General features: G+C 49.0%; 53 protein-coding genes and 1 other annotated feature (2 of these 54 cut by a window edge). Of the genes, 44 read left to right on the top strand and 9 right to left on the bottom strand.

Annotation, left to right across the window (positions count from 1 at the left end):
* On the bottom strand, positions 1-1,234 hold the 5' portion of the coding sequence (cimA, locus tag RCO25_RS20085; RefSeq protein WP_308997905.1) for a citramalate synthase. 383 nt of this gene lie to the left of the window's left edge; the window shows 1,234 of its 1,617 coding nt (coding positions 1-1,234); the start codon lies at positions 1,232-1,234; its stop codon lies beyond the left edge, outside the window.
* A gap of 202 nt (positions 1,235-1,436) precedes the next feature.
* Between cimA and RCO25_RS20080 the strand changes: the two genes are divergently transcribed.
* The 5 genes from RCO25_RS20080 to RCO25_RS20060 all read left to right on the top strand — a co-directional run bounded on the left by RCO25_RS20080 (position 1,437) and on the right by RCO25_RS20060 (position 4,579).
* Positions 1,437-2,723 (top strand): DNA polymerase IV, encoded by a 1,287-nt coding sequence (locus RCO25_RS20080; RefSeq protein WP_308997904.1) that lies wholly within the window; start codon positions 1,437-1,439, stop codon positions 2,721-2,723.
* A gap of 58 nt (positions 2,724-2,781) precedes the next feature.
* Positions 2,782-3,018: a ferredoxin gene (locus RCO25_RS20075; RefSeq protein WP_056627358.1), complete on the top strand. Its 237-nt coding sequence runs from the start codon at positions 2,782-2,784 to the stop codon at positions 3,016-3,018.
* A 154-nt stretch (positions 3,019-3,172) separates the two neighbouring features.
* The gene (locus tag RCO25_RS20070) at positions 3,173-3,493 is read left to right on the top strand and encodes a hypothetical protein (RefSeq protein WP_308997903.1); all 321 of its coding nucleotides are present in this window, start codon (positions 3,173-3,175) and stop codon (positions 3,491-3,493) included.
* A 60-nt stretch (positions 3,494-3,553) separates the two neighbouring features.
* Positions 3,554-3,829, top strand: a complete 276-nt coding sequence (locus RCO25_RS20065; RefSeq protein WP_308997902.1) for a hypothetical protein — start codon at positions 3,554-3,556, stop codon at positions 3,827-3,829.
* Between the two features lie 126 nt (positions 3,830-3,955).
* Entirely contained in the window at positions 3,956-4,579 is a 624-nt protein-coding gene (locus RCO25_RS20060; RefSeq protein WP_308997901.1) for a L,D-transpeptidase, read from the top strand.
* Positions 4,580-4,584: 5 nt separating this feature from the next.
* Here RCO25_RS20060 and RCO25_RS20055 read toward each other — a convergent pair whose 3' ends face one another.
* Positions 4,585-4,725: a hypothetical protein gene (locus RCO25_RS20055; protein WP_308997900.1), complete on the bottom strand. Its 141-nt coding sequence runs from the start codon at positions 4,723-4,725 to the stop codon at positions 4,585-4,587.
* Positions 4,726-4,899: 174 nt separating this feature from the next.
* Here RCO25_RS20055 and RCO25_RS20050 point away from each other — a divergent pair, with 174 nt between their 5' ends.
* Positions 4,900-5,997, top strand: coding sequence for a quinone-dependent dihydroorotate dehydrogenase (locus RCO25_RS20050; protein ID WP_308997899.1), 1,098 nt, complete (start codon positions 4,900-4,902; stop codon positions 5,995-5,997).
* Positions 5,998-6,014: 17 nt separating this feature from the next.
* Positions 6,015-6,818 carry a GTP diphosphokinase gene (gene yjbM / locus RCO25_RS20045; protein WP_308997898.1) on the top strand — a complete coding sequence of 268 codons (804 nt, stop codon included), beginning with the start codon at positions 6,015-6,017 and terminating at the stop codon, positions 6,816-6,818.
* 186 nt (positions 6,819-7,004) lie between these two features.
* On the opposite strand, the gene RCO25_RS20040 is transcribed toward yjbM, so the two are convergent.
* Together RCO25_RS20040 and RCO25_RS20035 are read right to left on the bottom strand one after the other, a co-directional pair.
* A complete protein-coding gene (locus RCO25_RS20040; RefSeq protein ID WP_308997897.1) occupies positions 7,005-7,541 on the bottom strand; it encodes a PCYCGC motif-containing (lipo)protein in 537 nt (178 codons plus the stop codon).
* Entirely contained in the window at positions 7,538-8,053 is a 516-nt protein-coding gene (locus RCO25_RS20035; RefSeq protein ID WP_308997896.1) for a thioredoxin family protein, read from the bottom strand. Before RCO25_RS20035 ends, RCO25_RS20040 begins: the two co-directional genes overlap by 4 nt.
* Before the next feature lie 142 nt (positions 8,054-8,195).
* Here RCO25_RS20035 and RCO25_RS20030 point away from each other — a divergent pair, with 142 nt between their 5' ends.
* The 3 genes from RCO25_RS20030 (at position 8,196) to RCO25_RS20020 (ending at position 11,479) form a co-directional block, all read left to right on the top strand.
* Positions 8,196-9,851 carry an RsmB/NOP family class I SAM-dependent RNA methyltransferase gene (locus RCO25_RS20030; protein ID WP_308997895.1) on the top strand — a complete coding sequence of 552 codons (1,656 nt, stop codon included), beginning with the start codon at positions 8,196-8,198 and terminating at the stop codon, positions 9,849-9,851.
* 1 nt (position 9,852) lies between these two features.
* Positions 9,853-10,605: a pseudouridine synthase gene (locus RCO25_RS20025; protein ID WP_308997894.1), complete on the top strand. Its 753-nt coding sequence runs from the start codon at positions 9,853-9,855 to the stop codon at positions 10,603-10,605.
* A 76-nt stretch (positions 10,606-10,681) separates the two neighbouring features.
* Positions 10,682-11,479: a Cof-type HAD-IIB family hydrolase gene (locus RCO25_RS20020; RefSeq protein WP_308997893.1), complete on the top strand. Its 798-nt coding sequence runs from the start codon at positions 10,682-10,684 to the stop codon at positions 11,477-11,479.
* A gap of 164 nt (positions 11,480-11,643) precedes the next feature.
* Here RCO25_RS20020 and RCO25_RS20015 read toward each other — a convergent pair whose 3' ends face one another.
* Together RCO25_RS20015 and RCO25_RS20010 are read right to left on the bottom strand one after the other, a co-directional pair.
* On the bottom strand, positions 11,644-11,751 hold the full coding sequence (locus RCO25_RS20015; protein WP_308997910.1) for a YjcZ family sporulation protein: 108 nt from the start codon (positions 11,749-11,751) through the stop codon (positions 11,644-11,646).
* 255 nt (positions 11,752-12,006) lie between these two features.
* The gene (locus RCO25_RS20010; protein ID WP_308997892.1) at positions 12,007-13,842 is read right to left on the bottom strand and encodes a DEAD/DEAH box helicase; all 1,836 of its coding nucleotides are present in this window, start codon (positions 13,840-13,842) and stop codon (positions 12,007-12,009) included.
* A gap of 128 nt (positions 13,843-13,970) precedes the next feature.
* Between RCO25_RS20010 and RCO25_RS20005 the strand changes: the two genes are divergently transcribed.
* The 6 genes from RCO25_RS20005 to leuS all read left to right on the top strand — a co-directional run bounded on the left by RCO25_RS20005 (position 13,971) and on the right by leuS (position 20,562).
* A complete protein-coding gene (locus tag RCO25_RS20005) occupies positions 13,971-14,165 on the top strand; it encodes a YwbE family protein (protein WP_308997891.1) in 195 nt (64 codons plus the stop codon).
* A gap of 63 nt (positions 14,166-14,228) precedes the next feature.
* Positions 14,229-14,531, top strand: a complete 303-nt coding sequence (locus tag RCO25_RS20000; RefSeq protein WP_308997890.1) for a thioredoxin domain-containing protein — start codon at positions 14,229-14,231, stop codon at positions 14,529-14,531.
* Between the two features lie 155 nt (positions 14,532-14,686).
* A complete protein-coding gene (locus tag RCO25_RS19995) occupies positions 14,687-15,883 on the top strand; it encodes a GNAT family N-acetyltransferase (protein ID WP_308997889.1) in 1,197 nt (398 codons plus the stop codon).
* A 31-nt stretch (positions 15,884-15,914) separates the two neighbouring features.
* Positions 15,915-17,180 carry a CynX/NimT family MFS transporter gene (locus tag RCO25_RS19990; protein ID WP_308997888.1) on the top strand — a complete coding sequence of 422 codons (1,266 nt, stop codon included), beginning with the start codon at positions 15,915-15,917 and terminating at the stop codon, positions 17,178-17,180.
* A 140-nt stretch (positions 17,181-17,320) separates the two neighbouring features.
* A complete protein-coding gene (locus tag RCO25_RS19985) occupies positions 17,321-17,728 on the top strand; it encodes a hypothetical protein (protein WP_308997887.1) in 408 nt (135 codons plus the stop codon).
* A gap of 66 nt (positions 17,729-17,794) precedes the next feature.
* Positions 17,795-18,041 (top strand) — a binding site (T-box leader).
* 82 nt (positions 18,042-18,123) lie between these two features.
* On the top strand, positions 18,124-20,562 hold the full coding sequence (leuS, locus tag RCO25_RS19980) for a leucine--tRNA ligase (RefSeq protein ID WP_308997886.1): 2,439 nt from the start codon (positions 18,124-18,126) through the stop codon (positions 20,560-20,562).
* Between the two features lie 40 nt (positions 20,563-20,602).
* Here leuS and comER read toward each other — a convergent pair whose 3' ends face one another.
* Entirely contained in the window at positions 20,603-21,442 is an 840-nt protein-coding gene (comER, locus tag RCO25_RS19975) for a late competence protein ComER (protein ID WP_308997885.1), read from the bottom strand.
* A gap of 186 nt (positions 21,443-21,628) precedes the next feature.
* Here comER and RCO25_RS19970 point away from each other — a divergent pair, with 186 nt between their 5' ends.
* The 7 genes from RCO25_RS19970 to holA all read left to right on the top strand — a co-directional run bounded on the left by RCO25_RS19970 (position 21,629) and on the right by holA (position 30,175).
* Positions 21,629-22,210 (top strand): ComEA family DNA-binding protein, encoded by a 582-nt coding sequence (locus tag RCO25_RS19970; protein WP_308997884.1) that lies wholly within the window; start codon positions 21,629-21,631, stop codon positions 22,208-22,210.
* An 84-nt stretch (positions 22,211-22,294) separates the two neighbouring features.
* Positions 22,295-23,590 (top strand): homocysteine synthase, encoded by a 1,296-nt coding sequence (locus tag RCO25_RS19965; protein ID WP_308997883.1) that lies wholly within the window; start codon positions 22,295-22,297, stop codon positions 23,588-23,590.
* A gap of 57 nt (positions 23,591-23,647) precedes the next feature.
* Entirely contained in the window at positions 23,648-24,178 is a 531-nt protein-coding gene (locus tag RCO25_RS19960; protein ID WP_308997882.1) for a deoxycytidylate deaminase, read from the top strand.
* A gap of 211 nt (positions 24,179-24,389) precedes the next feature.
* A complete protein-coding gene (locus RCO25_RS19955; protein ID WP_308997881.1) occupies positions 24,390-26,978 on the top strand; it encodes a DNA internalization-related competence protein ComEC/Rec2 in 2,589 nt (862 codons plus the stop codon).
* Between the two features lie 384 nt (positions 26,979-27,362).
* Positions 27,363-27,911, top strand: coding sequence for an RNA polymerase sigma factor (locus RCO25_RS19950; RefSeq protein WP_053376850.1), 549 nt, complete (start codon positions 27,363-27,365; stop codon positions 27,909-27,911).
* The gene (locus RCO25_RS19945) at positions 27,908-28,897 is read left to right on the top strand and encodes an anti-sigma factor (protein WP_308997880.1); all 990 of its coding nucleotides are present in this window, start codon (positions 27,908-27,910) and stop codon (positions 28,895-28,897) included. The genes RCO25_RS19950 and RCO25_RS19945 overlap by 4 nt, the downstream gene beginning before the upstream one ends.
* Before the next feature lie 243 nt (positions 28,898-29,140).
* Positions 29,141-30,175 carry a DNA polymerase III subunit delta gene (holA, locus tag RCO25_RS19940; protein ID WP_308997879.1) on the top strand — a complete coding sequence of 345 codons (1,035 nt, stop codon included), beginning with the start codon at positions 29,141-29,143 and terminating at the stop codon, positions 30,173-30,175.
* A 139-nt stretch (positions 30,176-30,314) separates the two neighbouring features.
* Here the strand turns inward: holA and rpsT are convergent, their stop codons facing one another.
* Entirely contained in the window at positions 30,315-30,587 is a 273-nt protein-coding gene (gene rpsT, locus RCO25_RS19935) for a 30S ribosomal protein S20 (RefSeq protein ID WP_053376847.1), read from the bottom strand.
* 282 nt (positions 30,588-30,869) lie between these two features.
* Between rpsT and gpr the strand changes: the two genes are divergently transcribed.
* The 18 genes from gpr to RCO25_RS19845 all read left to right on the top strand — a co-directional run bounded on the left by gpr (position 30,870) and on the right by RCO25_RS19845 (position 48,200).
* Positions 30,870-31,811, top strand: coding sequence for a GPR endopeptidase (gene gpr / locus RCO25_RS19930; RefSeq protein WP_374992137.1), 942 nt, complete (start codon positions 30,870-30,872; stop codon positions 31,809-31,811).
* Between the two features lie 212 nt (positions 31,812-32,023).
* The gene (spoIIP, locus tag RCO25_RS19925) at positions 32,024-33,301 is read left to right on the top strand and encodes a stage II sporulation protein P (protein WP_308997877.1); all 1,278 of its coding nucleotides are present in this window, start codon (positions 32,024-32,026) and stop codon (positions 33,299-33,301) included.
* Positions 33,302-33,337: 36 nt separating this feature from the next.
* Positions 33,338-33,778, top strand: coding sequence for a hypothetical protein (locus RCO25_RS19920; protein WP_308997876.1), 441 nt, complete (start codon positions 33,338-33,340; stop codon positions 33,776-33,778).
* An 80-nt stretch (positions 33,779-33,858) separates the two neighbouring features.
* Entirely contained in the window at positions 33,859-35,676 is a 1,818-nt protein-coding gene (gene lepA / locus RCO25_RS19915) for a translation elongation factor 4 (RefSeq protein WP_308997875.1), read from the top strand.
* A 147-nt stretch (positions 35,677-35,823) separates the two neighbouring features.
* Positions 35,824-36,984 carry a radical SAM family heme chaperone HemW gene (hemW, locus tag RCO25_RS19910; protein ID WP_308997874.1) on the top strand — a complete coding sequence of 387 codons (1,161 nt, stop codon included), beginning with the start codon at positions 35,824-35,826 and terminating at the stop codon, positions 36,982-36,984.
* Positions 36,985-37,076: 92 nt separating this feature from the next.
* A complete protein-coding gene (locus RCO25_RS19905) occupies positions 37,077-37,547 on the top strand; it encodes an N-acetyltransferase (RefSeq protein ID WP_308997873.1) in 471 nt (156 codons plus the stop codon).
* A 224-nt stretch (positions 37,548-37,771) separates the two neighbouring features.
* Positions 37,772-38,050 carry a hypothetical protein gene (locus tag RCO25_RS19900; RefSeq protein WP_308997872.1) on the top strand — a complete coding sequence of 93 codons (279 nt, stop codon included), beginning with the start codon at positions 37,772-37,774 and terminating at the stop codon, positions 38,048-38,050.
* Between the two features lie 148 nt (positions 38,051-38,198).
* Positions 38,199-39,224 (top strand): heat-inducible transcriptional repressor HrcA, encoded by a 1,026-nt coding sequence (gene hrcA / locus RCO25_RS19895; RefSeq protein ID WP_308997871.1) that lies wholly within the window; start codon positions 38,199-38,201, stop codon positions 39,222-39,224.
* A gap of 59 nt (positions 39,225-39,283) precedes the next feature.
* Positions 39,284-39,844 (top strand): nucleotide exchange factor GrpE, encoded by a 561-nt coding sequence (gene grpE, locus RCO25_RS19890; protein ID WP_308997870.1) that lies wholly within the window; start codon positions 39,284-39,286, stop codon positions 39,842-39,844.
* Positions 39,845-39,927: 83 nt separating this feature from the next.
* Complete coding sequence (gene dnaK, locus RCO25_RS19885; protein WP_308997869.1) at positions 39,928-41,757, top strand: molecular chaperone DnaK; 1,830 nt, start codon at positions 39,928-39,930, stop codon at positions 41,755-41,757.
* Positions 41,758-41,861: 104 nt separating this feature from the next.
* Positions 41,862-42,992, top strand: a complete 1,131-nt coding sequence (gene dnaJ / locus RCO25_RS19880) for a molecular chaperone DnaJ (RefSeq protein ID WP_308997868.1) — start codon at positions 41,862-41,864, stop codon at positions 42,990-42,992.
* 111 nt (positions 42,993-43,103) lie between these two features.
* Positions 43,104-43,262 (top strand): YfhD family protein, encoded by a 159-nt coding sequence (locus tag RCO25_RS19875; RefSeq protein WP_308997867.1) that lies wholly within the window; start codon positions 43,104-43,106, stop codon positions 43,260-43,262.
* Complete coding sequence (locus RCO25_RS19870; protein WP_308997866.1) at positions 43,262-43,480, top strand: hypothetical protein; 219 nt, start codon at positions 43,262-43,264, stop codon at positions 43,478-43,480. Before RCO25_RS19875 ends, RCO25_RS19870 begins: the two co-directional genes overlap by 1 nt.
* 202 nt (positions 43,481-43,682) lie before the next feature.
* Positions 43,683-44,681, top strand: a complete 999-nt coding sequence (prmA, locus tag RCO25_RS19865) for a 50S ribosomal protein L11 methyltransferase (protein WP_308997865.1) — start codon at positions 43,683-43,685, stop codon at positions 44,679-44,681.
* Complete coding sequence (locus RCO25_RS19860; RefSeq protein WP_308997864.1) at positions 44,642-45,355, top strand: site-2 protease family protein; 714 nt, start codon at positions 44,642-44,644, stop codon at positions 45,353-45,355. Before prmA ends, RCO25_RS19860 begins: the two co-directional genes overlap by 40 nt.
* 123 nt (positions 45,356-45,478) lie before the next feature.
* Positions 45,479-46,255 (top strand): RsmE family RNA methyltransferase, encoded by a 777-nt coding sequence (locus tag RCO25_RS19855; RefSeq protein WP_308997863.1) that lies wholly within the window; start codon positions 45,479-45,481, stop codon positions 46,253-46,255.
* Positions 46,256-46,260: 5 nt separating this feature from the next.
* Positions 46,261-47,652, top strand: coding sequence for a tRNA (N(6)-L-threonylcarbamoyladenosine(37)-C(2))-methylthiotransferase MtaB (gene mtaB / locus RCO25_RS19850; protein WP_308997862.1), 1,392 nt, complete (start codon positions 46,261-46,263; stop codon positions 47,650-47,652).
* Between the two features lie 116 nt (positions 47,653-47,768).
* Positions 47,769-48,200, top strand: a complete 432-nt coding sequence (locus RCO25_RS19845) for an NUDIX hydrolase (protein WP_308997861.1) — start codon at positions 47,769-47,771, stop codon at positions 48,198-48,200.
* A 2-nt stretch (positions 48,201-48,202) separates the two neighbouring features.
* Here RCO25_RS19845 and RCO25_RS19840 read toward each other — a convergent pair whose 3' ends face one another.
* Positions 48,203-49,174 (bottom strand): Na/Pi cotransporter family protein, encoded by a 972-nt coding sequence (locus tag RCO25_RS19840; protein ID WP_308997860.1) that lies wholly within the window; start codon positions 49,172-49,174, stop codon positions 48,203-48,205.
* 107 nt (positions 49,175-49,281) lie between these two features.
* Between RCO25_RS19840 and RCO25_RS19835 the strand changes: the two genes are divergently transcribed.
* The 3 genes in view from RCO25_RS19835 to addA are tightly spaced (at most 33 nt apart) and all read left to right on the top strand, a layout consistent with a single transcriptional unit that may run on beyond the window.
* Positions 49,282-50,691 (top strand): class I SAM-dependent rRNA methyltransferase, encoded by a 1,410-nt coding sequence (locus RCO25_RS19835; RefSeq protein WP_308997859.1) that lies wholly within the window; start codon positions 49,282-49,284, stop codon positions 50,689-50,691.
* 33 nt (positions 50,692-50,724) lie between these two features.
* Positions 50,725-54,240: a helicase-exonuclease AddAB subunit AddB gene (gene addB, locus RCO25_RS19830; RefSeq protein ID WP_308997858.1), complete on the top strand. Its 3,516-nt coding sequence runs from the start codon at positions 50,725-50,727 to the stop codon at positions 54,238-54,240.
* Positions 54,241-54,246: 6 nt separating this feature from the next.
* On the top strand, positions 54,247-57,671 hold the 5' portion of the coding sequence (gene addA / locus RCO25_RS19825) for a helicase-exonuclease AddAB subunit AddA (RefSeq protein WP_308997857.1). Its footprint extends 454 nt past the window's final position; the window shows 3,425 of its 3,879 coding nt (coding positions 1-3,425); it begins with the start codon at positions 54,247-54,249; the stop codon falls past the right edge of the window.

The raw sequence follows: 57,671 nt of genomic DNA, 5'->3' as shown, positions 1-57,671 counted from the left end.
TTTGACCGTTTGTTTTTTCTACGAGCATTTTGAACGATTCAACCTTGAACACTTCCTTAACCTCGCCGCCGAATGCTTCACGCAGCAGGAGCTCGAGAGAAGCGTCAGCGCCCTCGAACTGATAGCCTTGATGCTCCAGATCTTTGATTTGATCCATTATGAGCTTCGTTTTTTCATTGTTTGCGTTAACGTCAAGTCCAAGCTCTTTGGCTTTGGAAATAATATTGCTTTGTCCCGCTAGCTCAGAGACGAGAATACGCTGCTTATTACCTACAAGTTCCGGCTGAATGTGCTCATAGGTTTTGGAGTCCTTCATAATAGCGGAGACGTGAATGCCGCCTTTATGCGCGAATGCTGCATTGCCGACATAAGCTTGGCCAACCGGCATATGTACATTCGCGATTTCACTAATATAGCGTGCCGTACTAGTGAGCACGCGAAGCTTCTCTTCCGGCAACACGTCATAGTTCATTTTAATTTGCAGGTTAGGAATGATCGAGCATAGATTCGCGTTGCCGCATCGTTCGCCATAGCCATTGATCGTGCCTTGTACTTGACGCGCGCCGGCTTCAACAGCTGCGAGGGAGTTAGCGACTGCAAGCTCGCAATCATTATGCGTATGGATGCCGATCGGTGTAACCAATTCCTGCTTAACCCGCGAAACGATCTCATGAATTTCGCTCGGAAGCGTACCGCCGTTCGTATCGCAAAGGACCAGCCAGTTCGCACCAGCCTCTTGCGCTTTCTTCAATACGGATATCGCGTACTCCGGATTATTCTTGTAGCCGTCGAAGAAATGCTCGGAATCAAACAAGGCTTCCATTTCGTTTTGCTTTAAAAAAGCAATCGAATCATAAATCATCGAAAGGTTTTCTTCTAGTGTCGTTTGCAGGGCCGTATGTACATGAAAGTCCCATGACTTGCCTACAAGCGTTGCGGCCGGAACCCCCGATTCAGCGATGCGGACGAGACTTGCATCCTGCTCAGCCAAACTGTTCTTACGGCGTGTGCTGCCGAATGCGGTGATTTTGGCGTTAAGGTTGAATGCTTTGATCCGTTGGAAAAATTCGATATCCTTGCTGTTGCTTCCTGGATTGCCGCCTTCAATATAATGAACGCCCAACGCGTCGAGCTTCTGGGCGATTTTTAATTTGTCATCCGCTGACAGGCTGATGCCTTCACCTTGAGTACCGTCACGCAGCGTCGTATCAAATATGGAAATGTTGTTTGTCATTAACGGGACGCCTCCTTCGTTGATTGCCTATTCAAATCATAATTTACTATTATAACACTTGTCTTCACGAAAGTAGAGGGGAAAAAAGTAATTTTTGTGGCTAGACCCGCTGTCGTTGACTTGACCCTACTGGAATTGTATGCTTGGGTTGATCAAACTTATGTTCGCTTATTGCTCCAATTAGGCGGTGTTTAACTCGATTATGAAAAATACAAATGATCATTATCCGGCAAAAGGCCGTGTTATCATTCATTTAGATATGAATGCTTTTTATTGCTCCGTCCATGAAGCCGAAGAGCCTGAGAAATACAAGAACAAGCCTACAGCGGTGTCCGGCAGCGTGGAGCAGCGAAAGGGTATTCTGGTTACCTGCTCCTATTTGGCAAGAAGCAGAGGAATTAAGACGGGAATGACGGTAAGACAGGCACTTCTGCTATGCCCCGAGCTTATATTAATAAAGCCTGATTTTACGCTTTACCGAAAATATTCTCAGGGATTTATGGCTATCGCCAGACAATATACGCCGCTTGTGGAGGCCGTATCGATCGATGAGTGCTATATGGATATCACGGGGTCGAAAATGTTTGGCACGCCGCTAGAAATCGCAGAATCCTTGCAGAAGCGAATCCAGTCGGAGTGGACGCTTCCATGCTCGATTGGCTTAGCCCCGAACAAACTGCTTGCGAAGATGGCTTCGGATATGAAGAAGCCGAACGGATTGACCGTGCTGCGCATTCGTGATGTGAAAAATGTATTATGGGATAAATCATGCGATACGTTGTTCGGAATAGGCAAAAAAACGGCTGATAAGCTTGCAAAGCTAAACATTCGTACGATTGGGCAGCTGGCGGCTGCCGAGGAACACATGCTAAATAAGCATTTTGGTGTCGTAGGTTCATGGATGAAATCCGCTGCGCACGGAATTGACCACGCTGAGGTTAATTCGAACAGGGAACGGAATAAGTCGATCGGACATACAACGACGCTACCGAGCGACTTAACGACCCGCGAGGATGTATTTAGGGTGCTGCTCAATTTAGCGGATCAGACTGGACGAAGACTGCGCAGGCAAAAGTTGGTTGCGACAACGGTTCAGATTACGATCCGCAAGCCGGATATGACAACGATTACCCGCTCTCATACATTGGCTGCCCCAACACAGGAGGCTGATGTATTTTACAGGGAAGCCTGCAGGCTGTATGAGAAGCATTGGAAGATTGGCGAGCCAATCCGTCTGCTCGGAATCTCCCTTCAAAATCTCACGCCGCTGGACGATACGGCCCTTCAGCTTGATTTGTTCAGCTATGAGCAGCAGCCGCGGAAAGAAGCATTAACCAAAGCGATGGACCGACTCCGCGACAAATACGGAGAGGACGCGGTTCTGACTGCGGGAATGCTTGGTGATGACCCTTCAACCTTAATTAGGAATAAACGAATTCGCGGTACATCCTTGCAAAAGGATGATAGTTTGTTATATATTGATGAATGAAGCTTGACTGATCAGAGACGAGATTAATCCGTATATTTTTATTTGGGAGGGAATTTCCATGGGTAAGTTTACTTGGGTTGAAAAAGATACGTGCATCGCTTGTGGAGCTTGCGGAGCAACCGCTCCTGACATTTATGATTATGATGATGAAGGTCTTGCAGAAGTTATTTATAAAGCAGACGGAAACAAAGGAAACACAGAGATTCCAGAAGATTTGTTTGATGATTTGCAGGATGCGGCTGACGGCTGTCCTACTGATTCAATCAAAATTGCAGACGTTCCTTTTAATTACTAAATCATAATCGGAAGCAAAGCTCCTCATCGCATGCTTAAGCTGCGAAGAGGAGCTTTTTTCTGTTTTCTGTACGCACAGTAAAATGCTGAAGGGATACAAACAAGCACCCATCCTGCCGATAAAGAAAACATACCACATGTTGGGAGGATGGGGGATGGACTCTCCAGAAGACATATTATATTTGAAGCAATTTGTAAAGCAGCACCCTGATAACCAAATGGGGTGGTATTTGCTTGGCAAGCAATATTTGCTCGCTGGCAAAGAGGGCAAAGCAAACTATTGTTTTTTGCAAGCCGGCGAGGTTTATGACGCTTTTGAGCATGAAAGCCATCCTTTATCGGAAAAGCAGCTGCAGCTGCTTAAAGAATGGGGCTTGCGGCATAAGAGAAAAATGCTTGTCCGCAGAACCGCAGCATTAGCGGTCTTACTGCTCTTCATTGCTGTATTAGTGCCCGCTAACGGCGCTATCTATTAACAGACGAACGAACAACCCGAACCGGTGGCTCAAGGCTATATCCCCCCAATAGGAGTTGTATTGGTTGCACAAAAAGATCGAAATCCGATTGGAAGTGCTTGGAATAGTCTGATTGCTGCGGGGAAAGAAGCTTCGCTGCTCACGATCGCAGCTCGGCTAGAGGAGGATAACGGCTGGCGCAAATGGACAGGAAATACAAGACTGATTATGTCCGTGGAGAAGGGTGATTTAAACGGAAAGCTAAATGTGACGATGTTTGATCGGCTTGCCTGCTCGTGTGAGCCGTCTGATGCAGCTGCAGTCACAGAACAGTATAAAGGCTGGAGAGAGCAGTAGGAGACACACTGGACGCTCGCTAGCGCAGTCTATCATTATGAGAAGAAATACAAAAAATGGCCGGAGAAGCTGGATGATCTTATCAAGCCTTACCCGAATAATGTCATCGCTGGAGAACGCGAAGGCATGAGGACGATGTTTCCGGTTGTGCTGAAGAAGCTCAAAGGCACACACCAAAGTAGCATCAGCGAAGCCGAAGTGCCATCCGTAGAAGCGGGCAATCAGCCGATACCGGGCAAGGATAAGTTAACGAAGCCGAGTAGTAATCCGATGGTTGGCAGCAATGGTATTTTAGATAAAGAATGGAGTCAACCTCTTTCGATCGTTGTCGATAAATCGAACCATAGGCTTGCTGTTGTTCAAGGTAACATCATAGTGCGCAGTTATCAGGTAGGTCTTGGCGGAGACGAAACGCCTGAGGGGAGCTTTTATATAAGCGAAAAGGTAAAGAATCCAAATGGACGCGAGGACGGAGATTTCGGAAGCCGCGGCATGACGCTGTCTAACACCTTATTCGCAATCCATGGAACCGATGAGCCGAGCAGCTTAGGCAAGGATGAGTCGCTGGGCTGCGTTAGAATGGGCAAGGCGGATGTCGAGGAGCTCTTCGATAGGGTGCCTCTCGGAACGGCGGTGCAAATAAAAAACGGGACGCTTCCATCCAAGCTGCAGCAGCCTCCCGAACGCTTTAGGCTGGAGCCGCGCCAGAATGAAACCAATCCCGCTAAAATTTATAAATGGTTGACGTAAGAGGCTTACGAAGTGAAAACTAAAAGCAAGGCAACCGCAACGACAATAACGCCGACGATAGAACCAATCCAAATGAGTGCTTTCTTGTTTACCTCTTCCTTCGGCTTTGCTTTAATTGTTGCAGGCTTTCTTTTTGGTGAACTCATCGACAATCAACCTCTCTATTTCAAAATGATAATGAATATGTTCTCATTGTAATCGTTTTCTAGACAAGCCGCAATATAACGGACGCTTGCACCTTATGTGCAGGCTCTTTTCTTTTTGTCGTAAAAAAGATAAACTGACATGTAGAACATACATCTGAGATCGGAGTGAGTAAGTTGCTTTATTCTTCAATTTTAAAGCCGATTTTTTTTCGAATGGACCCAGAAAAGGCTCATCATCTTGTTATTGACGGCTTAGCAGCAGGCGGCGTAGTTCCTGGATTAAACGGGCTAATGCATGCGATGTACGGCGTAGCAAAGTCGCCGGAGCTTGCGACCGATCTATTCGGACTGCATTTTCCGCATCCGGTGGGCTTAGCCGCCGGTCTGGACAAAAACGGCAAAGCAGCAGACGGCTTCTCAAGCGTAGGCTTTGGCTTCGCCGAGGTAGGTACTGTAACACCGAAAGGACAAGCTGGAAACGAACAGCCGAGATTGTTCCGGCTCCCGCCTGATGAAGCGCTTATCAATCGGATGGGCTTTAACAATGATGGAACGGCTGCTATGGCAGAGAAGCTGTCACGTCGCAAAATAAACCGAATACCGATAGCCGTAAACATCGGCAAAAACAAAACAACTCCGAATGAGTTGGCCCATGAGGATTATCAAACCTGCATTCGGGATTTGTATACATATGGTGATTTCTTTGTCGTTAATATCAGCTCGCCGAACACTCCTGATCTACGCGACCTGCAGCATGGTGAAGAGCTTAGAAATCTGCTTAGCGCTGTAAAAAAGGAAATAAACACGCAGGCCGCGAAAGTAGGAACAAAAGCAAAACCTGTTCTAGTCAAAATCGCGCCCGACATGACGAATGAGCAGTTGGAGCTCACCGTGGCCACCATAATGGAGAGCGGCGTATCGGGGATAATCGCCACAAATACGACCTTATCCCGTACGGGGCTGCAGCATTCGAATGCAGGCGAAGCGGGCGGACTCAGCGGTAAGCCGCTGCGTGAACGTTCAACCGAGGTCATTCGGGCAGTATATCGCCAGACTGGCGGGCAGCTGCCGATTATTGGATCCGGCGGCATCTTTACGGCGCAAGACGCATACGATAAAATCCGCGCAGGAGCCTCCTTGGTTGAAATCTACACGGCGCTTATCTACAAAGGCCCTGGAGTGCTCCGTGAGTTGACGAACGGTTTGAAGGAATGTTTACGTAAGGATGGCTACCGAAATATTGCCGAGGCAGTTGGCGCAGATCACGTTTAAGAACAGGAGGCGGCCGGATGGACGGTAGAGACTGGAATCTTTTTTTACAGCCTTATGAACAAGCGGTTGAAGAACTTAAAGTGAAGTTTAAGACGATGCGGGTTGAACTAAAAATAAGAGAAGCATATGCGCCTATAGAATTTGTCACCGGCCGGGTTAAACGAATATCAAGCATCTTGGAGAAAGCGAAACGCCTGAATGTCCCTTCGGATCAACTGGATACGGGAATTGAGGACATTGCAGGAATACGTATTATGTGCCAATTTGTAGATGACATTCATCGAGTGGCTGGTTTGATACGTACACGTAAGGATTTATCGCTCGTTTACGAGAAGGACTATATTACAAATTTCAAAGACAGCGGCTACCGCAGCTATCATATGATTGTCGAATACCCGGTTCAAACCGCGCTTGGATACAAGATCGTGCTGGCAGAAATTCAAATTCGAACGCTGGCGATGAATTTTTGGGCGACAATCGAGCATTCCTTAAATTATAAGTTTAAAGAAAGCTTACCGGAGGATGTACGTAATCGCCTCAAAAAAGCAGCGGAAGCCGCATCGCAGCTCGATACGGAAATGACCAGCATTCGAAAAGAGATTTTGGATGCGCAGACGGAATTCGAGGAGCAGTCCAATGTGGTCTCGAAGGTGCTGAAAGGCATTCAAGATTTATATTTCTATCATCGGGTTCGTGAAGCGGCGCAGTTTCAAATGAAATTCAACGAAAAGTTTGAGAAAGAAGACTACCATGAGCTGAATCAGCTGTCGCTCGAGATTCAAGCGGCAATCGCGAAAGCCAAAAAAGGCAGTCAAAGCTAATTGAAAACAAGGAAGGGGCTGTCCGCCTGGTCTAGTTAGACCTGCTGGACAGCCCCTTCGTTTATTTATATATAAGAATTTATAAGTTTTAACTTATAAATGTGCTTATATATCTCCGCGAAACGATAGCTTTTGCCACTGAGGACGGCGACAGCCGTTTACGCTTGGTTCCGTCAATTAGCAAGACTAGTCAATGGACTTTTTGGGTTTGTACAAGTCGTCTATCACGGCTCGTATCTCATCGGTCGTCTTGCCTTGCTTGCTTAAAGCGATGACTTCTTCCATCTCTTTCTTGCAAATGCCACAGCTGGTGCTGTGATTCGTCCAGGTTACGCTGCCTTCGTCTGCAGGATGCTCGGCAACGTAGCAGCGCAGGAGGGAATCATGCGGGTTTTCAACCTCAACGCCTTCTGCACAACCGCAATAACAAGTAATTCCGCTCATGATGTCGGCATGGTCATGTACCGCTTTATAGAGCTCGCTCGTATGTGGAGTATAGTCCGAGAGGAAAGCAGGCAGCTCGTTATACGATGCTGTCGTTTGCCATGTTTCGGATCCGTGTTGATGCTCAGCGCCCGCTTTATCATCATCCGCCAAGCCGCATGCGGTGAGCAATGTAATGACTGCGAAGGCGAGCAGCATGGCATACATAAAACCGCGAATGCGCGAGCTTCTTTGCTCCTCTGCGATCTGTTCGTCCGTTAGGCGCTGACGTTTCATCATTTTGTCTCAGCTCCTGAATGTTTGTTAAAGAATGCTCTGAAATCTTCTAAGCTGTAGCCAGTAGTGCCTTCTTCGGCAAGACCGCCCTCAAGCTTATCGATTTGTACGCCGTCTTTGAAATAAGCAAGGGTAGGTGTATATTCCACATTATACTTATTGAAGTATGACGGAAACTCTCTTAAGTTGAATTGAGGCAAATCAATGCCCAGTTCGTCAACCAATGGCATTAGCTGAGGCGTTGTTTTCTGACAATGCGGGCAGTCGGAAGCGAATAGGTAGACGAAGAAATCTTCCTTATCGGCAACCTTCTTGTCCAATACATCCGGTAATATGATATTCTGGTAGTTAGGATCGTCAAGCTGCTTACGCGTTTCCGGGTTCAACTGTGATACGGGCTTGCCATACAGGTCATTAACCTTTCCGCTGTTGTTAAGAATGAAAATAAAGCCGAATAATAGAACAACGATACCGATATACACATAGATCATTTTGACTTTGCTTTTCTTTTTCATGTGTGAGACTACCTCCGAAACTGGATTATGGCGGACAAGCCCGGGAAGAAAGGCTTGTTCTTACTTAAATATATTATATAACAAAGCCATAAGTGTATGTAAGAGCAAGGACATCGATGATAATTGGCAGGAGGAACTGAGCATGAACGGCAATTTGCCGCGTAATTTCACGGAAAAAATGGAAAAGCTGCTAGGAGACGAATATGACAAATTTATGACTTCCTATGAAGCTCCGAGAGTATATGGCCTGAGAATCAACCGATTGAAGCTCGATATCGAACAGTGGAAAAAGCTTACATCGTTAAAAGGAGAGCTGCGGCCGATTCCATGGACACCGGATGGTTTGTACTACGAGGAGGGCGAGCGTCCCGGCAAACATCCGCATTATCATGCAGGCCTCTACTATATTCAAGAGCCGAGCGCAATGGCGCCGGTTGAACTGCTAGACGTTAAGCCCGGCCACCGCGTGCTGGACTTATGTGCAGCGCCTGGAGGGAAGTCGACGCAGATCGCTGGAAAGCTGCAAGGAACCGGAGTGCTCGTTACCAATGACAACGCGAGGGAAAGAACAAAGGCATTGGCGAAAAATATTGAGCTTGCCGGTGTCCGCAACGCCGTCGTGCTTAACGAGGAGCCTGCGGCGATCGCGATAGTTTTCCCTGAGTGGTTCGACCGCATTCTCGTCGATGCGCCGTGCTCCGGCGAAGGCATGTTCCGCAAGGATGAGTCGATGATTGCGGAATGGGAAAAACATTCGATCGAGCGATGCTCGGTCATGCAGCATGATATTCTGGAGCAAGCGGCAGCGATGCTAGCGCCCGGCGGACGTATCGTTTATTCGACCTGTACCTTCTCGCCTGAAGAGAACGAGCAGCAAATTTCCAGGTTTTTGGCTGATCATCCCGACTTTTTCGTAGAAGCCGTGCCGCATCGCTTTGGATGGGCGGCTGGCCGAGTCGATCTAGCCGGCGAGACTGCGCAGCTGGATCCTGAGCGGCTTCAAAGCATTCATGGCACGGTAAGGCTATGGCCGCATCTCATTGAGGGAGAAGGGCATTATGCGGCTGTGCTTGGACGCAGCGGAAAAAGGTCAACTGAGCCCGGGGAGAGGACACTTGCAGCGGCCTCTGACGCGCGATCAGATACACGTTATGCCGGCGGAAGCTTGAAACGGGAAGCTCTTAAGAGCAGTGGGAAACGTCATGAGAAAAAAACGGATCATAGAGAAGAGCGGCGCGCGGGTAAACGTCAAACGAGAATGGATTGGGCAACCGCAGGATCAGAGCGGCCAGCCGCCAAGCGAACTGCTCCTAACGCTCGAGATGGCCTCGCTGCACTAGAATTGGCAGCAGCCGATCCTGTGGAGCTTTGGTATCAGTTTGCTGAACAATTTGCTGCTGACGCATTAAGCTGGCCCGGACGTGTGGTCGCATACGGCTCACGGGTTTATATTCAGCCGGAAGAGCTCCCTTCTTTAGATGGGCTGCGCGTGGTCAGAGCAGGCTGGTATGTGGGAGAAGCGGGACGCGGACGATTTGAGCCGTCGCATCCGCTCGCAATGGGATTAACCCGCGATACTGCCGTTCGCGTTGTGGATTGGAGCTCGGATCATGAGCAGACGCTGCGCTTTCTCAAAGGAGAAACTTTATTTGTCGAGGAGTCGGAAATAAACATAAAAGACGGCGCCGCTGTCAAAGGATATATATTGGTATGTACGGACGGCTATCCGATTGGATGGGGGAAATATGCCGGAGGTATGATTAAAAATGAGCTTCCGGCAGGATGGAGATGGATGTAGCATGGGCAAAAAAATAAGAGTAGACAAGCTGCTGGCTCATATGGGACATGGCACGCGCAGCGAAATAAAAAGAGCGGTTAAGCTCGGCATGGTTGAGGTAGACGGCCGGGTAATTAAGGACAGCGGACTTATTGTCGACCCGGCTGCGACAGAGGTTGTTTTTGACGGCGTACCTGTTGTTTATCGCGAAGTCGTGTATTTTATGCTGAATAAGCCTCAAGGTGTCATTTCCGCTACAGAGGACGGACGCGAGCGTACGGTTATCGATTTACTTGAGCCGCAGGACCGGCTGCGTGATCCGTTTCCAGTTGGAAGGCTCGACAAAGACACTGTCGGCCTGCTGCTGCTCACGAATGATGGACAGCTGGCACATGAATTGTTATCTCCGCGAAAGCATGTTGCAAAAACATATGAGGCGCTTGTGTTAGGGGATGTAACAGAAGAAGACAAGGGGGTTTTCAATGCCGGCGTGACATTAGATGACGGTTACGTTACGATGCCTGCCGAACTGAAGATAAGCAGCCGCGAGGAGCGGGAGGACGGGACATACTCGAATATATCGCTTACGATTATGGAAGGTAAGTTCCACCAAGTAAAAAGGATGTTTGCAGCTGTCGGCAAGCAGGTCGTCTATCTGAAAAGAGTAACAATGGGCCCGCTTAAGCTGGATGAGACGCTTCTTGAAGGCTCCTACCGGGAGTTATCCGCAGAGGAAGTTGAACTGCTTCGTTCGCATAGGAAATTGTCTGAGTAATTCTATTTGATAAACGGAGCCTGTATAATAGCCAAATAAAGAGAGATAAAGAGACAGGAATAGGAGTGGAGCAGTTATGAGCTTGCAATATGATTTAATTGCGTTAGATGTAGACGGAACACTGTTGACGGATGATCATGTGCTCACGGAGGCGATTCGGGATTCGGTAAACGAGGCTGCGAGTCGAGGCGCTCAAATTGTATTATGCACAGGTCGGGGACCATCGGGGGCGCTTCCGGTGCTTCAGGAGCTGGGACTAAGCGGTACGGTAATTACGCATAATGGTGCAGCTACCATTAATGCAGACGACCGATCAATCGTCCATGAGTTTGCAATGATTCCGGAGCATTTGCTTGGCTTTGTCGCCTATTGCCGTGAAAATGGCATTCATTTTGATTTGAATACGGCCTTTGAGATGATGGTAGAGAGCATGACTCCTGAAGCAGAGGTAATGTATGGACATTATCAAGCCAAGCCGTTAGTCCAAGATTTTAGACTAGGATTGCCGAATGGGCTTGTGAAATTTACAGTGTTCGGAAGCAAAGAAGTGATGGATACGGTGCAGGCAGAATGGGCGGGGTGGCCAAAGCAGCTTCATACCATCCGCAGCGGTGATTATTTTATTGATGTTCACCATTTGGAAGCTAATAAGGGAAGAGCGCTGCAGCAGCTTGCAGAAATCAGAGGCATAGACCGCAGCCGTATTTTGGCTATAGGCAATTATTATAACGATATTACCATGTTGCAATTTGCAGGCATGGGCATAGCGATGGGCAATTCTCCTGAAGAGGTTAAGCTGGCTGCGAATGCGGTAGCTTATTCGAACAGTGAGGATGGTGTCGCGAAGGCGCTGCGCGAACACGCGTGGCGTTAACCACAAAAAACCGTCTGAGCAAAGGCTCAGGCGGTTTTTTAAATATATAAGAATTTATAAGTTTTCACTTATAAATGTGCTTATATATCTCCGCAAAACGATAGCTTTTGCCACTGAGGACGGCGACAGCCGTTTACGCTTGTATGGTTTGTTGAGAGGAATTATTAAAGGACGGATCTAGATATAATTACCAGAAGAATGAACAATACCAAAATTACGCCTAATGACGTAAACCTCCATGTACACCGGACATGCCAATTCCCCCTATTAATAAATTTCCGACTCTAGGAAATTAGTTTCGAGTGAGCATACCCGTAGTTCGGTATACAGTTTCATATGTAAAATGTCCTATAACGATTGGACATTTGTCTAGATTCCTCGTCATTTAGGCATTTGCCCCGTACTTGCCGGCAGTAAGTCGTGATGTAAGCCGTTCCGTCAATTAACAGGGAAGGGTAGATGCCTTGTATGAAAAAAAGTGGTTCCCGCAGAATGAAAGATTCTGTCGGAACCACTTTTATTATCATTTAGCGATTGCGCCCGCCGCGCGGTTTGTTGGAAGAACTTCCGCCCCTCGTGCTGCTGCGTCCGCCAGAAGGAGCGCTGCTTCGCCCTCCGGCTGAAGAATTGCCGCGCTGGCCGCCGCGACCGCCAGCCTGAGCGTTGCCGCGGACTGCGCCGCGGTTATTGCTTGCTTTCTCATCTTTGCGAGCTGCTTCCCACGGGCTGTCGACTGATGAAGGAGCGCGACCTGCTGCATGCTCAGCGCCGCGCGGGCTTCCAAAGCTGCTGCTGCGGGTTGCACCGCCGCGAGCCGAACCGCCGCGACTTTCGGAGCGTTCGCCGCCACGTGCTGCGGTGCCGCGATTAGAGGAACGTTCCCCGCCACGAGGCGCGCTGCTTCGTGTGCCTGAACGATCGCCGCCGCGAGCCGGCCCGTCATTATCGAAGCGTTCTCCGCGACGAGCGGACCAACCGGAAGTTTCACCAGCCGGCTCGCTAACCTCACCGCGCACCTCAGCCGTTCTTACAGTGCGTTTACCTGAGGCAGCAGGACGGAAGGTATCGCGTTGTCCTCTGCGTCCGCCTGGTTTGGCATTGCGATCGGATTGACCGGAACGGTCACGTCCGCGCCGCCCGCCTTCGGCTGGCTTGCCGCTTGCGCTGCGCGTGCCGTTCTTGCCGGCAGCTCCCCGGTTCTTCTCTGGACGATCGCCGGATTGTGCCCGAACGGAAGTTTCGACGCCTTCGCTGTCAATGGCGCGACGCGTAAGCTTTGCGTTTATGCTCTGCTCGATGAGCAGAAGGTGATTTTTGTCATAAGGCGTAGCGAGTGTAATCGCGGCACCTTCTTGTCCAGCGCGCCCGGTTCTGCCGATGCGATGGATATAGAGCTCGCCGTCCTGCGGTACGTCATAGTTATATACATGCGTGACGCCTTCCACATCAAGTCCGCGTGCCGCCACGTCAGTCGCGACAAGCACCTGCAAGCGGGCGTCTCTAAAGCGTTTCATGACCTGTTCACGCTTGGCTTGCGTTAGATCGCCGTGAAGCTCATCCGATTCAATTCCAAGTTCTTGGAGCTCTTTATTCAATTTCTTAGCGCGAACCTTCGTCCGGCAAAAAATAACAGCTAAATATGGCTGATGGCGCTCCAGCAGATGTACAAGCGTTTGCTGCTTACTTCTGTCCGTAGTCTCATAGACGATTTGCGTAATGCTGTCCAGCGTTACATTTGTGCTCCGTACGCGGATATCGACAGGCGTTTTCATATAATCCGCCGCGAGCTTTCGGATGGCATCAGGCATTGTTGCGGAGAACAGCATCGTTTGACGCGCTTTAGGCGTTTGTGAAATAATGCTTTCCACATCGGGCAGGAAGCCCATGTGGAGCATTTGATCGGCTTCATCGAGAACAAGCATTTGCAGCTTGCCCAGGCTGACCGTTTCACGCTTCATATGATCGATAAGACGGCCAGGTGTAGCAACGACGATATGCGGCGAGCGCTGCAGCTTGCGGATTTGGGCATCGACATCTTGACCGCCATAAGCAGCAAGGACGCTTACGCCGACAGCAGGCACTAGCTTTTTAAGCTCGCTTGTTATTTGAATGGCAAGCTCCCTTGTCGGAGTTAGGATGAGAGCCTGCACTTGTTCTTTCTCTATATTAATTCGTTGCAAAATAGGCAACGCAAAAGCGATCGTTTTGCCTGTGCCCGTTTGTGCTTGCGCAATGACATCCTGCCCGTTCAGCAGGAGAGGGATTGCTTGTTTTTGAACCGGAGTAGGCTCCGTAATACCATCATGGTGAAGCAGTTCGCTAAGCTTGGGAATGATACCCAAAGCGTTAAATGCGTTAGACATTAATACATTTCCTCTTTTCGTAAACATCGTTTGATGTTAAGTATAACAGTTGTCCTTATAATGTGCATCTTTACTTTGCATATGCTATGCTAAAAGGCAACATTATGAGCAGCAGAGGAATGATTAGGATGAATGGAACAGAACGCTCGGCAATTAGGCCGGGCCTGCAGGTAGACATCGTGTTAAAACAGGATCAACGCACCGGCAAGCTTACGCGAGGCGTCGTGAAAGATATTCTTACGAATGCACCCAAGCATCCGCACGGTATCAAGGTGAGGCTCGCTGATGGCCAGGTAGGCAGAGTCAAGCACATTCTAGCGTAATCGTCCATAAAGCGGTCCCCATATGACAAGCATGTAAATGTCGATCTTTAAGGAGCGTGTACGATGGCATTCGGCATTAAAAGAAAAGAAATGAATGATTGGAAGGCGGCAGTCGCGCGCGGAGAGATTGCTTTTCTAACGCATTACTGGCTTGACCCAAGGTTTCCAGACATGCGGACCGTGACAAAGGTAGGCAGCTCCGATATGGGGAAGCTCTCGCGCTGGTGTCTGGAAAACGGCCTTGACCCCCGTTATATTCATGCCCGCTCAGAGTATCCGCATTTTGATTTACTTGGTCCAAAGCAGGGTGAAGTGCTGCGGCGGTCGAATCAGTTGGAGCAGCTTGAGCGCTTCGGCCTGTCGTAGTCAAAAGCAAGGAATAATGCGTAACCGGCTGCTCATAGAGCGGCTGTTTTTTTTGCTAATAGCTCAAAAAATCCTCTCGCACGTTAACGCGGCTTCTATTATGATTATAGGACAGCAAACCTGCGTCTACCTATTTAAAGAGAGAGGGAAAAAGAATGACTTCTGAAAAAGAGCAGCTTCTGCAAAGCTTCGGTGAATGGATAACGTTTGTAGCCGATCTGGGGAAATATGATGAACGGTACTGGAATCAGAGTATTGCGGCAGGGAAATGGACCATCCGTGAGGTTGTCGCCCATATTTTGCGGTGGGATGACTATTTCTACCAGGAGGCGGTCGCCAAGGTGGCAACGGGCCAGCCGCTCACTGTTAAGCATTTGGACTATGACGATTTTAACGAAATAGCAAAAGCTTACGGCAAGACAACTTCTGTCATAGAATTGGTAACGCAAGCCATACATAGCCGTGAACGGATAATAAATGCGATTGCAAAGTTCTCGAAGGAGCGCTACGAAGCAGCCTATGAGGACGCGGACGGGCATCCGTTTCAGACGTCGCAGTATTTAAAGGATTTTATTTGGCATGACAGGCATCATATTGTGCCGATAAAGCGGCTGTTGCATTTTCGGATCGAGGAAATGAGCTTGAATGGCTGGCCGGCTCTTCAAACGCTCGTTTATGACGGCTGGCTGCTTCGATTTGCAGAGGGGTATACCAAACGATCCAACTCGGTAAATCCGTTATTCGGCCATACCTTAGAACTGGATACGAAAATCCGCGAATGCGAGGATCGGTATGAACGGCAAAACCTGCGCACCGTTTTTAAAATCACTCCGTTCAGCCAGCCATCCGCGCTTGACGGGGAGCTAGCCTCCCGCGGTTATGATCTAGTCGACCATACGATCGTGAAGACCATACACTTATCAGACGTTCAAACGCCTAGCTTTGCGGATGTTTGGCTCGAGAACGAGCTTACAGAAAGCTGGCTGGATGCACTTTCGGTATTTAGCGGATTAACGGACGAGTATAGGTCTGTCACCCGTAAAATGCTTTTACAATCACCGCTCGAGAAATGCTTTGCTCTCCTGCATGAGAATGGCATTCCAGTTGCAGGCGGATTCGCTGTCATTGAGGATGGCTGGATTGGTCTTTATGATATCGTCACCGATTCAAGCAAACGAAATAAAGGCTATGGCGAGCAGCTCGTTTTGCATTTGCTGCAATGGGGGAAGCAACAAGGGGCGGAGCAAGGGTATCTGCTCGTCGTCAAAAATAATTTGCCGGCCAATGCCATGTACGATAAGATCGGCTACGCGGCACAGTATGAATATTGGTATCGCGTTTCGAATGTTTAAGGCAGTTGAATGGGAAGCTTAACAACATAGAATGAACAGCAAGAGAAAGAAGGATTATTTTGTGAAAATGAATAACGTAAAATGGACATCGGCCTCGCACGCTTCGCAGGTTGCTGTAACAAGCTCGTGGCTGCTTCTGCTTGGCATCCTGCTTATTGCCGCTAATTTGCGTGCATCCATAACAGCCGTCGGGCCCATCGTCTCGGATATTCAAGCTGTCTTTGGGTTATCCAGTGCTATGACGGGACTGCTGACGACGCTGCCGCTGCTTGCTTTCGCGCTTGTTTCTCCGATGGCACCGCGCTTAGCGCGGCGAATAAGCATGGAAAATACTTTATTGCTTGCCATGGTAGTCCTAACGGGCGCTATCGTCATACGCTCGCTTCCATCCATTGCTGCATTGTTTGCTGGAACTGCTCTGCTTGGCATGGCGATTGCGGCTGCAAACGTCCTGCTTCCAAGCTTGATCAAAAGGGATTTTCCGACCTCCGTAGGTATGATGACTGGTTTATATTCGGTCATTATGAATTTGGGGGCAGCACTAGCTTCCGGTTTCAGCATTCCGATCGCAGAGCAGCTTGGCTTCGGCTGGCAGGGGATGCTCGCAAGCTGGTCGTTGGTTGCTCTCATCGCAACTGCGTCATGGCTTCCGCAAACGCGCTCATTGACCCGCAGCGGCCGCATGGAAACAGCGAGCAGCGCGAAAAGGCCTAGCTTGCTTAGCTCTGGTTTAGCCTGGCAGGTTACTCTGTTTATGGGTTTGCAGTCATTCAGTTTTTATGTCAATATTTCATGGCTGCCTGAAATTTTATTTGACCGCGGCATGAGCCATATCGATGCAGGCTGGATGCTGTCACTGCTGCAATTCGTAAGCTTGCCTGCGACATTTATCATTCCTGTCATCGCGGGAAGGCAGGCTAGTCAACGGGGACTGGCCGTGTTAACGGCTGTGCTGCTCTTAATCGGGTATATAGGCTTACTGATCGGAAGCTCCGCGCTGATTCCGATTTGCATGATTCTGCTCGGTATAGCCGGCGGATCAGGGTTCAGCCTGGCGGTTATGTTTTTCGTGCTTCGGACGAGCAGTACGGAACAATCGGCGCAGCTGTCGGGAATGGCGCAATCCATTGGTTATTTGCTTGCCGCTGCCGGTCCTCTGTTATTTGGATTTATTCATGATCTCACCCATAATTGGACCATTTCATTAGTGATGCTGGTTATCGTATCAGTGATTTTTGGTATTGTTGGTTTAAGTGCTGGCGCAAATAAATATTTGCCATCGGATACTAGGAAATAAAAGTGAATTAAATGGGTTTAAATCGAAACAATTTTTGGGAAGGATTCGTATAAAAAGATGCCCCTGAAATCCCGCTGCTTTAGCGGATTGCACACTCTTTCTAATAGGGGATGCTTATGCTGAAGTGAGGGGGAAAGAGGTTGAATTGGAAAAAATGTCTGATTGCTCTCGTAAGCGCATTATCGATTATTACAGGAATTTTCTACATGAACGGTCTAGGATTTAGCTTTGCGTTTATGGTTACGGAAATCGGATCAGAGCAAGCAGCCGTGCAATTTTGGAGCAGGTGGTCGATCGGGCTTGGCATCATACTGCTGGTGACCCTTCTTCTAAGAAATAAAATGAAGGCAAAAGTAAACGATGGGCAGCTTATCTTTGTGCTGAGCCTGTTGTTTTTAATCCAGCTTCCTCCGTTTGCTTTGTGGCTGTTCACTGTTATTCTGGGAAATGGAAATGCGCTCGTCGGCATTTTCGTTCACAGCCTGATGATCGTGCTACTCGTGAGAATTGTTACGATCGGCCGCCGCAGCGGAACTGTGCATATCTAACGGAGTAAGGATCTCTTGACACCGAACCGCTCGATCTTTATAATCGAAACTAACCATTTTTATGCATATGGAGCGTTGAAGAGGAACAGTAATTTCGATGGCAAGGCAAAGAGAGCCGGCGTTTTGTGGTGGAAGCCGGACCTGCTGCGGAATGAAGCTCGCCTTGGAGCTGTGCGGATAATCATTCGATGAGATTTGTCGTTTGGGAAAAGCACCGTTTGGCCTGCGATAAGGGCGACAAGTGAGCGTTAGGCAAAGCATGCCTGCCGCTAACTAGGGTGGTACCACGGGAGAACAACCTCTCGTCCCTAGCGATAATCGCTAGGGGCGAGAGGTTTTATGTTTTTTATGCAGCTGGCGGCATACAGCACATTTACTTAGGAGGATATCAACAAATGAGTCAAGAACAGCAATTTCACGGCTATAATCCGCTTGTTGTCGAGCCGAAATGGCAGCAATTCTGGGATAAAAACAAAACGTTCCAAACGACTGAGGACGCAGGTAAACCAAAGTTTTACGCGTTAGATATGTTCCCTTACCCTTCAGGGGCAGGCTTACATGTTGGCCATCCAGAGGGTTATACGGCAACCGATATCGTATCCCGCTATAAGAGAATGAAGGGCTACAATGTGCTTCATCCTATGGGATGGGATGCATTTGGCTTACCGGCTGAGCAGCATGCGCTGGATACGGGTCAGCACCCGCGCGACATCACGTTCAAAAATATCGATAATTTCCGCAGACAAATCAAATCACTCGGTTTCTCCTACGATTGGGACCGCGAAATCAGCACGACAGATCCGGAATACTATAAATGGACACAATGGATATTTATTCAATTGTACAATCGCGGCCTTGCATATGTTGCTGAGGTTTCCGTTAACTGGTGTGAGGCACTAGGTACGGTGCTTGCTAACGAAGAGGTTATTAACGGCCTCAGCGAGCGCGGCAACCACCCGGTTGTCCGCAAGCCGATGCGCCAGTGGATATTGAAAATTACGGAATATGCCGATCGTCTATTGGATGATTTGGAGGAGCTGGACTGGTCGGAGAGCATTAAGGATATGCAGCGGAACTGGATCGGCAAGTCGAAAGGCGCGGAGGTCACGTTCGAGATCGATGGACATGATTCTTCATTGGTTGTATTCACCACTCGTCCGGATACCCTGTACGGAGCGACTTATTGCGTATTGGCGCCAGAACATGAGCTTGTGGCAAAAATCGTTACCGAAGGCCAAAAGGCGGCAGTTGAAGCATATCAAGAGGCTGCTGCGCGCAAGAGCGACCTAGAGCGTACGGATTTGGCCAAGGATAAATCCGGCGTGTTTACTGGAGCCTATGCTATTAATCCTGTAAACGGCGTGAAAACACCGATCTGGATTGCAGATTACGTATTGGCCGGGTATGGAACGGGTGCCATTATGGCAGTTCCGGGCCATGATGCGCGAGACTGGGAGTTTGCGAAGCAGTTCGATCTTCCGATCGTGGAAGTCGTGCAAGGCGGCGATATTTCGAAGGAAGCTTATGCAGGGGACGGCGAGCATGTCAATTCCGATTTCCTTAACGGTTTGAAGAATGAGGAAGCCATTGCCAAGATGATCGAGCATTTGGATGCGTCCGGCAAAGGCAAAGGCAAAATTACGTATCGTCTTCGCGATTGGCTGTTCAGCCGTCAACGCTATTGGGGTGAGCCGATTCCGATTATTCATTTGGAGGACGGCACGATGAAGACCGTTCCTGAGGATCAGCTGCCGCTCTTGCTGCCTGATGTTGATGCGATTAAGCCTTCTGGTACTGGTGAATCCCCGCTTGCTGTCGTAACGGATTGGGTAAACACGGTTGATCCTGAGACCGGCATGAAGGCTCGCCGCGAGACGAACACGATGCCGCAATGGGCAGGAAGCTGCTGGTACTATTTACGTTTTATTGATCCGAAGAACAATGAGCAGCTTTGTTCGCCGGAGAAGCAGAAGGAATGGCTTCCGGTTGACTTGTACATCGGCGGAGCTGAGCATGCTGTGCTTCATCTGCTATACGCTCGTTTCTGGCATAAGGTACTTTATGATATCGGCGTTGTAGATACAAAAGAGCCTTTCCATAAGCTTGTAAACCAAGGCATGATTCTCGGCAACAACAACGAGAAAATGTCCAAGTCGCGCGGCAATGTCATTAATCCGGATGACATCGTTAATGAGTTCGGAGCAGACACGCTGCGTATGTATGAAATGTTTATGGGACCGCTCGAGGCGACTAAGCCATGGAACACGAATGGCGTTGAAGGGACCTACCGTTTCCTCAGCCGCGTATGGCGTTTGTTCATCAATGAGGATGGAAGTTTAAACGCAAAAATTGGAGACGGCGATACGAGCGATGCTTTCAAACGTACATGGCATCGTTCCATTAAGAAGATTACGGAGGACTATGAGGCTTTGCGCTTCAACACCGTGATCAGCCAGCTGATGATTTTTGTCAACGAGGCCTACAAAACAGATGTGCTGCCGAAAGCGGCTATGGAACAATTCGTTCAATTGCTTTCGCCAATCGCACCGCATATTGCTGAAGAGCTATGGGAGAAACTTGGACGCACGGATTCGCTCACGTACGCTTCGTTCCCGACCTTTGAAGAGGCTTGGACAGTCGATCAAGAGGTAGAGATCGTGGTGCAGGTGAACGGTAAAATCGCGGACCGCGTTTCCATCGCAGCTGATATGGATGTTGCTGAAATGGAAAGCTTGGCGAAGGAGCTTGAAAAGGTACAAGAGCTGATTGCCGGTAAAACGATCCGCAAGGTAATTGCGGTTAAAGGCAAGCTAGTTAACATTGTCGCAAATTAATGCAAATTGAAGAGGTGAACGGGATTTAGCTGAAGAACAGCTATTGACCGTTCACCTCTTCGCCTATAAAGGCGCTTGAAACCTTGGCTAAATCCTCTTTGAACTTATCGTGGGTTGTGCGGATAAGCTGGTTGAATACACCGTCAGTCTCACGGCGAAGCATGTTCAGCGCCTTGGCTGTAATCCCTCCGGGGACGGCAACACGATCTTGAACCTCCGCGGGTGTCATGCCTCCTTCGGTCAAGAGCAGTCCGGTTCCGAGTAGCATGGCGCTTGCTACACGAAGGGCTTCATCGCGTCCAATCCCCGTTTCCTCGACGGCTGCATCAACAAACTGCTCGAGAAGGAATGAGATGAATGCCGGCCCGCAGCTTGATAAATCCGATACGATTCTTGTATAGCTTTCATCTATTCGAAGCGGCTGGCTGATATGGGATAACAATTCCTCCAGCTGCGTTTTGTCTTGTTCATTCATCGTCTGGCCATATATGCATAGCGATGCTCCGCTCCAAACATGATTAGTAATGCTTGGGATGACCTTCGCAATTTTGCAATCCAGTTCGCCTTCTAGATGGGAGATGAGCACTGGACTTGTAATGGAGACGACAATTTGATTCGGTCTTATGACGGATTTTATATCATCTACGGCTTTTTTGAATTCCAATGGCTTGACGCACAAAAAAACAATATCACTGCCGCAGGCAGCAGCAGCATTCGTATTTTCGGCTTTCATGCCGGAATAACGGTTGGCCAAAGCTTGCGCTTTTGCAAAGGTGCGGTTGCTTACGGCAATTTGTGTTGGTGATAATGCACCTGAAGCTATCAGTGCTTCAATAAGCAGGCTTCCCATCGTGCCCGTCCCGATAAATCCGACATTCATGCTGAACCCTCCTATAGGTTTGGCGCGTGAGTGGCAAGCTTAGAGCGTTATAAGCAATGCCAAGCGCGTGCAAATCCCGAGTCAAAATCAATCTCTTTTCGGTTGCTCTCTTACCTTATTCCAGAGGACTTGTTTTATATGTCACGGATTCCTAAATAAAATGTCGACTAGAAAAGAGGCTATCAAATGAAATCATCGTCATCTCGCTTACCAAGCAAATCGATTTTAGCTGCTTCCATATTTATAATTACGGCCGTATTCCTGTTTGCTGCTGCTTTTATGGAGCCTAAACACAGTGAGCCTGGTGAGTGGGTGCCGGTAAACGACGCCGCTGGAGAAGCGATAATGGAAATTGAAAAGGCAGATACAGGGAACGGGGCGCTTCAGATAACAGGAGAGAAAGCGGCGGGGTTGGTTGACGACAAGGGTGATCTGCCCCGCGATCCAGCAGATAAAATGGATAATCATGCGCTGCCGGAAAAACAGTTTGATTCAGAATCAGTAACGTCTGGCTCAGAAGATATAAGTCCAATCGCTGCAACAGATCCCGCCGCGGAAGAGAATGAAACGGGCAAGCTTGACATCAATCGTGCGACAGCACCGGAGCTGGACGCATTGAAAGGGATAGGCCCTGCAAAAGCGCAAGCTATTGTACAGGATAGAGAAAAAAATGGAAAATATGCATCGATAGACGATTTGCTGCGTGTCAAGGGAATTGGGGAAAAACTGCTGAATGCGATGCAAGATAGCATTGTAGCTCGTCCATAATTGTGAGAGAATGGAAGGAAGCGAGTAAATTACCCATCACTTGCCATTATTCAATCAATCATTTATGTATAAGGAGTCGAGAAAATGTCAGAACAACGCAAGCTTTCTCTTGATACACTATCCGTCCACGGAGGTCAACAAATTGATCCGACTACGTTGTCGCGCGCGGTACCTATATACCAAACGACATCTTACGGATTCAGAGATACGGATCATGCGGCAAATTTATTTGCATTGCAGGAATTCGGCAATATATACTCTAGAATCATGAACCCGACCTCGGATGTTTTTGAGAAACGCGTAGCGGAACTTGAGGGCGCTCCGGCAGCCCTTGCGGTTGCTTCTGGCCAATCGGCTATTACATATGCCATTCTCAATATTGCAGGAGCGGGCGATGAAATCGTATCTGCAACCAGCTTATACGGGGGCACTTACAATTTATTTTCGATTTCGCTTGCGAAGCTGGGCATCACAGTTAGATTTGTAGATCCCTCTGATCCGGAAAACTTCCGTGCAGCGATTAATGAGCGCACCAAGGCCGTTTACGCTGAAACAATCGGAAATCCGAAGGGCGACGTCATTGATATCGAGGCTGTCGCTGCAATCGCGCATGAGAACGGAATTCCGTTTATCGTAGATAATACGTTCCCGAGCCCTTACTTGTGCAGACCAATCGAGCACGGCGCGGATATCGTTGTTCACTCGGCTACGAAGTTTATCGGCGGCCACGGCACTTCAATCGGCGGTATCATTGTGGACGGCGGGAAGTTTGACTGGAAAGCAAGCGGGAAGTTCCCGGGCTTGACCGAACCGGATCCAAGCTATAACGGCGTTGTATACACGGACACGGTTGGACCAGTCGCATATATTATTAAAGCACGCGTACAATTGCTGCGCGATATGGGGGCCGCAATTTCGCCTTTCAACTCCTTTCTGTTACTGCAGGGCCTTGAGACACTCCATCTCCGGATGGAACGCCACAGCTCCAATGCGCAGAAGGTAGCTGAGTTCTTGGAAGCCCATGAAGCGGTGGAATGGGTGAATTACCCGGGCCTTGCCAGCCATCCGACTTATGAGCTCGCTCAAAAATATTTGCCGAAGGGTAAAGGCGCCATCATGACTTTCGGAATTAAGGGCGGTATTGAAGCCGGCAAAAAAGTAATCAATTCGGTTGAGCTGTTCTCTCATTTAGCAAATGTCGGCGACTCGAAGTCACTGATCATTCATCCGGCAAGCACGACCCATCTGCAATTGTCGGAGGAGCAGCAGACGAGTGCAGGCGTTTCTCCGGGCATGATTCGTCTGTCTATCGGTACAGAAGGAATCGAAGATATTTTGGCGGATATCAGCCAAGCCATAGCGGCCAGCCAACAAAGCTAATAAACATATCGATGCAACTAGAGCATCAGATGCAGCATGAGAAAGGAAGTTAGAGTTATGAATACCCAAACGCAGGATGCCGTCCGCAAGGATTGGGACACTTATTTTATGGATATCGCCTATATGGTTTCGACACGTTCACGGTGTCCGCGCAGGCATGTTGGAGCTGTTCTCGTCCAAGGGAAAAAATTGCTCGGAACAGCATATAATGGCGCCCCGATGGGTGTGCAGGACTGTCTTGAGGCAGGCTGCATGATCACGGAGGAGGTTGAGATGAAGCTGATCGACGGTAAGGAGCAGCTGTTTAAGAAGCAGCGCTGCATTCGAACGATACATGCGGAGCAGAACCTGCTGCTGTTCACTGACCGTGCAGATCGCGAGGGCTCAACGGTTTACGTCACGGATCAGCCATGCTGGACCTGCGCGAATATGCTTGCGAACAGCGGCGTGATCGAAATTGTATATCATCGCAGCTATCCGAAGGATAGCGAGAAGGTGATTCATTTAATGAAACAGAAGGGCATCATCTTCCGCTGTTTGGATCAATTCGACCCACCTGCTCAGACGCAAATGGAAGTGACATCTTAGCCGTTTCAATAGCCTATTTCAGTGGAGGAGGAACCTCCGATTGCATCTTTGGATGCGTCGGAGGTTCTTTTTTTTGAAATACATGAAAGCATAAAATTTAACCTTATACGATGCTAAAATTTCACCGTGAAACGAGCTTTTGCCGGCAGGGACTGCGTCAGCCGCATACGCTTGGTTCGCAGGCAGAGGAGAGAAAGAGAGGGGGCTGCGGATGAATCGACGTCCTTTGATTTGGTTTGCAATTTGTTTTGTCGGAGGAAGCGCTGCAGCTGCGGGTTTTAGCAGCCGCGGCGTTTTGCTTGCGGTGGTCGCTGGTGCGCTGCTTTGGGCAGCAGCCGTGCTTTGCAGGCTGGCGAGTTGGCAGCTCGCGGCAGCCTGCGCACTTGCAGTGGGTCTTGCCGCAGGGCAGCGGCTGTGGGCGGATGCCCGCAACGTGACCGAGCTGCCGGCGCTGCTCGCCGCCGCTGAGGCGGATGGTCCGCGAGCTGAATATGCGGCGGAGGCGGTAGGCACGATCATATCAGCGGTGGAGGTAGACGGCGACCGCGTAATGTTTCGCGTGGCGGCGGACCGCGTCCACGTGGAGGGAGAAGCCGCCGCGCGAGTGGTGCGCGAGCGGCTGGTTGTGCATGTCCGGCTGGCTGTGCAGCCGGAGCAGGCAATCGCCGCGGCGTGGCAGCGCGGCGACCGCGTGCGCCTGGCCGGTGAGCTAACGCGGCCGGCCAGCGCATCCAATAGCGGCGGATTTGATTACCGCCGCTACCTCAGCAGCCAGAGGATCCACTGGCTGCTCAAGGTGCAGGGCACCGCCGCCGTCGAAGCGGCGGCGGGCCCCAAGTGGACCGCGGCCGCGCTGCTGGGCCGCGTCGACAACGCGCGCGACTACCTTGGCGCGCGAATGGACAGGCTGTACCCGTCCGCGCAGTCCGGGTACATGAAGGGTCTCGTCCTCGGTATTCGCGAGGACCTCGATCCTGAGCAATTCCAGCAATTTTCGCGGCTGGGCCTCACGCATATATTGGCTATTTCCGGCCTCCATGTAGCGGTATTTCTATACGCTCTTGGCGGCTTGCTTCGGTTCGCACGGATGAGCCGCGAGAGGATTCTGCTGATGCTGATGCTTTCGGTTCCGTTATACGTGCTCTTGGCAGGAGCTTCGCCCTCCGTCATCCGAGCCGGCCTAATGTCCGTTTTAGGCTTGCTTGCAGCACGGCTTGGAAAGCTGAAGGACGGCACCCATCTTCTTGCCGCAGCTGCCGTGCTTATGCTTATATACGATCCTTTCATTATTGAAAATGTCAGCTTTCAGCTTTCGTTCATCGTGACGATTGGTTTGATTGTCGGCGTTCAGCCTGTTCGGAAAGCGATGCCAAAGTGGGGCAAGGGGAAGCCGCTGCTCGATTTGTTCGCGGTTACGCTTGTCGCCCAGCTCGTGTCCTTTCCAGTCACGATCTATTATTTCAATCAATTTCATATCTTATCTATGGCTGCTAATTTTGTGCTCGTTCCCTTCATCAGTTTTATTGTCATGCCGTTAGGGGCCGTTGCCCTTTTACTTGCAATACCATGGGAACCTGGCGGAAAACTGCTCGCCTATGTCTCGCATTACGCAAATGATTGGACCTTTACGCTTGTCGATCACCTCTCCCGGGTAGATACGCTGCGAACGATATGGGCAACGCCGCCAATATGGTGGGTTGCCGCTTGGCTTGCGCTGCTCGGAGCCCTATTCCGAGTAATTAATCTTTGGTCGGACAATCGAGCAGACCAGTTTGACGAAACAGCTTTAGATTTGGAGCTGACGAAGCCTCTTGGGATAGTAACAACCTATGAATTAGCCAAAGCAGGCAATAAGAAATTAAGCCCTTGTTTATATGTGCTGGCATTTTTTTTGCTGGTGATGCTCTTCTACGCCTATAAGCCTGATTTATTAGGTAAGCAAGCATCGGTGAGCTTTATTGACGTCGGGCAAGGCGACGCAATACATATCCGAACGTCTGGAGGCAAGCATGTCTTGATCGACGGGGGTGGCACGCTTTCCTACCGGAAGCCCGGCGAGGAATGGAGGGAGCGCAGCGATCCGTTTGAAGTCGGCCGAAAGGTGCTTGTTCCGCTGCTCATGAAACGGGGCGTGCAGGAAATCGATATTCTCGTAATTTCGCATTTGGACAGCGATCATATACGCGGCTTAAAAGCGGTGCTGGATACGATACCCGTTCGCAGCATATGGTGGAACGGTACGGTGAAGGAGTCTGAGGACGCGAAGCAGCTTTTGAAGCAGGCGATCTCGCTCCGAATTCCAATGTACAGCGTCAGAGCAGGCATGAAGCATCAGCTGGACAAAAATACCGAACTGAATATATTATGGCCTGTGGGGGATACCTCTGCTCCGGAACAGGTCGTTGCGCTGGAAGAACAAAATGAAAGCAGCGTGGTCATGACCGTGCAGCTTTATCAATCGACCTTTCTGTTTTCTGGCGATATCAATTCGGAAACGGAAATTTCGATTATCCGAAATGAACAAAAAAAACGTCCGTTAATTTCTGAACAAAACCCTGTGTCCATCATGAAGGTGGCGCATCATGGGAGCCGGTTTTCAACAAGCGAGGGCTGGTTGGCCTATTGGAAACCAATCGGGGCAGTCGCTTCCGTAGGGGCTACGAACAGTTATGGGCATCCGAATCCTGAAGTTTTGTCAAGATTGACAGCAATTGGGGCGGCTGTTTGGCGGACAGACATAGACGGCGATGTTCGTTTTACCGTGACGGATCAAGGATTGTTTACGTATATGAAAAAATAACTCGATTTAGTAAAATTCGAGAGCTTGTCATACCGATATGGCAGGTATACATTTATTAATATCGCCGAGCCTAGTTTTTTGGCGGCATTTCTTTTTGAAAGATAGACAGCGATGCTTACTCTATCAGTATTCATCCGTTTCTATATACGAGGTACTCGAAATTTGGTATCCTTTAATGTGGAGTTTATTTCGGAGCTTCCGATTAGCGTGAAATGATTATTTTTGTTGATTTATTCCAGTAAAATGATTGGAAACACGTTCCACTAGGGGACAAATGATTGACTGGCAATTGTTACTAAAAAAAATAAAGTAATATTTCTAATTCATCTGCAACTTTTACCGCAGCCAGTTCGTCAGAATGGTTGCAAGAGAGGGGGATCCTTCGTGGTGGAGCCAGAGCTCATAAGAGCCGCTCAGTCGGGAGATCGCGACGCTTTAATTACTCTATTGCGAGAGATTGAAACGCATGTTTATCGGACAGCCTATTATATATTAAATAATGAACAGGATGCTCTGGATGCAGCGCAAGAAGCACTCATTCGGATCTATACCAAAATAGGCTCGTACGAAGAAAAAGCGCAATTTAAAACATGGATTCAGCGTATTGTAACCAATATTTGCATTGATAAGTTCCGGAGAAATAAACCGACCGTCTCAATAGATGAGCACGACATGGTATTCCACGAAAAACAGAACGTGGAGGACGAGGTAATGTCGGCTTATGCTGTTAAAGACATCCAAGCCGCAATCGATAAGCTTCCTGAGCATCATCGTGCGGTTGTCGTCCTTCGATATTTGCAGGATTTCTCTTACAATGAAATTGCAGATTCGCTTGATTTGCCGCTCAATACGGTAAAATCCTATTTATTCAGAGCTAGGCAACAGCTGCAGACGTTACTCCATGATTATCAGAAAGGTGGTGTCCGGGGATGAATTGTCAAGAGGTGATGGAATTAATGCAAAGACAGCTAGATGACGATCTCAATGAAAACGAGATTGAAGTCTTGATGAGCCATACTAGACAGTGTCCGGACTGTGCAGCCATGTTCGAGCGGCTACAGCTTTTATCCGCCGAGCTTACCAGTTTGCCAAAAGTAATGCCGAGCTACAGCTTGGTAGACGCCATTATGCCTCAGCTAGAGCAGATCGAGCTGTTTAGCCAGAATGAAACGGATGAGCCTGCAGGGCTCCAAACAACGGAATTGGCGCCGCGCCGCATGAAGCGTGAACGACGCTGGCCATCCTTGCGCGTCATGAGCGGCGTTATCGCGGCAGGGATTGTAGCAGGCTTGTTTTTAGTTACGTATAAGCCGGGTGCGATACCAGACTTCACTGCAAGCAAATTTGCGGCAGATGCTTCGAATGACGCAGCAGCAAATAGCGCAGAAGAAGTGCCTGAAGGAGTGGCGTTTCGCTCTCAGGATACAGCGGATGGAGCCTATTCAGCAGAGGTACGCACCGAAGCAATGAACAAGCAAGAAACTTCTAAAGAATCAGCAGATAATAAATCGGATTCCATTCGGAACTCTGACACAAGCGCTGGCAGCGGCAGTTTTGACAGCGAAAGTGAAGCTCCAGCTGTCCAAGACAAAGACCTCGCTGTTGACGGAGGGGAAAAATCGACAGAGGGCTCCGCAGGTGACTCAGGCGATCCGGGATTTGGCATTTCATCCGTGTCGGCCGTTACTTCTCCAGATGGCAAGTACGGCGTTAAAGCAGAAGACTTTAAGGTCAAGGTGGTTGCGCAAGCCGACCAATCTCTTGTCTTCACATCACCGCGCAAAAATGGCAAGCTGTTAAATCTGATCTGGTCCGAGGACAGCTCCAAGCTGACCTATGAGGTTCATGTAGAGAATGGGGCAATCGAAAAGTATGAGATTGACCTTTCAACCCTTACAGAACAGAAAGCAGCGCATTAATTAAAAGCTTTTTTGCAACTTTTTATTTTATGAGAAATCCGCACACATTCATCCGCTATTGCGTATAGTATTAGCATAGAGAGTGTCTGCGACAAAGCCTTAACGTCGTATGACCATCCGCAGGGCGGTACCATGGACCTGCCTGCGAATGTTTATATAGATGTTCGGCAAAGGGATGAAGCCTATAGACGGCTCATCCCTTTGTTGCCGTTTAAATGTACATACTCGTAATGAGGTGAAGATATGGATGCAAAGGAAGCATTAAAGGAAATCAAAGGCGGACGTTTCCGTCCGATTTACGTGTTGTACGGCAAGGATCGCTACCGCGTGCAGCATTTTATTAATATGTTGACCGAAGCGATGTTTTCACCTGAGGAACGTGAACTTGGGATCGTAAAATTCGATACGGCTGAAACGTCAATTGAAGAGGCGGTTTTAGAAGCAGAGACATCGCCTTTCTTTGTACAGCGTAAGCTGATCTTGATCCGCGACGCTACCGTTATGTGCGCGGGCGGCAAGGAAGGCGGCAAGCTTGAGCATCGGCCCGAGAAGCTGATTCAATATATGGAGTACCCATCAGAGACATCGATCATTGTCATTTCCGTCAATGCAGAGAAGCTGGACGAACGGCGAAAGCTTGTTAAAACACTGAAGGAGCGCAATGCATTGATCCCGTTCGCGGAGCTGGATGCGGCGCAGCTGAAGCAATGGATGATCAAACGGGCAGCAGATCAGAAAAGGACGATGTCGCCCGATGCAGCCGAGCTGCTGCTCGCTCGGGCTGGATCCAACATGCAGCAGCTCTCGCAAGAAGTGGATAAGCTTTGTTTGCATGCAGGATCTGGCGGTACAATCGATGTGGAGACGGCTGCGCTAATGACCGCGGCAACCGTTGAGGAGGATGTCTTTGCGCTAGTGGACGCGATAGCTGAGCTTCGTATTGACAAGGCTATCCGGCTGTACAGAGAGCTGCTCGTACGCCGCGAGGAGCCAATTAAAATTGCTGCGTTAATCGCCAGGCAGCTTAGAATCATGCTGCAAATCAAAGAGCTGGAACAGCATCAATACTCGCCTCAACAAATGGCTGGTCAATTAGGCTTGCATCCGTATGCTGTGAAGCTTGCAGCGGAGAAGAGTCGTAAGTTTCAAGTGCCTAGACTAGGCAGGCTGCTCGCTTCGCTTGCTGATCTCGACTACCAAATGAAAACGGGAGCCATTGACAAAACGCTCGGTTTAGAGCTTTATTTGCTTTCACTCGGCATGGAAAAGGGCGCTTAGCGCTTCGTTCCATGTCTTTTTATTTCCTATTTATATAAAAAAAAGCTCCACCGTCCATAAAGGGCGGTGGAGCTTTTTCTGCGCTAAACAGTTCTAAATCAACCGAAGGATGACTTAGCCGTTTAGACAAGTGTCATGCTTAGGCTTGAGCCGAAAGGGCATTAAGTCTTTTAGCAAGACGTGATTTTTTGCGGGAAGCCGCATTTTTATGAATCAGGCCTTTAGTTGCTGCTTTGTCCAATTTTTTCGTTGCAGCGATAAGAGCTGCTTTAGCAGCGTCTACATCAGTGCCAGCGATAGCTTGGTCAGCAGATTTAACGGCCGAACGAAGTGCGGATTTTTGGGATGCATTCAAAGCACGACGCTTTTCACTTGTTTTAACGCGTTTAATCGCGGATTTAATATTTGGCATGGAATTCACCTCCTAAACTGTTTACAACGGTCTATAGACATAATAAACCTAGACAACACAACTTAAAATATATTATCATGCCAATGCCCAAAAAGCAATAGCAGGAAGAGAGGCATCGAAACAAGCATACGTAAGGTCAAAGGTGCTTCGAGAGTATGAAAATAAACCATCTGCAAACAATAACTTCAGAACATGCGTTTGAAGGGAGAATAAGCAGTGGAGAACGAGCTTGATTTGCAGAAATACAACGTTAGAACGGATTTGGCCCTTGAGGCTAAGGAAATGGCAGAAACACCGCAAGGCGGTCCAATTCCGGGCATACAATCTGAAACGTCTGAAGATGACGGCATCACGATTACACAGCTTCACGTACAAAACGAGCAGGGCTCCGCGGCAATCGGTAAAATGCAAGGTCACTATGTAACGCTTGAGGTGCCGGGCCTTCGCAATGGAGATACAGTTCTGCAGGACCGTGTGGCTACGCAGTTCGCCAAACATTTTGAAGCGTTCCTCGAAAGGCTTTCCATTAGTAAAACCGCACGGGTTCTGATCGTAGGCTTGGGAAACTGGAATGTTACGCCGGATGCGCTGGGGCCGATCGTCGTAGAAAACGTCATGGTTACCCGTCATTATTTTGAACTGATGCCCGATCAAGTCGCGCCTGGTTATCGTCCTGTAAGCGCAGTGGCGCCTGGCGTGCTGGGCATTACCGGTATTGAGTCCAGCGAGATCGTGCACGGCATCGTTGAAAAAACTAAGCCGGATCTCGTCATAGCCATCGATGCGCTTGCATCCAAGGCAGTGGAGCGTGTTAATACGACGATTCAAATTGCGGATACGGGTATTCATCCGGGATCAGGCATCGGGAATAAACGGAAAGGGCTGACAAAAGAGATTTTAGGCGTGCCTGTTATAGCGATCGGCGTTCCCACGGTTGTGTATGCTTCAACAATCGTGAATAACACGCTTGAAATGATGAGCAGCCATTTTAATAAACAAAATGCCAATTCCGATCATATTTTAGGTTTGGTCAACCAGATGGAGGAAAACGAGCGGCTGCAGCTGGTAAGGGAAGTACTAAGTCCGCTGGGTCATGATCTCTTGGTTACGCCTAAGGAAATCGATGAATTCATTGAAGATATCGCAAATATCATTGCCAGCGGTCTAAACGCATCGCTTCATGAGGCCGTAGATTCAAGCAATGTGGCTGCTTATACGCATTAAACGCAAATAGATGTACTTGCAGCGAGGGCTGTCTAGAAGCTGACAAAGCTTATGGACAGCCCTTTGTATTTGTTTCAATACTCTCCTTAGTGAATATCGAATCTATTACTTCCGATTCTTTCATATGGCCGAGGTTCTATGAACTCTATCACTCTCATAGATTAGTAGTAACTAAAGCCACTGTTACAAAAAAGCGGGAGGTATGACAGCTTATGAAACGAAAGATCATGCTGCTTGATTTAGGAAGAGAAAGTAAACGGATGAGACATTTACTAGTGACGGGACGTACGTTCGCGTTGCTCTCTTTTTGCTCTATGATGTTTTTTGTCATGCTGGGCGTTGCAGGCATGGCGCATCAGCAAACGACCGCGTCACCGGTTAATTCGATGAAAGGATTCGCTGCTGCTGTATCCAGCGGGTTTTTTGGGGATATGCTAGAGATGGAAATGCCTGCTTTTCAGAGCAGCCGGGAAACCGAGTCCTTCACGACAAAGCAGATTAGTTCTTTGTTGATGCGAGCTTTGACAGATATTAATCCAAATGATCCGATGAGCTTGCTTGCGGGCGAGCTGCCCGGCTTGAGCGCAAATGACGCTTTCCTCATCCGCAAAGGTATCGGAACAGACACTGCTGTAGGGCCGGAGGATAACGCTCCTATCACCTATGACCCGCTAGGAGGTCTAGATGAGGGGGATGGCACCGATGTAACAGACGGCGGATCGAATACGGACAAGGATCCTGATCAACTGCCTGTTCCAACGGAACAGCCGGACGAAACGGATGACGGCGGCAAAGACTCCGGTGATAAAGGGGTAACGGATAAACCGACAACTGGCGGCTCGAAGGTGGTTTTTGTATACCACTCGCATAATCGCGAATCCTGGTATCCCGAGCTGACGGATAAATCGAAGGATCCTAATTCCAGCACAAAAAACATTACGTTAGTCGGCAAGCGGCTTGCGGAGAAGCTGGAGGAAGAAGGTGTCGGCGCACAGCATTCCGACACGGATTATCCTACAGCCATTAAAAATTACAGATGGGAATTATCCTATAAATATTCGATGAAGACCATAAAGGAAGCGATCGCGAGCAGCAAGGACTTGAAATTTTTCTTTGATCTTCACCGCGATTCGCAAAAAAGGAAATATACGACGATCGATATTGATGGGAAAAGCTATGCACAGGTCTATTTTATCATCGGACATAAAAACCCGAATTGGGAGAAGAACGAAGCATTCGCAACCAAAATACATGAAGCGCTGGATAAAAAATACCCGGGTATATCGCGCGGGATTTGGGGGAAAACTGCCGCATCCGGCAACGCGGAATACAATCAATCGCTTGCCGATGACAATGTGCTGATCGAAGTTGGCGGCGTAGACAATACGCTAGAGGAGTCCTATCGGACTGCGGATGCGCTCGCGGAAGTTATCTCGGAAATTTATTGGGAGGAAGAGAAGGCGTCGGCAGGCAAAGGGAAGGCGAGCTAGCGTTATATTTGTTTAAAAGAAAGGAAGGTTGAGCAAATGAAATCTAATGCGCTGAAATGGACAGTGCTAGGGGGCGCTTTGGCGATAATCGTGATGTACGGAATTGATATGTCTTCGCATGGCATTGAGCGAATCTATGGTCCGATTGAAGGTGCGGATGAATATACAGAAAATTTGCAGCCCGAGGTGACCGTGACCCCGGTCGAGACATTCGAGACGGAGCAGCAGCAAAAAATAGCCAAGCTCGAAAAGGAACTTGAGGAATTAAAGCGGATTGCTTCGGGGGTGGATTCCGAATATCCGGCCGAGACTGCCGATAAATCGCCGGAATTAAATGAACGCTTGCCAGGCGTACCGCTCCAGAATGATCAGCCGGCCGTGAATCGAATAGCGGATTCAACATCAGGATTGCTGCAAAATATGTCGAGTGAAGGCATTCGGATGGTCGTTTCGATCTTTGACGGTTTGACCAGATGATAATGAACATTGCTGGTATTCCCCTTAACTGATATAATAGGAGGAATGATTAGCATTATTGGAAATTGTGGGGGTTAGGCATGACTGACGTACGTGACCGACAAAAGAGAATTAGGAATTTTTCCATTATCGCGCATATAGACCACGGAAAATCGACTCTTGCTGACCGGATTTTAGAATTTACCGGCGCGCTGTCTTCGCGCGAGATGCAAGAGCAAGTGCTTGACCAGATGGATCTGGAACGGGAGCGCGGGATTACCATCAAGCTGCAAGCCGTTCGTCTAGCTTACATTGCGGATGACGGCGTTGAGTATATACTCAATTTGATTGATACGCCAGGACACGTCGATTTTACATACGAGGTTTCCCGAAGCTTGGCGGCTTGTGAAGGCGCGCTGCTCGTAGTTGACGCTGCACAAGGTATTGAGGCTCAAACGCTGGCCAATGTTTATTTGGCTTTAGACAACAACCTGGAGATCGTTCCGGTTATCAACAAGATCGATTTGCCAAGCGCCGAGCCTGAACGGGTAAAACAGGAAATCGAAGATGTCATCGGTCTTGACGCGAGTGATGCTGTGCTTGCCTCCGCGAAAGCCGGTATCGGCATCAAGGAAATTTTGGAGCAGGTAGTCGCTAAAATGCCTTCACCGACTGGTGATCCGGATCAGCCGCTCAAAGCACTTATTTTCGATTCCCACTATGATCCGTACAAAGGCGTAATCGTCTATGTTCGGGTTATGGACGGAAGCATCAGAGCTGGCTCGAAAATTCGCTTTATGGCAACTGGAGCTGAATTCGAGGTTATCGAGGTAGGAGCTTTCATGCCGCGTATGTCGATCGTTAAAGAACTGGCGGTCGGCGATGTTGGTTTTATCGTTGCGGGCATCAAGAATGTTAAGGATACGCGTGTCGGCGATACCGTAACGGAAGCGAAGCGTCCTGCGCCGGAACGCTTGCCTGGCTACCGACAGATCAATCCGATGGTATTCTGCGGACTGTATCCGATTGAAACGCAGGATTATAACGATTTAAGAGATGCGCTCGAGAAGCTGGAGCTTAACGATGCCTCGCTCAGATATGAGCCGGAATCTTCAACAGCGCTCGGCTTTGGCTACCGCTGCGGTTTCCTTGGCCTTCTCCACATGGAAATTATTCAAGAACGAATTGAACGGGAGTTTAATATTCCGCTTATTACGACCGCGCCAAGTGTTATTTACAAAATTACGCTGACGAACGGTGAAACGATGGAGATTGATAATCCATCGAATTATCCGGAAGCAGGTAAACTCGATTACGTTGAGGAGCCGTTTGTCAAAGCAGGCATTATCGTGCCAAATGATTATGTAGGAGCGATTATGGAGCTTTGCCAGAACAAGCGCGGCGAATTCGTCAACATGGAGTATTTGGATACGAATCGCGTTACGCTTACCTACAACGTTCCGCTATCCGAAATCGTTTATGATTTCTTCGATCAGTTGAAGTCAAGCACGAAGGGTTATGCTTCATTCGACTACGAGATTAGCGGCTATCGCAGATCCAATTTGGTGAAAATGGACATCATGCTCAACAATGAGCAGGTCGATGCGTTATCCGTTATCGTTCACCGTGATCGTGCATACCAACGCGGCAAGGTGATTTGTGAAAAGCTGAAAGAGCTGATCCCGCGCCAAATGTTCGAGGTGCCTATCCAGGCATCCATCGGAAACAAAGTCATATCTCGTGAAACGGTAAAAGCCATGCGTAAAAACGTTCTTGCCAAATGCTACGGCGGCGATATCAGCCGGAAGCGGAAGCTGCTTGAGAAGCAGAAGGAAGGCAAGAAGCGAATGAAACAAGTAGGTAGTGTAGAGGTGCCGCAGGAAGCGTTCATGGCGGTACTCAAAATCGGCGAGGACTAAGACGTACGAGGATGAGGGAGAGCGCAGCTCTCCCTCTTTTCTATTCCAGTTAGCCATTATTTATTTTATTAATATTTCAATGCGAGACGTGGGCTTTGCCGCTTTGCCGCGGGATCAACCGTTTACGCTTGAAGGAGAAAACGACCGATGACCATCTTGCAATCACCACGCGCTTTATATATACACATACCTTTTTGCACGAATAAATGCCATTATTGCGACTTTACCTCCTACGTATTGAAGGGGCAGCCCGTTGATCAGTACTTGGATGCGCTTGAAATGGAGATGCAGCGTACGGTAGCAGAATGGCCTCCTATTGAAATCGATACGGTGTTTGTTGGCGGAGGAACGCCTACTGTTTTGACTCCCCCTCAAATGGAGCGGTTTTTGAAGGCTGTCCGCAAGTATTTTCCGCTTGCGCCGGATGTTGAATTTACTATGGAAGCCAATCCTGGAACAACGGATATCGATAAGCTGACAGCGATGAAAGAAGGCGGTGTCAACCGCATTAGCTTTGGCGTGCAGTCCTTTGACAACAGCTTGCTCGAGCGTATCGGCAGGATCCACAATGTGGAGGATGTTTACCGCAGCATTGAAAATGCCCGCAAAGTAGGCTTCAGTAATTTATCTATCGATTTGATGTTCGGCTTGCCCGGTCAAACGGTAGAACTGCTGCGAGACAGCGTGAATAGGGCGATGGAACTTGGGCTGCCTCATTATTCGATCTATAGTTTGAAGGTAGAAGAAAACACCTTATTCCATAAGCTGTATGAACGCAATGAGCTGCCTTTGCCTCCAGAGGAAGAGGAATTTAATATGTTCATTCTGCTCATGGATATGTTGAAATCAAACGGCTACGCGCATTATGAAATCAGTAATTTTGCAAAGCCTGGTTATGAGAGCCGCCATAATTCCACCTACTGGCGTAATGAGCCTTATTACGGTTTGGGTGCGGGTGCCCATGGTTATGTGAATCGGATGCGTCACGTCAATCTCAAAGGAATCACGCCATATATCGAAGCAGCGGCATCGAAGCTGCCTCGATTGGAACAATTCGAGGTGCCGGAAGCGGAGGCGATGGAAGATCTGATGATGGTAGGTCTCAGACTGCTCGAAGGTGTCCCAGCGTCTCGTTTCTCCAAGCAATTCGCGGGACAAACGCTGGAGGGGAAATTTGGCGGTATTATCGAGAAATTAATGAATGACGGCCTGCTGGAGGCCGAGAGTTCCGAGGATGACACGATTTACCGGTTGACTGACAAAGGCGTGCTGCTCGGCAATGAAGTTTTCGGAGCTTTCATCGGATAAACCGACAAAAATTCTCTTGAGATAAAATTCATTGTGTTGTATATTTATTCATATTGAATTTGAACATGCACCGGGTGGAGGCGAGGGCACTAATGCAGGCAGTACAAGTAGTATGTAGAAAAGCGACAACAGATGATATCGAGACGTTGTTTCAATTAATTAAAGGTTATGCCGAGAAAGGCATTATGCTGCCTCGCACTCGGGAAGCACTCGAATATATGATAGATACATTCGTTGTGGCGGAGATCGGGGATGAGGTTGTCGGCTGCGGTTCCCTGACAAGACTTGGCAAGGATTTAGTAGAAATTCGTTCACTGGGTATGTCGGAGGGCTATAAAGGAGTCGGCATTGGAAGCAAATTGGTCGACGCGCTTATCGAACAAGCAAAAGAACAGCAAATTCCGAAAATCATGGCATTAACGTATGCCGTTTCTTTTTTTGAAAAAAATGGCTTTACAGTTGTCGAAAAGGAAATTTTTCCGGAAAAGGTATGGAAAGATTGCGTCAATTGCCCAAAACAGCTTGCTTGTGATGAGATAGCTGTAATGAAGATGCTGAGCTAAATAACGAGCAAACCGTATGGGCATGCTCCAACATTTAAACTGCTTTCCCATTAGCTCATGAGGATGAGTAATGGAGAAGTGGTTTTTTTGTGCAGTGAAAACCGAGCAAGCCATTTGAATAGCAGAATGGTAGGATCTTGGGAATGTCATAGGTGTTGATAGTAATAAGATGCGTTTTGGTATATAGTCATTGTAGGTGTTTATTGTAATATAGAGGAGAAATAATGATGAGCGAAAAGAAAGAGCAATTGATAGCAGTTGAAGATAAGCTTAAACATGTGACTACCGTGCTGCTAAAGAAGTGGGCAGGCTTAAGCGGGTTTTACGGATTTAAGGCGATGGAGTACGATGAGATTTTTGCTTTGCTAAACACAAACGGCTGGAAAGTAATTATAGATGATACGGCTTCTCCGAATCGGATTGTAGAGCTTTATCAAGGCGAGAAACGAGTCAGAAAAGAGAAATTTGCAGTAGACGAAGCAGGCAGAGTGCATAAAGTATAGGATGAATACGTACAAAAATGCCGAACTGACTTGACAATCGACAAGTTGGTTTGGTATTTTTGTAGTAATGATTAGCACTCGATTCGATTGAGTGCTAACGAAGGTAAACTGAAATAACGATAAAGACATTTAGGTAGGGGGAATTCGAATGCTGACGGAACGACAACGGATGATTTTACATGCAATTGTGGATGATTATATTCGCTCGGCTGAACCAGTCGGCTCACGCAGTATTTCGAAGCGCGGCGACGTTGGATTCAGTCCCGCCACGATTCGCAATGAAATGGCGGATCTTGAAGAGCTGGGTTTCCTTGAACAGCCGCACACGTCAGCAGGACGTGTCCCATCGACCAAAGGCTATCGTTATTATGTCGACCATTTAGTAAAGCTCAGTGAAGTGGATGAAAACGACATTGGTATGGTTCGCTCGTTCGTTACGGACAAAATGAATCAAATGGAGCAAGTCATCCAGCAAACTGCGATGATCCTATCCAATTTGACCAACTATACATCCATTTTGCTTGGACCGGAAATGTTCAGCACATCGTTGAAGCATTTTGGGCTTGTGCCGCTAGACCAAACTTCGGCAGTCGCCATTATCGTAACCAACACCGGACATGTTGAAAATCGGACGATTTCGATTCCAGAAGGCCTCAAAATGGAGGATATGGAAAAGGTCGTGAACATTTTGAACACGAGGCTGGTAGGGGTTCCGTTGATCCGTTTAAGGTCAAAGCTTTACACTGAAGTTGGGCAAGAGCTTGAACGGCATGTTGATCACTATGAGCAGCTGCTTCAGGTACTGGATCATGCGCTGCAAAATGAAGATGAGCATCGGATCTTCCTCGGTGGAGCGACAAACATGCTTACCCAGCCTGAGTTCAAGGATGTTGACAAAGTAAAAACGATTTTGGATTTGCTTGACGAGACCCCGGCTATAATGAAAATGTTTACCGGTCTTCCGTCAGGTATACAAGTACGTATCGGGACAGAGAATGACCATAAGGCAATTAGCGATTGCAGTCTTATTACGGCAACCTATGCTATTGATGGCCAATCGCTGGGAACGATCGGCATTCTGGGACCTACACGAATGGAATACGGCAAAGTCATCAGTCTCTTGGATATAATCTCCAAAGATATGGCGGTTCTTTTGGGCCGCTGGTATAAATAGTTTTTATGCCAATGCATATAAAGCCAAGTTTTTTTCGTCATTTATAAGGAGGTGATTGCATGAGTACGAAAGAGCAACAAAATGAAGCGGTTGAAGCTGCGGAAGAAGTAGTATCTGCTGAGCAATCAGATCAAGCATCCGAGGAACCGGCAGGCGAAGGCCAAGAAGAGGATTCGCGGTATGCGGAGCTTGTGAAGCAAGCAGATGAAAGTCAACAGCGTTTCTTGCGCGCGCAAGCGGATTTCGACAATTTCCGTCGCCGTACAATGAAGGAAAAAGAAGAACTCGGACAGTACGCATCGATGAAGCTGATCGGTCAGCTGCTGCCGGTTGTAGATAATTTTGAACGAGCGGTTGCCGCTGCCTCCGTCAATGGTGATTTTGAATCACTTGCGAAAGGTGTGGATATGATTTTCCGCCAATTGGAGCAAACGCTGGAGCAGGAAGGCCTGAAAGCCATGAACGTTGTCGGCGAGCCTTTTAATCCGGAATTCCACCAAGCTATTATGCAAGTCGATTCCGATGAGCATGAAGAAGGTATTGTAGTGGAAGAGGTACAGAAAGGTTATATATTGAAAGACAAGGTTTTGCGACCTGCAATGGTTAAAGTTAGCAGCTAAGCTGCAATGATTTTATAAGATAATGAGACACAGTCAGCTGATGTCGCATTAAAATACAAATCGAACTAGGAGGAACAATAGCTATGAGTAAAGTAATTGGTATTGACCTTGGTACAACAAACTCTTGCGTTGCAGTAATGGAGGGCGGCGAAGCTGTCGTTATCCCTAACCCGGAAGGCAACCGTACAACGCCTTCAGTAGTAGGTTTCAAAAAGGATGGCGAGCGTGTTGTCGGTGAAACGGCAAAACGTCAAGCGATCACGAATCCTGATCGTACGATCAGCTCGATCAAACGCCATATCGGTACAAATCACAAAGAAAAAATCGACGATAAAGATTATACGCCGCAAGAAATTTCTGCAATCATTTTGCAAAAATTGAAATCCGATGCAGAAGCATACTTAGGTCAACCGGTAACGCAAGCGGTAATTACGGTTCCGGCTTATTTCAACGACAGCCAGCGCCAAGCAACAAAAGATGCTGGTAAAATTGCCGGACTTGAAGTTCTACGTATCGTAAACGAACCAACGGCTGCTGCACTAGCATACGGCCTTGAGAAAACAGAAGACCAAACGATTCTTGTTTATGACCTTGGCGGCGGTACTTTTGACGTATCCATTCTTGAGCTTGGCGATGGATTCTTCGAAGTTAAAGCGACAAGCGGCGACAACAAGCTCGGCGGCGATGATTTTGACCAAGTCATTATCGATCATCTGGTTGCTGAGTTCAAAAAGGATCAAGGCATTGACCTTTCCAAGGATAAAGCGGCTGTTCAACGTCTGAAGGATGCGGCTGAGAAAGCGAAAAAAGAGCTTTCCGGTACGCTGACGTCTGCAATTTCGCTTCCGTTTATTACAATGGTTGATGGCGTTCCACAGCATTTGGAGCTCAGCCTTACCCGCGCAAAATTTGAAGAGCTTGCTGCTGCACTCGTAGAGCGTACGCTTGGACCTACTCGTCAAGCGCTTAGCGATGCAGGCATGACTTCCAACGATATCGATAAAGTTGTACTTGTAGGCGGATCTACACGTATCCCTGCCGTACAAGAAGCTGTTAAAAAATTGATCGGCAAAGATCCGCATAAAGGTGTTAACCCGGATGAGGTTGTTGCTCTTGGCGCAGCTGTTCAAGCGGGTGTTCTCACTGGCGATGTGAAGGACGTTGTATTGCTTGACGTAACTCCATTGTCCCTTGGTATCGAGACTGCAGGCGGCGTGTTCACAAAAATGATCGACCGCAACACGACGATTCCTACGAGCAAATCGCAAGTGTATTCTACGTACGCGGACAATCAACCGGGCGTAGAAATTCACGTATTGCAGGGCGAGCGTTCGATGGCAGCAGGCAATAAAACGCTTGGCCGTTTCACATTGAACGATATTCCTCTTGCACCGCGCGGCGTGCCGCAAATCGAGGTTACGTTTGATATCGATGCCAATGGTATCGTGAACGTATCTGCTCTTGATAAAGGAACAGGCAAGAGCCAAAAAATTACGATCACTTCCTCCAGCGGCTTGAGCGAGGATGAAATCAATCAAATGATGAAGGACGCTGAGCTGAACGCTGAAGAAGACCGCAAACGTCGCGATCTCGTAGAAGCTAAAAACAGTGCTGACCAATTGATCTACTCCGTTGATAAAACGATTAAAGATCTTGGCGATAAAGTGGATGCTTCTGAAATTGAAAAAGCGAATGTTGCTAAAGAAAAAGTAACTGCAGCTCTTGCAACTGATGATCTTGAACAAATTAATAAGGCAGCTGAAGAGTTGACTGAAATCGTTCAACAGCTTTCCGTTAAGCTTTATGAGCAAGCAGCGCAAGCAGGCGAAGGCGCAGAGCCTGAAGCTGGCTCGGCTAAAGGAAAAGATAATGTTGTGGATGCCGATTATGAAGTGGTTGACGACAATAAATAAAGTGTAGCGAGCGAGAGGTCAAAGACAGGCGCTACCTGGCTTTGACCTCCTTTCGTGCGCAAACGCACAAGGAATCATATGATAGATAGCGGAGGTGAGAACAGGTGGCAAGCAAACGCGATTATTACGATGTGCTGGGTGTCGGCAAGGACGCTTCGGCAGATGAAATTAAAAAGTCTTACCGCAAGCTCGCAAGGGAGTTTCATCCCGATGTGAACAAGGCAGCGGATGCGGAGACGAAGTTCAAGGAAGTGAAGGAAGCGTATGACGTCTTAAGCGATGACGGCAAACGCTCGACGTATGACCGGTTCGGCCATGTTGATCCGAATCAAGGCATGGGTGGCGGAGGCGGCGCTGATTTTGGCGGCGGCTTCGGCGATATTTTCGACATGTTTTTCGGCGGAGGCGGCGGACGCCGCGATCCGAACGCGCCGCAGCGCGGTAACGATCTTCAATATACGATGACTGTCGAATTTAAGGAAGCGGTATTTGGCAAGGAAACGGAAATTACGATTCCGCGGACAGAAACCTGCGATACCTGTCATGGTGACGGAGCTAAACCGGGTACGAAACCGGAAACTTGTTCCGTTTGTAAGGGCAGCGGACAACAAGAGGTTGTTCAAAATACACCGTTCGGTCGTATGGTCAACCGCCGCGCTTGTACAAATTGCAGCGGCACGGGCCGCGTGATCAAAGATAAGTGTACAACTTGTCACGGCGCTGGCAAAGTGAAGCGTCAACGCAAAATCAACATTCGAATTCCTGCCGGCGTAGATGACGGCGCGCAAATTCGGATGTCAGGCGAAGGTGAAGGCGGACTTCGCGGCGGACCTGCGGGCGATTTGTATATTGTCATTCGGGTTAAACCGCATGAGTTCTTTGAGCGTGAAGGCGATGATATTTATTGCGAGGTTCCTCTTACGTTCGTTCAGGCTGCGCTTGGCGATGAGATCGAGATTCCAACGCTGACAGAGAAGATTAAGCTTAAGGTGCCTGCCGGTACGCAAACCGGAACATATTTTAGACTTAAAGGCAAAGGTGTTCCAAAGCTGCGCGGTTACGGTCAAGGTGATCAGCATGTGAAGGTTACCATCGTTACGCCGACAAGCCTAACGGACGATCAGAAGGAGCTGCTTCGTCAGTTTGGCGGATTAAGCGGTGATGCGGTTTCGAACGACCAGGAGCACCATGAATCTATATTTGAAAAAATGAAAAAGGCGTTCCGCGGTGAATAACCCGGCACGTCTTTTTTTTCTTTTTTTTGGCCTGTATAGATTTTGTCGGACAAACATATTCTATTCGGGTAGGAAAACCATACATCTACAAAAACCGGAGGTAATTTAACAATGGCAGAGAATAATAATAACTTGGAAAAGCAAAACTTTGGTAACTTGCCCGTAGGAAAAAATGAAGATGTGGAGTTTTCCGAAGAGCTTGCTGACGAAGCTGATCGCAAAGCCGCACAACGTGCTGCTGCAGCCGATCAACGTAACGAGCAGGAATAATGAGTCAAATTGAAATTCAAGCGACCTTTGAGGGTGAAGGAGCTGCTCAGGAGGCATGGCGTAAGCTGCAAGCCTTGCGTGTCATTGAAGTGAGCGGCTTGCTGGATAGCGGCTTGCTGACGGCAACCGTCGATGAGAGCGTAGCGGATCGTGCGCTGCATCTTATTTCGCAAATAGGCGGAAATGCATCTACGATATTGAATGAACCATTTGAATGAACAATAAAGAGACTGCAGGCTTTATGCCTGCAGTCTCTTTGACGTTATGGCAACATTTGAATATCTGAGCAATTGTATCATTTTTTTGTGTAAAGGCACTACTCTGGTGTACAATAGATGTTAGGTTTTTAAAGCGAAACGTTTGTCTAGCCGATTGCGGTCGGCAATGGCCGTTTACGATTGTTATTGGAGGATATTACATATGAAATGGCATGAAATTACGATCTCAACAACGGAAGAAGCACAAGAGATGATATCGAACTTTTTGCATGAACTCGGTGCAGGAGGCGTTTCTATCGAAGAATCGGGTACATTGAGCAAGCAGCGCGATACTTCGCTTGGGCAATGGTATGAGCTTCCGCTTAATGATATTCCAGAAGGCCAAGCGATTATTAAGGGCTATTTTGGAGAAGACACAGACACAGATGCGCTAATAGCGGCGATCAGACCGCGTGTAGAAGAGCTCCGGGAATTCGATATCGATCCCGGTGACGTGGAATACTCGGCGCTTGTGGTTGACGATGAGGATTGGGCTACAGCATGGAAGCAGTATTTCAAGCCGCTTCGTATTTCGGATACGCTGACTATCAAGCCGACATGGGAAGTATACGAGGCAGGTCCAAATGAGCGGATTATTGAGCTTGATCCAGGGATGGCGTTCGGAACGGGAACACACCCTACGACAGCGCTATGCTTGCAGACGCTTGAATCTGTGATCCGCGGCGGAGAAGAAATTATTGATGTTGGAACCGGTTCTGGCATACTCGCGATCGGCGCATGCCGTTTGGGAGTTAAGAGCGTGCTTGCGCTTGACCTTGATCCAATTGCCGTAACCAGTGCAACTGAGAACGTAAGGCTTAACGATCTTTCAGAGCAAGTAGAAGTTAGGCTGAGCGACCTGCTCGGCGTAATCAAGGAAGGCCAATCAGGGGAAGGGAACGTCTCCGCACTGGCTTCCACCGCAGTTACGGTACCCGTAGATTTAATTGTTGCTAATATATTGGCAGAAATCATCTTGCTCTTCGTTGACGATGTATACGCGGCACTTAAACCAAATGGCATTTATATTGCATCCGGCGTATACAAAAACAAAGAGACCGATGTGGAAGAAGGTCTGGTCCGTTCTGGCTTTGAAATTATCGAGAAGCGCCGCGATGAGGAATGGATCGCATTCGTAGCGAGAAAGCCGCAGGTGATTTAATGGATTTGCAGAGCTTTTTGCGATTTCCGCTTGAAGATTTGCCGTTTATCGTATTAGCCTTGATTATTGCATTCACAGTGCATGAGTTCGCTCATGCCTATAGTGCTTATAAATTCGGTGACGACACCGCCTACAATGCCGGTCGGGTTACGCTTAATCCGCGAGTGCATCTGGACGTTTTAGGTACACTCTTGATTCTCATCGCTGGCTTCGGATGGGCTAAGCCGGTTCCGGTTAACCCGAGTAAATTCAGCAGTCCGCGATTAATGAGCATCATTGTAACGGTCGTAGGACCATTAAGCAACTTGCTGTTAGGCATTATTGGCGTATTTATTTATGTTGGTCTAGATGCAGCGGGTGTAATGGAATCAAGCTCGCCGGGCGTAAGTCTTGCGATCCAACGATTTTTCAGTTATTTTATCTCTTACAATTTTTTGTTATTTATATTTAATCTTATTCCATTGCCGCCGCTCGATGGATATCGTATCATCGCTGATCTTATGCCGCTTAAAATTCGGTATAAAATGGATCAAAACGTGCAATGGGGAATGATCATCTTCCTGCTTATCGTGTTTATTCCGCCACTTCGCCGTGTTACATTGGACCCGATCTTGTCGATTGGGAACACTATGGCTAGCAACACATTAAGAATGGCTTATGAATTGTTTTTCTAGAGATATCCATGCTCCGTCCATTCACTGGATGTATAAGCTGGCAACCCTTTCTGATAGATTTATGGAAGATAAACATGCTATTATGAAGGATGGAATTTGTTTAAGGGTGGTTGGAAAACAACAATGCAACGATATTTTGTAGCGGCGGAGCAGTTTGGCGACTCCAATGTCCGCATAATTGGTGAAGATGCGCATCATGCCGTCCGGGTGATGCGAACGAAGCCGGGTGATAAGTTTATCGTCAGCGATGGACAGTCCCGGACGGCGCTTGTCGCTGTTTTAGAGGCTACTCCTTTGTTTATAAAGGCTGAAATTGTCGAGATGCTGGACGCGGATAGTGAGCCGAAATGGGCTGTAACCATTGCGCAGAGCCTGCCGAAGGGCGATAAGATGGAGCTTGTTATTCAGAAAGGCACGGAGATCGGCGCTTTCGCGTTTATCCCTTTTCAGTCAGAACGAATGATTGTGCAGTATGATGCCAAAAAGGAAGCGAAGCGTATCGAGCGCTGGAGCAAGATTGCGAAGGAAGCCGCGGAACAAGCACATCGCAGCAGCATTCCTGAGATTGAGCCGGTGCACAGCTGGCGCGAGCTGATAAAATCGGCAGCCAACTTCGATTTGGTGCTGTTTTGCTATGAACGCGAAGGGCATCTTGCCCATGGCAGAGGAATCCGATCCGCGATTCGGGAGTGGACTGGGCGCAGTGACGCGGTCAACGATCCTAAAGTGCTGCTAATCGTCGGTTCTGAGGGAGGTTTCACTGACCGTGAAGCGGCAGATGCTGAAGCGGCAGGAGCCATATTAGTCGGATTAGGCAGACGAATATTAAGAACGGAAACAGCGGGAATCGTAGGTTTAACCTGCTTATTATATGAATCCGGAGAAATGGGAGGAGCGTAACAACTATGCCAACAGTCGCATTTTATACGCTGGGCTGCAAAGTGAACTTCTATGACACAGAAGCGATATGGCAGCTATTCAAAAATGAAGGTTATGAGCAGGTCGATTTTGAAGCGACCGCAGATGTATATTTGATCAACACCTGTACGGTAACCAACACGGGAGATAAGAAGAGCCGTCAAATTATTAGACGGGCTGTCCGTCGTAATCCAGACGCTGTGATTGCAGTGACAGGTTGTTACGCTCAAACATCTCCAGCTGAGATTATGGCTATCGAGGGTGTGGATCTTGTAATCGGAACACAGGATCGCGAGAAAATTATGACCTTCGTGAATCAAATTCAAGGTGACCGTAAGCCAGTTAATGCTGTAAGGAATATTATGAAGACCCGTGATTTCGAGGAGCTGGACGTTCCGGATTTCTCTGAGCGCACACGTGCCTTTTTGAAAATCCAAGAGGGCTGCAACAACTTCTGCACGTTCTGCATCATCCCTTGGTCACGCGGACTTTCGCGCAGCCGTGCGCCGCAAAGCGTTTTGGAGCAAGCGAAACAGCTTGTTGCTTCAGGCTACAAAGAAATCGTCTTGACAGGCATTCATACCGGCGGTTACGGCGATGATATGGAAAACTATAATTTGACGAGCTTGCTGTGGGATTTAGATAAGGTAGAGGGTCTTGAGCGGATACGGATCAGCTCTATTGAAGCCAGCCAAATCGACGATGCCATGATCGATGTTCTGAATCGCTCCAGCAAAATGTGCCGTCATCTGCATATTCCGCTTCAAGCCGGAGAAGACTCCGTATTGAAACGGATGCGCCGGAAATACACGACTGCTGAGTTTGCCGCAAAAATTAAAAGACTGCATGAAGCGATGCCTGGCGTTGCCATAACGACGGATGTCATCGTTGGATTCCCGGGCGAAACGGAAGAGATGTTCGAAGAAGGCTTCCGATTCATGGAAGAACTGAAATTTGCCGAAATGCATGTGTTCCCTTATTCGAAACGTACAGGTACGCCAGCTGCCCGAATGGATGAGCAGGTGGATGACGAAGTGAAAAACGAGCGCGTTCATAAGCTGATCGACTTGTCCGAGAAAATGCAGCTTGCGTATGCCAAGCAGTATGTAGGCCAAGTGCTTGACGTCATTCCGGAGCGTGATTATAAGGGTGCGCCCGGAACGGGACTTGTCATGGGTTATACGGATAACTATATTCAAGTCGTATTTGACGGCTCTGAAGAACTGATCGGCAAGCTATGCCGTGTCAAAATTACGGAAGCCGGAGTTAACGAATGTCGTGCAAAACTCGTACGGGTGCTGGACTCGAGCCCGGCTGATCTAAGCGAAGCAGCGCATCACAGCTTCGTGCTGGAGCGTCCAGAAGCGATTAGAGCATAGATAAAGCTAAAACAAATGCGGGGATTCCTTTGCTCATCGATTCCTTTTGGAGGAAAAGATGGAGGAATCCTTTGCTGCATATACTATTCATTTAATGCTGCAAGGGGGAAACGGACATGAAGGAAATTTCAGCAGGCGGTGTCGTGTATCGCCGCACTGAGGAAGGAAAGCTGCAAATTCAGCTCATTCAGGATCGATATGGAAAAGTCTCGCTGCCAAAAGGTAAAATGGAGGCCGGCGAAACCATTGAACAAACCGCTTTGCGAGAAATCGTTGAAGAAACAGGTCTTGAAGGAGTAATCATCGCTCCGATTGACCAAATCAAATATAAATATGAGAATGACACATATGGGATAGTCGATAAAGAGGTCCATTATTATTTGGTTGAGGCGGTAGGAGGCTCCCTGCAAGCGCAGGTGGAAGAAATCCGTGGTGTTGACTGGTTTGATCCTCAAGAGGCATGGAAGCGGCAAAAGCAGTCCGGCTACGACAACAATCATCGCATCGTAGCAGGAGCGTTTCAATTGCTAGGGCTGCAAACGGAATAGTATTAGGTAACAGGATCCAGCTTCCGAAATACCCGAAGGTAACAGAAGGGGAGCGCAATCAAGGAGCTTAGGATATTGAAAATCGTTTGGGTATGAGCGATTTGCCCGGGAGTAGACGAGGAAATCCATGCGGATAAGTCAGCAAGCTCGCCGATAAACGGCATAAACAGCAATGCGCCTCCAGCATTAAGGATGACATGTGACCAAGCCACATATTGACCCGCCTTTGTTCCCCCGATCGAAGCGAGAAGTGCAGTTGCGCAGGTGCCGATATTAGCGCCAAGCACGACGGCAATTCCAAGCTCAATCGGCATTGCGCCAAGCGATACGAAGCCCATAATAATCCCGATAACGGCTGCGCTGCTGTGCACGGCTGCGGTAAGGAGAGCACCGGCTGCGAGTCCCCACCATAGGCTGTCGTCCGCTTTGTCCAGAAACCATGCGAACATCGTGCTTTCTTGAACAGCGGGCCCTACGCCCTGCATCATCGCCATACCCGTCAAGAGCAGCGCGAAGCCGCACAAAACGACCGAGGAAGAACGAAGCGAATGGAGCCACCCAGCGCTGCGAATAGCAGGGAATAATCTGATTTCGCCTAGCAGCGCCGTTGCCAGCCATAATCCGATGGAGACGATAAGCAAAGGCAAGGCTAGCTTATTTAAATTCAAACCGATTAACTCAGTCGTAATGCATGTTCCGATATTAGTCCCGAGAATAATCCCAAGGGTACGCGGGAATGTCAGCAATCCGGCATTGACCATGCCAATTGAGATGACTGTGACAGCCGTGCTGCTTTGCAGAAATGCGGTCGTAACCGTTCCGATTGCAAGTCCATGGATTGGAGTAGCCGTTGACCGTTCAAGCATGCGGGTCAAATAAGGGCCGGCCAATCGATGGAGGGCAAGCTCCATCAGTTTCATGCCGCACATAAAAACAGAGAAGCCAAGCAGCATGGGGATGAGAAATTGAACCATTGGGTATCTCCTTATTGTTGATTTCGAGTTTTGTCCTATAAATATACATATGCTGCAAGAAAGACAAGCATGACAAGCAAGTCTATTCGAGGGGAAGCGAGATAAACGTGAGCAATTCAAAAATATATCTTCAAAAGGCCAGAAAAAAAAGATTGGAGCAAGGTCACCCTTGGGTTTACGCAACTGAAATCGATCGTTTGGAAGGCGAGGCTAAGCCTGGCGATTTGGTAGATGTGGTTAATCATCAAGGGCGTTATTTGGCAACGGGTTATTGGAATCCTAAATCCCAAATTACCGTTAGAGTGGTCTCCTATGAGCCCATTGCTGAAATGGATGCCGATTTTTTCCGAAGCAGGCTCCGTCAATGTCAAGAGCACCGTCGCCGCTTTGTTCCGGATTCCGACTGCCGACTCGTATACGGGGAAGCGGATTTTCTGCCCGGACTCGTCGTTGACCGATTCAACAATGTGCTGGTGCTGCAGCTTTTGACACTTGGAATGGATGTTCGAAGAGACGCATTAATTGAAGCACTGATTGACGTTTTTAAACCGCAGGGGATCTATGAGCGCAGCGATGTCGGCGTGCGCGTACTTGAGGGGCTGGAGGAGCGCACGGGCACGTTATACGGTGAATGCCCGCCTATCATTGAGATCGAGGAAAATGGATTAAAGCTGGAAGTTGATATCGTAGAAGGCCAGAAAACAGGCTATTTCTTCGACCAACGCGAAAACAGAGCTGCTATCGCGCCGCTTATGACTGGCTGGGGAGGCAGGAGCGGGATTCGTCTAGTTGACCGGGATGCTGCGGAATCAGGCCGTATTGAAGCAGCGGATAATACGTTGAATAAGTCAGCGGTATCAGCAGACCTAGTGCCTGTCAACGCAAACGGGAAAATCGTAACCTTTCCTTACTGGGACGGTGCTTCAGTGCTGGAATGCTTCGCTCATACCGGCAGCTTCACGCTGCATGCCTGCAAATACGGTGCCAAGAAGGTAACCTGTCTCGATGTCTCGGAGCATGCCATAGAAACAGCGAAGCGCAATGTCGAACGAAATGGGTTTTCGGAGCGTGTCGAATTTGTCGTTGCTGATGCTTTTGAGTATTTGCGTACTCAAGTAAAAGGAATTGATGATAAAAAGCAGCGCGGCCTTGGCGGTATTGATACTTCTAAGAAGCTGGATGCCGCTGCTGGCCGGACATGGGATGTCGTTATTCTCGATCCTCCGGCTTTCGCGAAGACAAAAAGCGCCGTACCTGGCGCATGCAGGGGCTATAAGGATATCAATCTGCAGGGACTCAAGCTTGTGAACGAAGGCGGGTATCTTGTAACCGCAAGCTGCTCCTACCACATGCGTCCCGAATTATTTCTGGAGACGATCCAAGAGGCCGCTATGGACGCAGGAAAGCTATTGCGTTTAGTGGAGTGGCGTGCCGCAGGCAAGGATCATCCGCAGCTGCTGGGAGTGAATGAAGGCCATTACTTGAAATTCGCGATTTTTGAAGTAAGAAGCAAATAATCGCGTTTTATCGAAAAGACGGGAGAGCTGCACATGACGCTTCGCTTTGTCATCGGGCGTTCGGGATCCGGTAAAACATCCTATTGCTTGAATGAAATAAGAGAGCAGCTGAACATAGAGCCGGACGGACCACCGTTCGTCATGCTCGTTCCGGAACAGGCTACCTTTCAGACGGAATATGCATTGCTGCAAAATGGCGATTTAAACGGCACGATCAGGGCACAGGCGCTTAGCTTCCGGCGCCTGGCTTTCCGGGTCATGCAGGAAACCGGCGGCACGGCTCTCGTTCCGATCGGCGATACAGGGAAGCATATGCTTCTCTATAAAATCGTTCATCGTCTAGGGAATCAGCTGGAATTGTTTCAAAGCGGCGCAGAGCAGCCTGGATTCATTGACAGGCTTGCCGAGCTGCTAACCGAATGGAAACGGTATGGGATTGATTCGGAGCTCTTACAGGCCAAGCAGGACGCTGCGGCGTCAGGCGTAGAGCATTCTAGTTTATTGAAACGGAAGCTGCATGATTTGCAGCTTATTTATAATCAGATGGAGCAGGAACTCGCGGGCATGTATATTGACGCCGAGGATTATTTGCGTTATTTGAAAAATGGCTTTGCCCATGCCGATGCTATGCGCGGGGTTCAAATATGGGTTGACGGCTTTTATGGCTTTACCCCAACTGAATATGAGGCTTTAGGTGCGTTAATCGCATCCTCCGCACAGGTGACGGTTACATTAACGCTTAACCGGCCTTATGGAATAGGAGAGCAGCCGCATGAGCTGGATCTGTTCCATCCTACAGCTGAAACTTACAACACGCTAATGGCGCTGGCAGCCGCACACAATGTTGAAGTTGAGGAACCGATTATGCTGGGCGAAAGCCCACCGATCCGTTTTAAGCGCAGTCCAATGCTTGCTCATTTGGAGAAGCATTACAGTGAACGGATTCCGATGCTGCTCACGGATCGAGCTGTGCTCGATTGCGAGGATTCTCGCTGCGGGGTATCGCTGCATGCAGCGGCTAACCGGAGGGCCGAGGTTGAGGCTGTCGCCCGCGACATCGTGCGCAGAGCGAGATCAGAAGAGCTTCGCTGGCGGGATATCGCAGTGATGGTTCGTAATGCGGAGGATTATACCGACTATATCGGGCTTGTTTTTTTCGATTACGGCATTCCCTATTTTGTCGATCAGAAGGAAAAAGCTGTTCATCATCCGCTCATAGAGTTCATCCGCTCAGCCCTAGAGACAGTATTGTTTGGCTGGCGGTATGATGCGGTGTTCCGCTGCGTAAAAACCGAAATGCTGTTTCCTTTGGATGGCAGCTTGCTTAGGGAATGGTTTGACCTGCTGGAGAATTACGCCTTGGCAGCTGGTATTGATGGGTGGAAATGGCTTGATAACAAGCGCTGGCATCCTTTAGTCCCGGTATCGCTGGATGACGATGAAGATATAGAGATCAAAATAAGTGAAAAAGCACAGCGGGAATTCGATATCGTGCTTGCTGCCAAAGAAGCTGTTGTGCCGCCGCTGCGCCGCTTTGGAGAAGCTTTGAAGAAAGCGATTAACGTTCAAGAAATGTGCGAAGCGTTGTACCGTCTCCTAGAGCATTCTGAAGCCGCGGATCGTTTGGAGCGTTGGGGCATACAGGACATACAGGCCGGTAAAACGCAGCGAGGAAGAAGCCATAGGCAGCTGTGGGACGGTGTCATACAGCTGCTGGATCAACTTGTGGAGCTGGCAGGACAGCAATCCGTTTCGCCGGAGCTCTTCTCGGGCATGGTCGAAGCGGGATTGGACAGCTTGAAGCTTGCAGCCGTCCCTCCCGCGCTTGATCAGGTATTGATAGGAAGCATGGACCGGACGAGGTCCGGCCATGTGCAGGTATGTTATGTGCTCGGCGCCAATGACGGTGTCATGCCAATGCGCGTGAAAGAGGACGGTATTCTGACCGAAGCGGAACGGGAGCGGCTCGCGGAGGACGGCATGGCCATGGCACCGGGTGTCCGTCGACGATTGCTCGATGAACGGTTTATGATCTATAACGCCCTGACTACGCCAAGCCGCCATTTATGGCTAAGCTGGGCTCAGGCGGATGAGGAAGGCAAGAGCTTGCTTCCCTCGGAGATTGTTCGCCATGTTCGGCAGCTGTTCCCTGGTATTCCAGTACAAAGCGTCGCCGCAGAGCCATCTCCGAACATGCCCATCTCGGAGCAAAGGATGTTCGTGTCGCAGCCTCAGCGAACGATGTCCTATATGATCGGCGCTATTCGAAAATGGCAGCAGGGTTCGGATATCGCGCCTTTTTGGTGGGATTTGTACAATTGGTATGCCATCCGGCCGGAATGGCAGTTAAAGCTTCAGCTCCTTACAGGCTCGCTGACCTATGAGAACAAGGCGAATTTCCTTACTAAGGACACGGCTAGAGAGCTTTATGGAGCGCGATTGCAAGTCAGTGTTTCACGGATGGAACGGTTCGTATCCTGTCCGTTCCAACATTTTGCGATACATGGCTTAAGGCTCCGGGAGAGAAAGCTTTACCGGCTTGACGCTCCTGACGTAGGGCAGCTGTTCCATGCGGCGCTGAGCAAGCTGGCGACAGGGTTAGGAGGCGGATGGGGCAAGGCGTCCGAAGCGGAGCTGAAGGCCGTCGTCTCGCAAACCGTCGACGAGCTGGTTCCAAAGCTGCAATCTCAAATTCTGCTTAGCAGCAGCCGGTTTAAGTATATCGCCCGTAAGCTGAAGGAGATTGTTTGGCAAGCGGCGCTCATGCTGGGCGAACATGCACGGAGAGCACAATTTCAGCCTGTTGGGACCGAGGTCGATTTTGGCCCTGACGGTACGCTGCCCTCTCTGCGCATTCCGCTTGAAGCTGGCGGGGAAATCGAAATTATCGGGAGAATTGACCGTGTTGACGCAGCGGAGACAGAGGAAGGTCTGCTGCTGCGCGTGCTTGATTACAAATCGAGCTCGACACATCTTAGACTGGAGGAAGTCGCATACGGCCTATCTCTCCAAATGCTTACTTATCTCGACGTTTTGGTAACGCATGCCACCGAATGGCTGGGGCAGCCTGCTTCTCCGGCCGGCGTTCTGTATTTCCATGTTCATAATCCTATTTTGGCGCTTACCAACGGTATTAGCCCCATGGATGCGAATGATCGGCTGCTAAAGCGCTTCAAAATGCGCGGACTCGTTACGGCAGATCCGGAAACGGTGAAGCTGATGGATGATGAATTAGAAACCGGTTATTCAGAGCTGCTTCCGGTTGCCTTGAAGCGTGACGGAAGCTTTTACAGCAGCTCCTCCGTTGTCTCCAATGAGCAATGGGACGTGCTTAGGCATTCTGTGAGAAATACGATTAGCCGGATTGGAAGCTCGATTCAAGCGGGCGATGTATCCATAGAGCCCTATCGCATGGGAACAAAGACTCCTTGCCAGTATTGCGATTATAAAGCCGTCTGTCAGTTCGATGCCCAATTTGACGGTAATGAATATAGGAAGCTGAGCAAGCCTTCGAAGGAAGAGATATGGCAGCAGCTTGAGGGGGAGTAAGAGAAGATGCATACTGCGAAGGATTCTCCTAAGCCGGAGAACAGCACCTGGACGGATGATCAGTGGGACGCCATCGTTACAAGCGGATCGAACATTCTTGTAGCTGCTGCGGCTGGCTCTGGAAAGACTGCGGTGCTTGTTGAACGGATTATTCGCAAAATATCCGCGTTTACCGATGTCGACCGCTTGCTCGTGGCAACCTTTACGAAGGCGGCGGCAGCTGAGATGAAGGACCGAATCCGGCTTGCCCTGGAGCAGGAGCTTGAACGGCAGCCGGACTCCGAGCATCTGCGCCGCCAGCTGGCTTTGATGAACCGTGCCTCCATAACGACGCTTCACTCCTTTTGCATGGACGTCATACGCCGCTATTATCCGCTGATCGGTCTAGATCCTGGTTTTCGGATCGCGAACGAGACGGAAAGCGAGCTTTTGCGCCTTGATGTACTCGATCAGCTCTTTGAGCAAAAATACGAGGGTGCTGACGATAACGGCGCGTTTCTCCGATTAGCAGACCGTTATGGCAATGAACGTGGGGACGAGCCTCTGTACCGGCTGGTTCAGCAATTATTCGATTTTGCGCAAAGCCATCCTTGGCCGGAGCATTGGCTGCGGGAGACAGCAGAAGCATTTAATGTTGCCGATGTGACGGACTTGCAAAACAACAAGTGGGTAATCAGCCTAAAAACCGATATTCAGCTCGCCCTTGAAGGAGCAGGCTCGCTGCTGCATCAGGCATTGGAGCTCACGCGGCAGCCAGCAGGACCTGCCCCTTATGCCGCAACATTCGATGAAGATTTGCAAATAATCGGCGGCCTTTCCGAAATGATCCATACTAATCCTTGGGAAACATGGATTGAGCCCTTTCAAATGATTCAATTCGGTAAGCTGAAAGCGATGCGGGGCGATGAATATGACAAATCGCTTCAGGAGCAGGCGAAGGTGCTTCGCGATCAAGCGAAGAAGCTGGTTACCTCGCTCGCTGAGGAGCTTTTTGGACGAACCCCTGAACAGTTTTTAGAAGAGCTGCAGGAGCTGGCCCCGTTAATGCGGGCGCTGGCTGAGCTGGTCATTGAATTCGGGCAAGGCTATGAGGCGGCTAAACGTGCAAAAGGCATGCTGGATTTCGGCGATCTGGAACATTATTGCTTGCGGATCCTGAGAGATCCCGCATCTACGCCGCAGCAGATGTCGGCATCCATTGCCGCGATGGAATTTCAGCAGCAATTCGATGAGATCTTGCTTGATGAATATCAGGATACGAATATGGTTCAGGAAGCAATCGTCTCGTTAATTGAACGGCCAGGCACGGGCAACCGTTTTATGGTTGGCGATGTTAAGCAGAGCATTTACGGCTTCCGGCTAGCCGAGCCAAAGCTTTTTTTGCAAAAATACAAATCATACCTTTCCCGAGATGAGACGGGCAATCTAACAGCACCGGACAGCGCGAGAGGACTGCGGATTGATTTAGCAAGAAACTTCCGCAGCCGCGAGGAGGTTGTGGATGGTGTAAACGCGGTTTTCCGCGCCATCATGCGAGAGAATGTCGCGGAGATGGACTATGATAAACGTGCAGAGCTTGTATGCGGAGCGGCCTATCCTGCTCCTGTGCCGGAAGATCGCTGTCAGGTTGAATTTGCTGTGCTGAATAAAACGGATACGGATGACGATGAGCCGGAAAGCAGCGAAAATACGGAGGGTTCCGAATTGACTGATGAGGGCGAGCAAGTGGAAGGCGCAGCGTCAGTAGAGTCGGTATCGGAGCTTAAGACCGCTCAGCTTGAAGCGCGTTGGATCGGGCAGCAGTTGAAGTCACTTATCGACAGCGGTTTTCAGGTTTACGATGGCAAACGGCGGGAGTACAGACCTATGCATTGGAGAGATGTCGTTATTCTGCTCCGCGCAACGCAAGCTTGGGCTCCGATTATAATCGAGGAGCTTCAAGCAAGCGGTATCCCAGCGTATGCAGAGCTGAGCAGCGGCTACTTTGAGGCGACAGAAGTAGAGACGATGCTTTCCATGCTTCGTATCATCGATAACCCGTATCAGGATATCCCGCTTGCTGCGGCCTTGCGATCGCCGTTATTTTCGCTAAATGCAGAGGAGCTGGCGCGAATTCGCATCCTCGCATCGAAGTCGTCGTATTACGATGCCGTCCTGCATGCAGCAGGAGACTTACTGCTGGATGAGGATACTCGCAGAAAGCTATCTTTGTTTCTGGAACGTCTGGATCGTTGGCGGGAAGAGGCTAGGCAGGGCTCACTTGCCGACTTACTCTGGGAGATCTATCGTGAAACGGGCTATTACGATTTCGTGGGAGGTTTGCCGGGAGGCACGCAGCGGCAAGCGAATTTGCGCGCCCTGCATGATCGTGCACGTCAATATGAGGCAACATCTTTCCGTGGATTATTTCGTTTTTTGAGATTTATCGAACGCATGCGGGATAGCGGCGGCGATTTGGGGACGGCAAGAGCGCTTGGCGAGCAAGAGGATGTTGTGCGCATCATGTCGATTCACAAAAGCAAGGGACTTGAGTTTCCGGTCCTATTCGTTGCTGGTTTAGGCAAGCAGTTCAATCAACAAGATGTGCGAAGCGTATTCCTTAAGCATAAGGAGCTTGGATTTGGTCCTCGTTTTGTTGATCCAGCGCTTCGCATTAGCTATCCCACATTACCCTATTTGGCTATCCGCCGCGCGATGCGCAAGGAAATGCTCGCCGAGGAAATGCGTATTCTATACGTTGCATTGACCCGGCCAAAAGAGAAAATGTATCTTGTAGCGACGGTATCGGATGCGGAATCTAAACTTAAGCGCTGGCTCGGCGCTGTAGATGCGAACGGAAATCTTCCGGATTTCCGAGTCGCTGCAGCACGTTCCTTTATCGATTGGCTTGGGCCTTTGGCAGCAAGACAAATGGAAGACAGGCAGCAAGCGGCGAGAAACGCACCGCAATGGCACGCAGGGATCGTTCCCGCTGCGCTATTCGGCACGGAGGCCGCTGCTGCAACAGAAGGGCTCAACCAGCAGGACCAAGCTAAGGAGGAACGGCTGCAGGCTGTTACCACACTTTCCGTGCTGGAAGACATTGAAGCGGATACCGAGCTGCGCACGCGGCTTGATTGGCAATATCCGCATCAGGAGGCCGCATTGCTTGCAGCAAAAACTTCGGTAACCGAAATGAAAAGACTTTATTCCGATATCATGGAGGATGCCGTTCCGCTTGAAGATCCGAATGGAACTAACTTTGATAACGCGGACAAGGCAGATATCCTAGAAGCACCGGAAGCCTCCTATACGTTCCGATTGAGACGGCCGGCCTTCATGGAGGAAAAGTCGCTTACCGCCGCGGAGAAGGGCTCTGTGAATCATTTGCTGATGCAGCATGTATCCCTGTCCGGAACCGCTGATGAAACCAAACTGAAGCATACATTGGA

It is taken from the genome of Paenibacillus sp. LHD-38, assembly GCF_031157315.1.
Lineage (GTDB): Bacteria > Bacillota > Bacilli > Paenibacillales > Paenibacillaceae > Pristimantibacillus.
This window is presented reverse-complemented; position numbering and strand designations above follow the sequence as displayed.

What these genes read in the sequence shown, in the direction of transcription:
- RCO25_RS20080 (WP_308997904.1), top strand. Translation starts at nt 1,437, where the DNA reads ATGAAAAATACAAATGATCATTATCCGGCAAAAGGCCGTGTTATCATT.
- RCO25_RS20075 (WP_056627358.1), top strand. Translation starts at nt 2,782, where the DNA reads ATGGGTAAGTTTACTTGGGTTGAAAAAGATACGTGCATCGCTTGTGGA.
- RCO25_RS20070 (WP_308997903.1), top strand. Translation starts at nt 3,173, where the DNA reads ATGGACTCTCCAGAAGACATATTATATTTGAAGCAATTTGTAAAGCAG.
- RCO25_RS20060 (WP_308997901.1), top strand. Translation starts at nt 3,956, where the DNA reads ATGAGGACGATGTTTCCGGTTGTGCTGAAGAAGCTCAAAGGCACACAC.
- RCO25_RS20055 (WP_308997900.1), bottom strand. Translation starts at nt 4,725, where the DNA reads ATGAGTTCACCAAAAAGAAAGCCTGCAACAATTAAAGCAAAGCCGAAG.
- yjbM (WP_308997898.1), top strand. Translation starts at nt 6,015, where the DNA reads ATGGACGGTAGAGACTGGAATCTTTTTTTACAGCCTTATGAACAAGCG.
- RCO25_RS20040 (WP_308997897.1), bottom strand. Translation starts at nt 7,541, where the DNA reads ATGATGAAACGTCAGCGCCTAACGGACGAACAGATCGCAGAGGAGCAA.
- RCO25_RS20035 (WP_308997896.1), bottom strand. Translation starts at nt 8,053, where the DNA reads ATGAAAAAGAAAAGCAAAGTCAAAATGATCTATGTGTATATCGGTATC.
- RCO25_RS20030 (WP_308997895.1), top strand. Translation starts at nt 8,196, where the DNA reads ATGAACGGCAATTTGCCGCGTAATTTCACGGAAAAAATGGAAAAGCTG.
- RCO25_RS20025 (WP_308997894.1), top strand. Translation starts at nt 9,853, where the DNA reads ATGGGCAAAAAAATAAGAGTAGACAAGCTGCTGGCTCATATGGGACAT.
- RCO25_RS20020 (WP_308997893.1), top strand. Translation starts at nt 10,682, where the DNA reads ATGAGCTTGCAATATGATTTAATTGCGTTAGATGTAGACGGAACACTG.
- RCO25_RS20010 (WP_308997892.1), bottom strand. Translation starts at nt 13,842, where the DNA reads ATGTCTAACGCATTTAACGCTTTGGGTATCATTCCCAAGCTTAGCGAA.
- RCO25_RS20005 (WP_308997891.1), top strand. Translation starts at nt 13,971, where the DNA reads ATGAATGGAACAGAACGCTCGGCAATTAGGCCGGGCCTGCAGGTAGAC.
- RCO25_RS20000 (WP_308997890.1), top strand. Translation starts at nt 14,229, where the DNA reads ATGGCATTCGGCATTAAAAGAAAAGAAATGAATGATTGGAAGGCGGCA.
- RCO25_RS19995 (WP_308997889.1), top strand. Translation starts at nt 14,687, where the DNA reads ATGACTTCTGAAAAAGAGCAGCTTCTGCAAAGCTTCGGTGAATGGATA.
- RCO25_RS19990 (WP_308997888.1), top strand. Translation starts at nt 15,915, where the DNA reads ATGAACAGCAAGAGAAAGAAGGATTATTTTGTGAAAATGAATAACGTA.
- leuS (WP_308997886.1), top strand. Translation starts at nt 18,124, where the DNA reads ATGAGTCAAGAACAGCAATTTCACGGCTATAATCCGCTTGTTGTCGAG.
- comER (WP_308997885.1), bottom strand. Translation starts at nt 21,442, where the DNA reads ATGAATGTCGGATTTATCGGGACGGGCACGATGGGAAGCCTGCTTATT.
- RCO25_RS19970 (WP_308997884.1), top strand. Translation starts at nt 21,629, where the DNA reads ATGAAATCATCGTCATCTCGCTTACCAAGCAAATCGATTTTAGCTGCT.
- RCO25_RS19965 (WP_308997883.1), top strand. Translation starts at nt 22,295, where the DNA reads ATGTCAGAACAACGCAAGCTTTCTCTTGATACACTATCCGTCCACGGA.
- RCO25_RS19960 (WP_308997882.1), top strand. Translation starts at nt 23,648, where the DNA reads ATGAATACCCAAACGCAGGATGCCGTCCGCAAGGATTGGGACACTTAT.
- RCO25_RS19955 (WP_308997881.1), top strand. Translation starts at nt 24,390, where the DNA reads ATGAATCGACGTCCTTTGATTTGGTTTGCAATTTGTTTTGTCGGAGGA.
- RCO25_RS19945 (WP_308997880.1), top strand. Translation starts at nt 27,908, where the DNA reads ATGAATTGTCAAGAGGTGATGGAATTAATGCAAAGACAGCTAGATGAC.
- holA (WP_308997879.1), top strand. Translation starts at nt 29,141, where the DNA reads ATGGATGCAAAGGAAGCATTAAAGGAAATCAAAGGCGGACGTTTCCGT.
- rpsT (WP_053376847.1), bottom strand. Translation starts at nt 30,587, where the DNA reads ATGCCAAATATTAAATCCGCGATTAAACGCGTTAAAACAAGTGAAAAG.
- gpr (WP_374992137.1), top strand. Translation starts at nt 30,870, where the DNA reads ATGGCAGAAACACCGCAAGGCGGTCCAATTCCGGGCATACAATCTGAA.
- spoIIP (WP_308997877.1), top strand. Translation starts at nt 32,024, where the DNA reads ATGAAACGAAAGATCATGCTGCTTGATTTAGGAAGAGAAAGTAAACGG.
- RCO25_RS19920 (WP_308997876.1), top strand. Translation starts at nt 33,338, where the DNA reads ATGAAATCTAATGCGCTGAAATGGACAGTGCTAGGGGGCGCTTTGGCG.
- lepA (WP_308997875.1), top strand. Translation starts at nt 33,859, where the DNA reads ATGACTGACGTACGTGACCGACAAAAGAGAATTAGGAATTTTTCCATT.
- hemW (WP_308997874.1), top strand. Translation starts at nt 35,824, where the DNA reads ATGACCATCTTGCAATCACCACGCGCTTTATATATACACATACCTTTT.
- RCO25_RS19905 (WP_308997873.1), top strand. Translation starts at nt 37,077, where the DNA reads ATGCAGGCAGTACAAGTAGTATGTAGAAAAGCGACAACAGATGATATC.
- RCO25_RS19900 (WP_308997872.1), top strand. Translation starts at nt 37,772, where the DNA reads ATGATGAGCGAAAAGAAAGAGCAATTGATAGCAGTTGAAGATAAGCTT.
- hrcA (WP_308997871.1), top strand. Translation starts at nt 38,199, where the DNA reads ATGCTGACGGAACGACAACGGATGATTTTACATGCAATTGTGGATGAT.
- grpE (WP_308997870.1), top strand. Translation starts at nt 39,284, where the DNA reads ATGAGTACGAAAGAGCAACAAAATGAAGCGGTTGAAGCTGCGGAAGAA.
- dnaK (WP_308997869.1), top strand. Translation starts at nt 39,928, where the DNA reads ATGAGTAAAGTAATTGGTATTGACCTTGGTACAACAAACTCTTGCGTT.
- RCO25_RS19875 (WP_308997867.1), top strand. Translation starts at nt 43,104, where the DNA reads ATGGCAGAGAATAATAATAACTTGGAAAAGCAAAACTTTGGTAACTTG.
- RCO25_RS19870 (WP_308997866.1), top strand. Translation starts at nt 43,262, where the DNA reads ATGAGTCAAATTGAAATTCAAGCGACCTTTGAGGGTGAAGGAGCTGCT.
- prmA (WP_308997865.1), top strand. Translation starts at nt 43,683, where the DNA reads ATGAAATGGCATGAAATTACGATCTCAACAACGGAAGAAGCACAAGAG.
- RCO25_RS19860 (WP_308997864.1), top strand. Translation starts at nt 44,642, where the DNA reads ATGGATCGCATTCGTAGCGAGAAAGCCGCAGGTGATTTAATGGATTTG.
- RCO25_RS19855 (WP_308997863.1), top strand. Translation starts at nt 45,479, where the DNA reads ATGCAACGATATTTTGTAGCGGCGGAGCAGTTTGGCGACTCCAATGTC.
- mtaB (WP_308997862.1), top strand. Translation starts at nt 46,261, where the DNA reads ATGCCAACAGTCGCATTTTATACGCTGGGCTGCAAAGTGAACTTCTAT.
- RCO25_RS19845 (WP_308997861.1), top strand. Translation starts at nt 47,769, where the DNA reads ATGAAGGAAATTTCAGCAGGCGGTGTCGTGTATCGCCGCACTGAGGAA.
- RCO25_RS19840 (WP_308997860.1), bottom strand. Translation starts at nt 49,174, where the DNA reads ATGGTTCAATTTCTCATCCCCATGCTGCTTGGCTTCTCTGTTTTTATG.
- addB (WP_308997858.1), top strand. Translation starts at nt 50,725, where the DNA reads ATGACGCTTCGCTTTGTCATCGGGCGTTCGGGATCCGGTAAAACATCC.